The sequence below is a fragment of the Saccharothrix luteola genome, from assembly GCF_020859565.1.
In the GTDB taxonomy this organism is placed as follows: Bacteria; Actinomycetota; Actinomycetes; order Mycobacteriales; family Pseudonocardiaceae; genus Actinosynnema; species Actinosynnema luteola.
Genome location: NZ_JAJHUO010000017.1, coordinates 57672 through 115342, shown reverse-complemented (window position 1 = coordinate 115342; position 57671 = coordinate 57672). Strand labels below are relative to the sequence as shown.

Here is a 57671-nt window from a genome sequence, read left to right as displayed (position 1 = left end):
CGCCGGGGTCGAGGTCACCACTGCCGACCTGACCGCTCAACTGGAGCGCCGCCGCCTCGGCTTCGGCCGGAGCCCGCGCATGGGCTTCGAGGCGGACGAGGTCGAGATCCTCGGCGGTGTCCGCCACGGCCTCACGCAGGGCGGCCCGGTCGCGGTCCGGATCGGGAACACCGAGTGGCCCAAGTGGCAGAAGGTGATGTCCGCCGACCCGGTCGACCCGTCCGAGCTCAAGCCGACCGGCCGCAACGAGGCGCTGACCAGGCCACGCCCCGGCCACGCCGACCTGCCCGGCATGCAGAAGTTCGGCTTCGACGAGGCCCGCCCCGTGCTGGAACGCGCCAGCGCCCGGGAGACCGCCGCCCGCACCGCCCTCGGCACGGTCGCCCGCCACTTCCTCAAGCAGGTCTTCGACGCGGACGTGATCAGCCACGTCGTCTCCATCGGCAAGGCGAAGACCCCGGCCGACGCGCCCGTGCCCGGCCCGGACGACCTGGCCGCCGTCGACGCGAGCCCTGTCCGTGCCTTCGACCCGCGGGGCACCGAGGCGATGGTCGCCGAGGTCGAGGCGGTGAAGGAGGCGGGCGACACGGTCGGCGGCGTGATCGAGGTCATCGTCTACGGCCTGCCGCCGGGCCTCGGCTCGCACGTCCACTGGGACCGGCGCCTCGACGCGCGGCTGGCCGGCGCGCTGATGGGCGTGCAGGCGATGAAGGGCGTGGAGATCGGCGACGGTTTCACCACGGCCGAGCGCTGGGGCAGCGAGGCGCACGACGAGATCGACCGCGGCCCGGGACCGAAGGGCGTCACGCGGCGCTCCAACCGGGCGGGCGGGCTGGAGGGCGGCATCACCAACGGCGAGCCGCTGCGCGTCCGCGTCGCCATGAAGCCGATCTCGACGGTGCCCCGCGCGCTGTCCACCGTGGACGTCCGAACCGGAGAACCCGCCGTGGCGATCCACCAGCGCTCGGACGTGTGCGCGGTGCCGCGCGCGGGCGTGGTGCTGGAGTCCGTGGTGGCGCTCGTGCTGGCCGAGACGGCGCTGGAGAAGTTCGGCGGCGACTCGATCGCCGAGACCAAGCGCAACGTCGCCTCCTACCTGGAGGCGTTGGAAGCCCGCTGGGAGGGTCTGTGAGCCCCCGCTTCGTCGTCCTCGGCCCACCCGGAGCCGGGAAGACGACGGTCGGCCTGCTCCTCGCCGAACGCCTCGGCCTCGCCTTCCGCGACACCGACGACGACATCGTCGCCACCGCCGGCAAGCCGATCTCCGACATCTTCACCGACGACGGCGAGCCCGCGTTCCGCGCGATGGAGGAAGAAGCCGTCGCCGAGGGGCTGAAGACCCACGACGGCGTGCTGGCGCTGGGCGGCGGCGCGGTGCTGTCCGCGACCACCCGCGGCCGGCTCGCCGGGCACACCGTCGTCTTCCTGAACGTCGGCATGGCCGAGGGCGTCCGGCGCACCGGCATGTCCAGCGCCCGCCCGCTGCTCGCGGGCGTGAACCCGCGCGCGACCTTCAAGTCCCTGCTGGACGCGCGCCTGCCGCTGTACCGGGAAGTCGCCACGATCGAGGTGACCACCGACGACCTCACCCCTGAGCAGGTGGTCGACGCGGTGCTCCGCCCGACGGAGCCGGCGCAAGGGACCTGAGTGGACCTGACCGGGGCGCAGGTCCTCGCGCACCGCGCCGCGGTGCAGGGCCTGCACGGCGACGACCCCGAGGCGGTGCTGCCCCTGGGCGTGGTGGACAGCCCGCCCAAGACGGGCGCGGCGGCGCTGGGCGTGCGAGGTCGCCGCGAACCCACCGACGACCTGGTCCGCGTGCTGAGCCTGCGCGGCGCGCCGCACCTGCACCGCCGCGAGGACCTGCCCGCGCTGCGCCGCCAACTCCGACCGCGGACCCCGCGGCAGCTGGCGGCGTGGTGCGGCGCGCACCCGACGCCCGACCTGGAGCACGTCGACCTGGTCGTCGACCTCCTGCACCGCGAGTTCCCCGGCGAGACGGCCACCAAGGGCGAGCTGTCCGCGGCGATCAGCCCGCTGCTGCCCGCCGTCGTGACCCCGCACTGCCCGACCTGCCGGGTCGACCACGTCATCGAGAACGTGTTCCGCCTCGGCACGCTCCTCGCGGGCATCGAGCTGGACCACCTCGGCAAGCAGCTCGTCTTCCGCCGGCCAACCGTGAAACCCGATGTCGAAGAGCCAGGTGAGCCGACCCTGCTGCGCGACTACGCGCGGCTCGTCGGCCCGTTCGCCAAGGCCGACGCCGAGAAGTGGCTCGGCGCCGGCCCGCAGGACCGCTGGCCCGACCTGCGCCCGCTCCGGGTCGACGGCACGCGGCTGCTGGCGCACGAGGACGTCGCCGAAGCGCCCGACCCGCCCGCCGGCCTGCTGCTGTTCCCGCGCGACCCCTACCTGCTCGGCCCGCGTCACCTGGTCGCCGACCCGGACGTGGCCAAGCGGGTCTGGCGGCCCGTGGGCAGCCCCGGCGCGCTCGTGCTGCACGGTCGGGTGGCGGGCGCGTGGCGGCACGAGTTCCGCGGCCGCACGGTGACGTTCCAGGTCACCGGCTGGCCGGAGGTCAGGGGCACGGCGCGGCGTGCGATCAAGGACCAGGCCGAGGTGCTCGCCGGGGTGTGGGGCGGGAACGCGCTGGGAGCGGACGTGGTCGAATGGTGACCCGACGAGGGGAGTGGTGATGGGCGAGCCGGTGCGGATCCGCGTGGCCGCGGAACGACCGTACGACGTGGTGGTGGGCCGCGGCCTGCTCGGCGACCTGGTCGAGACTTTGAAGGGCACGGCGCGGGCGGCGATCGTCCACACGCCGACGCTGGCCGAGACCGCCGAGGCGGTGCGCGGCGAGCTGGAGGCCGCCGGGATCGACGCGCACCGCGTCGAGGTCCCCGACGCCGAGGACGGCAAGGACCTGCGGGTCGCCGGGTACTGCTGGGACGTGTTCGGCCGCATCGGCCTCGGCCGCACGGACGTCGTGGTCAGCCTCGGCGGCGGCGCGGTGACCGACCTGGCCGGGTTCGTCGCCTCCACCTGGATGCGCGGCGTGAAGCTGGTCCACGTGCCGACCACGTTGCTGGCCATGGTGGACGCCGCGGTCGGCGGCAAGACCGGCATCAACACCGACGCCGGCAAGAACCTCGTCGGCACGTTCTACGAGCCGGACGCCGTCCTGGTCGACCTGACCACGCTGGAGACGTTGCCCCGCAACGAACTCGTCGCCGGCATGGCCGAGGTGGTCAAGGGCGGTTTCATCGCCGACCCGGTGATCCTCGACCTGATCGAGGCCGACCCGGAGGCCGCGCTCGACCCGTCCGGCGACGTGATCGAGGAGCTGGTCCGCCGCAAGATCCAGGTCAAGGCCGACGTCGTCTCGACCGACCTGCGCGAATCGGACCTGCGCGAGATCCTGAACTACGGCCACACCCTCGCGCACGCCATCGAACGCCGCGAGCGCTACCGCTGGCGGCACGGCGCGGCGGTCAGCGTCGGCCTGGTGTTCGCCGCCGAACTGGCCCGCCTGGCGGGCAGGCTGGACGACGCCACCGCCGACCGCCACCGCTCGATCCTCACCTCGCTCGGCCTGCCGACCGGCTACGACCCGGACGCGCTCGGCCAGCTCCTGGAGGGCATGCGGTCGGACAAGAAGACCCGCTCGGGCGTGCTGCGGTTCGTGGTGCTCGACGGCCTGGCCAAGCCCGGTCGGCTGGAGGGACCGGACCCGGCGCTCATCGCGGCGGCCTACTCCGCGGTCGCGGCCGAGCCGAAGTCGGGCGGCAGCATCCTGCTCTGAGCCTGCCCAGCGGCGGCCTCTGACCCGCCCAGCTGACCCCCAGCGCCCAGCCTTCGACCTGCCTAGCCATCCGCGTCGCGCCGACGCACGCAACCGCGCGGCCGACGCACGCTGCCGCGCGTCAGGCCCACGCACACCCCGCGTCACCGCTGGGCGGGATCACAAGCGCACACCCCGCGTCAGCCGCGCACCAGCCGCCAGCCGCCGCAGACCCCGGAGGACCAAGCCGACGCGGACACCCCGAGCCAAGCCCGTCGCGGACCAAGCCCGCCGCAGACACAGGGGGCCGGGGCGCCACACCTTCTTTTTTCCGGCAACAAATCCGGGCTTACCGTTCATCCCCGGAGCCGGTGCCACTTTCGGGTGATCATTGTGCGCCGAAGACGTGTGCCGAGGACGTGTGATGAGCATGCGATGAGGGAGGGCGGATGGCGGCGGGGGACTTGCACCACGTCGAGCTGTGGGTGCCCGACCTGGCCCGTGCCGAGCACAGCATCGGCTGGCTGCTCGGCGAGCTCGGCTGGGTCGAGTACCAGCGCTGGCCGGCAGGGGTGAGCTGGCGCCTCGGCCCCACCTACCTCGTGGTGGAGCAGTCGCCCGCCCTGGATGCGCACCACCGGCTCGGCACGGGGTTGAACCACTTGGCGTTCCACGTCGGCGGGCGGCAGGAGGTCGATCGGTTGGCCGGCGCGGCGACCGGACACGGTTGGTCGCCGTTGTTCGCGGACAGATATCCCCACGCGGGTGGTCCCAATCACTACGCCGCCTATCTGGAGAACACGGACGGCTTCGAAGTGGAGCTCGTGGCCTCGTCCGGTTGACACTCGACAGACGGAGTGGATCTCTACACTGGACCGGAACCGGGTGTGCTGCCAGTGGCCCCGGTGTCAGAACGCCGGCAGAAGTGGAGATCGGCCCCGCCATGTCCAGGTCCGATGCGGGAGCGGTGAGGCTCCTCGGGTCCGCGATGACCGTCGTGCTGGTGACGGCCTGCGCCCCGAGCGCCGCCGACCCGGCGTCGGCACCCGCCCCGAGCAGCGCCGCGCCCACGTCCAGCTCGGCCGCGGAGCCGCCAAAACCAAAGCCGAAACCGAAGTCGGAGCCGGTGCCCCTGGCCGCCGACCGCGGCAGGCAGAGCGGTGGCGTGGTCGCGCACGGCGGCGACGCGCCGTACAACTACGGGCCGACGATCCTGCTGGAGGGCGGCCGGCACCGCATGTGGTGGTGCAGCCAGCTCATGGTCGCCGCACCGCCCGGCGACGACCTGCTCTACGCGGAGAGCCCCTCGGCGGCCGGCCCCTTCGCCGCGCCCAACGGCACACCGGCCGTGCCGGTGCTGTCCGGCAGCGTCACGGGCTTCGACGGCGTGCACACCTGCGACCCGTCGGTGATCAGGCTCGGCGACACCTACTACCTCTACTACACGGGCGCGGCGGGCGATCACGCCAACGGCAACGCCATCGGCGTCGCCACCAGCCCGGACGGCATCTCGTGGACGCGCGCCGCGGGCGGCAAGCCGATCGTGAGCCCGTCCTACGACAAGACCAGGGACAACACCTACGGCGCCGGCCAACCGTCGGTGCTGGTCGTCGACGGCTGGTTCCACCTCATGTTCACCGACACGACCGGTGAGGCGGCCGGGTGGAACGGCGCGGGTCAGTTCGTGCTGCGGTCCAAGGACCCGACGTTCGCCTCCGGCGTGCAGGCGCTCGGGCCGGCCGGCTTCCAGCAGGTGCCCGACACGCGTTCGAAGCGGACCCGCTCGGTGGTCGACGCGTTCAGCGCCGACTGGATGTACGTCGCCGCGCTGCGCGCGTTCGTCATCGCCCACGAGACCGAGCACGGCACGACGTTGACGTTCTGGAACAAGGAGTTCACCGCGAACCCGCACCCCCAGGTGCACATCCCCGGCCCTTGGCGAGAGGGCCCCGGCCTGGTCCGCACACCCCTCGGGCACGCGCCGGTGACCGCCGACGACCCGTGCGGCCGGATCGCGGTGGACGTGGTCCGCGCGACCCTGGACGGCGCGGCGGCCGCGCCGACCGACCTCAGCCAGTTCGGGCTCGACCTCGCGAACGTGCCGGGCTGCGCGGACGAGGACTCGGCGGCGTTGCTGCGCGGTTACGCCGTGCCGTCGCCCGCGAACACCACGGATCTCGTGCTGGACGGCGAGGTGGTGCGGCTGGAGCGCCGTTCGGTGACCGACCGGCTCGCCACCAAGGTGCTCGACCGCCGTCCGCCGGGCGTGGACGACCTGCCCGTCGCGGCGGAGATCCCGGCCGGCGCGAAGGCGGTGCGCGCGCCCGACGGCCGGATCGGGCTGCTGGTGAAGGACCGGCTGTGGGCGCTCGGCGCGGGCGAGGCCGCGCTCGAGATCGTCACGCTGAACTCGTCGCAGCTCACGTCGGTCACGAAGAAGGAGTGGGAGTCGTACGAGGAGGCGGGCGAACTGCGCCGCTGACGCAACCCCGCCGGGCTACCGCGGCCCGTCCGCCTGCCGCGAGCCGTCCGGCTGGGGCAGGGCGCCGCCGATGCCCATCCCGACCGCCGCCGTCGCCATCACCAGCAACGCGGTGAACGCCGCGCCGCCGGTCAGCGCCGGCCCGAGCGATTCCAGGCCCGTCTGGTCCACCAGCGACCGCCCGGCCACCCCCGCGATCCCGGCCAGTGGCCCGGCCACCAGCGCCGCGAGGAACCACACCATGCCGCGCCCCTCGAGTTGCCGCCACGCGTCCAACGCGCCCCACAGCACCCCGATCACGACCACCAGCCCGATCGCGATGTACCGGATGGACGAGGCGGCCTCGGGGCTGTGGACGTTGACCGCCGAGGTGCCGGTCTGCACCCCGCCGTGGAACAGACCCAGCCAGAACCCTCGGACCAGCCACGCTCGCATGCGTCCCACCCTAAGTCGGACCGGCAGCCCGTCATAGCACCCACCGGGCCCGCACTGTCCGTCACACGACTGTCGCACGATTCAGCACGGTTCACCCGATCGAGTGGCACGGTGAGGTGGTCCACCGGGCCTTACGCTGCTGACATGCCGCACTCCACTCGCCGCGCCGCCCTGCGCGCCACGCTCCGGGACCGGGAGCTGGACGCGCTGCTGGTGACGAACCTGCTCAACGTCCGCTACCTCACCGGGTTCACGGGCTCGAACGCGGCGCTGCTCGTGCACGCCGACTCCGAGGACGCGACGGTGTTCTGCACCGACGGCCGGTACCTCACCCAGGCCGCCGCGCAGGTGCCGGACCTGGAGCGGGTCATCGACCGGCCGTGCGACGCGGTGCTGGTCGAACGGGCGGCGAAGGAGGGCGCGGGCCGGGTCGGCTTCGAGAGCCGCCACGTGACCGTCGACGGCCTGGACCAGCTCACGGCCGCGGCCGCCGGCACCGAGCTGGCGCCCGCCGCCGACCTGGTCGAACGACTGCGGCTGGTCAAGGACGACGCCGAGGTCGAGGCCCTGCGGATGGCGTGCGCGGCGGCCGACCGGGCGCTGGCCGGTCTCATCGAGCACGGCGGCCTGCGGCCCGGCCGCAGCGAGAAGGAGATCGCCCGCGAGCTGGAGAGCCGCATGCTCGACCACGGCGCGGCCGGGCGCGCGTTCGAGTCGATCGTGGCGACGGGCGCGAACTCGGCCGTGCCGCACCACCGACCGACCGACGCCCTGGTTCGCGACGGCGACTTCGTGAAGCTGGACTTCGGCGCGCTGGTCGACGGCTACCACTCCGACATGACCCGCACCCTGGTCGTCGGCCGGGCCGCGGACTGGCAGCGCGAGCTGTACCAACTGGTCGCGGCCTCGCAGGCGGCGGGCCGGGCCGCGCTCGCGGTGGGCACGTCGTTCGCGGACGTGGACGCGGCGGCGCGCGGCGTGATCGAGGAGGCCGGGCACGGCGACGAGTTCGTGCACGGCCTCGGCCACGGCGTCGGCCTGCAGATCCACGAGGCTCCAGCGCTGTCGAAGGCGGGTGACGGTACACTTCTGCCCGGTATGGCGGTCACCGTCGAGCCCGGTGTGTACCTGGCCGGGAAGGGTGGTGTCCGCATCGAGGACACGCTCGTGGTGCGCGAAGGCGCCCCGGAGCTCCTCACCCTGACCACGAAGGAGCTCGTGGTCATCTGAAGTCGGATCGCCTGGAATCGGATTCGTCGGCCGAGCCGACGTCGTCCTCCACTCACGCAACAGGAGAGCCCACCACCGTGGCCACCACCAACGACCTGAAGAACGGCCTGGTGCTGAACCTCGACGGCCAGCTGTGGACCGTCACCGCGTTCCAGCACGTGAAGCCGGGCAAGGGCGGCGCCTTCGTGCGCACCACGTTGAAGCACGTCCTGTCCGGCAAGGTCGTGGACAAGACCTTCAACGCGGGCACCAAGGTCGAGACGGCCACCGTCGACAAGCGCGGCATGACCTACCTGTACAAGGACGGCGCCGACTTCGTCTTCATGGACGGCGACACCTACGACCAGATCAGCATCCCGGCCGAGACGGTCGGCGACGCGGCGAACTACATGCTGGAGAACCAGGAAGCGGTCGTCGCCATGCACGAGGGCGTCGCGCTCTACATCGAGCTCCCGACCTCGGTCGAGCTCGTGATCCAGCACACCGACCCGGGCCTGCAGGGCGACCGCTCCACCGGCGGCACCAAGCCCGCCACGCTGGAGACGGGCGCGGAGATCCAGGTGCCGCTGTTCGTCACGACCGGCGAGAAGATCAAGGTCGACACCCGCGACGGCCGTTACCTGGGCCGCGTGAACGGCTGAGATGGGCGCACGGAGCAAGGCCCGCAAACGCGCGCTGGACGTCCTCTACGAGGCCGACCTGCGGGGCACCGACCCGGTCACGCTGCTCGCGGACCGGGTCGGTTCGACGGACGTGCCACCGGTGAACGACTACACGATCGTCCTGGTGGAAGGCGTCACGGCGCACCGCGCGCGCATCGACGACCTGATCTCCGAGCACGCGGAGGGCTGGACGCTTCAGCGCATGCCGGCGGTCGACCGCGCGGTGCTGCGGATCGGGCTCTACGAGCTGCTCTGGGCCGCCGACGTGCCGGACGCGGTCGCGATCGACGAGGCGGTCGAGCTGGCCAAGGGCCTGTCCACGGACGACTCGCCGCGGTTCGTCAACGGCGTGCTCGGCCGGATCGCGGTCATCGCCGACCAGCTCCGGGCCGTGCTCTAGCCCCACGCGGCGCTCCAGTCACACCGCCTGCCGCCGAGCAGGCCGCAGGCCGGAAGGGCCACCCGTTGGCGAGCCGCCGGGTGGCCCTTTTCCGCGTGCTCAGTCTTCCTTGGCCGGACGGGCCTCGGGAGGCAGCACGCCCCAGTCGATGAGCTGCTCGGTCAGCTCGCCGGGCGTCATGTCGTAGATGATCGCCAGCGAGCGCAGGTCCTCGGTCCGGATGGACAGCACCTTGCCGTTGTAGTCGCCGCGCTGGCTCTGGATGGTGGCCGCGTACCGCGCGAGCGGCCCGACCTTCTCCGCCGGCAGCTGTTGCAGCCGTTCCAGGTTGATGACGATCTTCGTGGCGGGTTCCGCGCCGGACGGCACCCGACCTTCCGGCAGCAGCTCGGCCACCGGGACGCCGTAGAAGTCGGCCAGCTCGGCGAGCTTCTGCACGGTCACGGCGCGGTCGCCGCGCTCGTACGAGCCGACGACCACGGCCTTCCAGCGACCGCCGGACTTCTGCTCGACGCCGTGCAAAGACAAGCCCTGCTGCTGGCGGATCGCGCGGAGCTTTGCCCCCAGCGCCTTGGCGTAGTCGCCCATGTGGCGGTTCTCCGTTCATTCGCCCCGTCAGCCGGTAGGGGACTGCCGCGGGGAGGCTTAGATCAATACGCAGAGTAATGATTGCTCTCCGTGGTCACCAGGTCAAGCTGATCTCGTTGGGACAGGTGGGCGAGACCACGCACACCACCCGGAAGATTGACCGCGCTCGCCTGATACGGTGCTGGTCAGCCCGGTCGCAGCCGGGTGTCCGACGTCCTTTAAGGACCCGTCCAGCGAGGCGGGGAAGGAGGTCCAACCGTGGCGCCACGTCAACGTGGCGCGACGGACCCGGCCGGGGAGCGAGAGCTCCTGTCGGCCGGTGACGTCGCGCGCACCGTCGCCCGAATGGCCCATCAGATCATCGAGAAGACCGCCCTTGATGCACCGAGCGCACCCGCGGTAGTCCTGATGGGGATTCCGAGCCGGGGAGCGCCGCTGGCCCGCCGGCTGGCCGTGCGGATCGCCGAGTTCTCGGGCGTCGAGGTGCCCACCGGCACGCTGGACGTGACCCTCTACCGGGACGACCTGCGCCGAGGGCCCACCCGCCCGCTGGAGGCGACCAAGCTGCCCGAGGGCGGCGTCGACGACAAGCTCGTGGTCCTGGTGGACGACGTGCTGTTCTCCGGTCGCACGATCCGTGCCGCGCTCGACGCCCTGCGCGACCACGGCCGCCCGCGCGCCGTGCAGCTGGCCGTGCTGGTCGACCGGGGCCACCGCGAGCTGCCGATCCGCGCGGACTACGTGGGCAAGAACGTGCCCACGGCCCGCACCGAGGAGGTCCACGTGCTGCTGGAGGAGTTCGACCAGCGCGACGGGGTGGTGCTGCGGTGAAGCACCTGCTCACCACCGAGGGCATCGACCCGGCGCAGGCGACCGCCATCCTGGACACCGCGGCGAACCTCAAGCAGGCCCTCGAAGGCCGTGAAGTGCGCAAACTGCCGACGCTGCGCGGTCGCACGGTCATCACGATGTTCTACGAGAACTCCACCCGCACGCGCGTCAGCTTCGAGATCGCGGGCAAGTGGATGAGCGCGGATGTGGTGAACGTCTCGTCGTCGGGTTCCAGCGTGGGCAAGGGCGAGTCGCTGCGCGACACCGCGCTGACCCTGGCCGCGGCCGGCGCGGACTGCGTCATCGTGCGGCACCCGGCGTCCGGCGCGGCGCACCGGCTGGCGGGCTGGCTGCGCGAGGCGGGCACGTCGGTGGTCAACGCCGGCGACGGCATGCACGAGCACCCCACCCAGGCCCTGCTCGACGCCGCCACCCTGCGGGAACGGCTCGGCGACCTGCGCGACCGCCGGATCGCCATCGTCGGCGACGTGCTGCACAGCCGGGTCGCCCGGTCCAACGTGCACCTGCTCACCGCGCTGGGCGCCGACGTGACGCTCGTCGCGCCGCCGACCCTGCTGCCGGTCGGGGTGGCGAACTGGCCGGTCACCGTCTCGCACGAGCTGGACGCCGAGCTGCCCAGCCTCGACGCGGTCATGCTGCTCAGGGTCCAGGCCGAGCGGATGCACGGCGGCTTCTTCCCGTCGGCCCGCGAGTACTCGATCGCCTACGGCCTGAGCGAGCGGCGGCTGAAGCTGCTGCCCGAGCACGCGGTCGTGCTGCACCCCGGTCCGATGCTGCGCGGCATGGAGATCGCCTCGGCGGTCGCCGACTCGCCCCGCGCCGCCATCACCGACCAGGTGCGCAACGGCGTGCACGTGCGCATGGCCGTCCTCTACCACTTGCTCGCCCACGAGGAGGAAACCGCGTGAGCCCCTTGATCCTCAAGGGAGTACGACCGTACGGCGAAGGTGACCCGGTTGACGTGCTGATCCGCGACGGCGTGATCGCGGCCATCGGGGAGGTCACCGAGGACGCGGACGTGGTCGAGGGAAACGGCGCGGTCCTGCTGCCCGGCTTCGTCGACCTGCACACCCACCTGCGCGAACCCGGCCGCGAGGACACCGAGACCATCGCCACCGGCTCGGCCGCCGCCGCGCTGGGCGGCTACACGGCGGTGTTCGCCATGGCCAACACGAGCCCGGTCGCGGACAACGAGGTCGTCGTCCAGCACGTCGCCCGGCGTGGCCGCGAGGTCGGCCTGGTCGACGTGCACCCGGTCGGCGCGGTCACCGTCGGCCTGGAGGGCGTGAAGCTCGCCGAGCTGGGCACGATGGCCAAGGCGGGCGTCCGGGTGTTCTCCGACGACGGCCACTGCGTGCACGACCCGCTGATCATGCGACGCGCCCTGGAGTACAGCAAGGCGTTGGACGTGGTCGTCGCGCAGCACGCGGAGGAGCCCCGGCTGACCGTGGGCGCGCAGGCGCACGAGGGCGAGCAGGCGTCCCGGCTGGGGTTGCCGGGCTGGCCGGCCGCCGCCGAGGAGTCGATCGTGGCCCGCGACTGCCTGCTGGCGCTGCACGCGGGCGCCCGGCTGCACGTGTGCCACGTCTCCACCACCGGCACGGCCGACGTGCTCAGGTGGGCCAAGGCCCGGGGCACGGAGGTCTCCGCCGAGGTCACGCCGCACCACCTGCTGCTGACCGACGAACGGCTGGCGACCTACGACCCGGTGAACAAGGTCAACCCGCCGCTGCGCACCGCGGCCGACGCGCGGGTGCTGCGCGAGGCGCTGGCCGAGGGCGTCATCGACTGCGTGGCCACCGACCACGCGCCGCACGCCGTGCAGGACAAGGACACCGAGTGGTCCGCCGCCCGGCCCGGCATGCTCGGCCTGCAGACCGCGCTGTCGATCGTGGTGGAGACCATGGTCAGGACCGGGCTGCTGGACTGGCGCGGCGTGGCGCGGGTGATGAGCGAGCGGCCCGCCGAGATCGCGGGCCTGCCCGACCAGGGCCGGCCGATCGAGGTCGGCGAGCCCGCCAACCTCACCCTGGTCGACCCGGACGCCACCTGGACGGTGCGGGGCGCGGAGTTCGCCAGCATCGCGGCCAACACGCCGTTCGAGGGCATGGAGCTGCCCGGCGCGGTGGTGGCGACCCTGCTGCGCGGGCGCGTGACGGCCCTCGGCGGAAGGATCTTCCCGTGAGCGAGCTTGCGAGCGAATCGTTCAACACAGTGACCATGGGTCTTGCCACGCCGAGCGTCAGCGAGGTGTGCGCATGACCAGGGTGTTGCTCTCCCTCGCCGTGCTGGCGATCTTCCTGCTGTGCCTGTACGGCATGTGGCGCGGCTGGCGGCGGCGCGCACGGCGGCAGGCCGAAGTGCTGCCGGAGTTCCCGCAGCCGCCCGCCGAGACCGGCGCGACGATGCTGGAGACGACCGGCGTGTACGTCGGCACCACCATCGGCGACGACTGGCAGGACCGGGTCGCGGTCGGCGACATCGGCCACCGCGCCGAGGCGACCCTCAAGCTCACCGAGAACGGCGTGCTGGTGGAGCGCACCGGCGCGAGCGCGTTGTGGATCCCGGTAGAACGGGTGGACGGGGCCCGCACGGCGCGCGGCCTCGCGGGCAAGGTGATGACGGCGGACGGCCTGCTGGTCGTGCGCTGGCACCTCGGCGACCGGGTGTTCGACACCGGGTTCCGGGGCGACGACAAGGACGTGTACGAGCAGTGGGTGCAAGCGCTGGGAGGCGACTCATGACGAACGCGGCACTGGTGCTGGAAGACGGGCGCGTGTTCCGCGGTGAGGCCTACGGCGCGGTCGGCGCGAGCCTCGGCGAGGTGGTGTTCTCCACCGGCATGACCGGTTACCAGGAGACCCTGACCGACCCGTCCTACCACCGCCAGATCGTGGTGCAGACGGCGCCGCAGATCGGCAACACCGGCTGGAACGACGAGGACGACGAGTCGAGCCGCATCTGGGTCTCCGGCTACGTGGTGCGCGACCCGGCCCGCGTGCCGTCCAACTGGCGCTCCACGCGCAGCCTGGACGACGCGCTGGTCGACCAGGGCGTCGTCGGCATCGCGGGCATCGACACCCGGATGCTGACCCGCCACCTGCGCGAACAGGGCGCGATGCGCGCGGGCGTGTTCTCCGGTGACGACCTCGGCAGCGTCGAGGAGATGCTGGAGCGGGTCCGCAGCGCGCCACCCATGGTGGGCGCGGACCTCGCGGGCGACGTGACCACGCCCGAGCCGTACGTGGTCGAGGCCGTCGGCGAGCGCCGCTTCACCGTGGCCGCGCTGGACCTGGGCATCAAGTCCAACACACCCCGGATGATGGCCGCCCGCGGCATCGAGGTGCACGTCCTGCCGCTCACCTCGACCATGGACGACCTGGTCGCGGTCAAGCCGGACGGCGTGTTCCTGTCCAACGGCCCCGGCGACCCGGCGACCCAGGCGCACGCGGTCGAGCTGACCCGCGGCGTGCTGGACCGGCGGATCCCGCTGTTCGGCATCTGCTTCGGCAACCAGATCCTCGGCCGTGCGCTCGGCCGAGACACCTACAAGATGCGCTACGGCCACCGGGGCATCAACATCCCGGTGATCGACGTGGCGACCGGCAAGGTGGCGATCACCGCGCAGAACCACGGGTTCGCGCTGGAGGGCGAGCCGGGCGAGGAGTTCGACTCCGACTTCGGCCGCGTGCTGCTGAGCCACTACTGCCCCAACGACGGCACGGTCGAAGGCGTCCGCGCCCTCGAAGTGCCCGCGTTCAGCGTGCAGTACCACCCGGAGGCGGCGGCGGGTCCGCACGACGCCGCCCCGCTGTTCGACGAGTTCGTGACGATGATGAGCGAGGGCCGCTGACCATGCCGAAGAGGACTGATCTCAAGCACGTGCTGGTCATCGGCTCCGGACCGATCGTCATCGGCCAGGCCTGCGAGTTCGACTACTCCGGCACCCAGGCGTGCCGGGTGCTGCGCGAGGAGGGCCTGCGGGTCTCCCTCGTCAACTCCAACCCGGCGACGATCATGACGGACCCGGAGTTCGCCGACGCCACCTACGTCGAGCCGATCACGCCGGAGTTCGTGGAGAAGGTCATCGCGGCCGAGCGGCCGGACGCGATCCTGGCCACGCTGGGCGGCCAGACCGCGCTGAACACCGCCATCGCGCTGCACGAGCGCGGCGTGCTGGAGAAGTACAACGTCGAGCTGATCGGCGCGGACATCGACGCCATCGAGCGCGGCGAGGACCGGCAGATCTTCAAGGACCTGGTCCGCAAGATCGGCGCGGACGTGCCGCGCAGCGCGGTCTGCAAGACCATGGAGGACGTCCGCGCGACCGTGGCCGACCTGGGCCTGCCGGTCGTGATCCGGCCGTCGTTCACCATGGGCGGCCTCGGCTCGGGCATGGCGCACACCCACGAGGAGCTGGAGCGGCTGGCCGCGAGCGGCCTGGCCGAGTCCCCGGTCACCGAGGTGCTGATCGAGGAGAGCGTGCTCGGCTGGAAGGAGTACGAGCTCGAGCTGATGCGCGACCGCAACGACAACGTGGTCGTCGTCTGCTCCATCGAGAACATCGACCCGATGGGCGTGCACACCGGCGACTCGGTGACCGTGGCGCCGGCGATGACGCTCACCGACCGCGAGTACCAGCACATGCGCGACGTCGGCATCGCGGTCATCCGCGAGGTCGGGGTGGACACCGGCGGCTGCAACATCCAGTTCGCCATCCACCCCGGCAACGGCCGCATGGTCGTCATCGAAATGAACCCGCGCGTGTCCCGTTCGTCGGCTTTGGCGTCGAAAGCGACCGGTTTCCCGATCGCCAAGATCGCCGCGAAACTCGCCATCGGCTACACGCTGGACGAGATCCAGAACGACATCACCGGGGAAACGCCGGCCAGTTTCGAACCGACGCTGGACTACGTCGTGGTGAAGGTGCCGAGGTTCGCGTTCGAGAAGTTCCCGGGCGCGGACAGCACGCTCACCACGACCATGAAGTCGGTCGGCGAGGCCATGTCCATCGGCCGCAGCTTCATCGAGGCGCTCGGCAAGGCGTTGCGCTCCATGGAGACCAAGGCCGGCGGCTTCTGGACGGTGCCCGACCCCGGCGACCCGGCCGAGTCGCTGGAGTCCACTCTGGACGCCCTGCGCCGTGGCCACGACGGCCGCCTGTACACGGTGGACCGCGCGCTGCGCCTCGGCGCCACGATCGAGCAGGTGCACGAGGCGTCGCGGATCGACCCGTGGTTCATCGAGCAGCTCGCCTGGCTGGTCGACCTGCGCGCCGAGATCGAGGACGCGCCCGTGCTGGACGAGCGCCTGCTGCGCAAGGCCAAGCGGGCGGGCCTGTCGGACCGGCAGGTCGCCGCGCTGCGCCCGGAGCTGGCCGGCGAGGACGGCGTCCGCTCGCTGCGCCACCGGCTGGCGGTGCGGCCGGTGTTCAAGACGGTCGACACGTGCGCCGCCGAGTTCGCCGCCAAGACGCCCTACCACTACTCGGCCTACGAGCTGGACCCCGACGCCGAGACCGAGGTGACCGGGCAGCCGGACAAGCCGAAGGTGCTGATCCTCGGCTCGGGCCCGAACCGGATCGGGCAGGGCATCGAGTTCGACTACTCGTGCGTGCACGCGGCCATGGCGCTGCGCGAGGCCGGGTACGAGACCGTGATGGTCAACTGCAACCCGGAGACGGTCTCCACCGACTACGACACCTCGGACCGGCTGTACTTCGAGCCGCTGACGTTCGAGGACGTGCTGGAGGTGTTCCACTCCGAGCAGCGCTCCGGCACGGTCGTGGGCGTCATCGTCCAGCTCGGCGGCCAGACCCCGCTGGGCCTCGCGCAGCGGCTCGCGGACGCGGGCGTGCCGGTCGTGGGCACCCCGCCGCACGCCATCCACCTCGCCGAGGAGCGCGGCGCGTTCGGCCAGGTCCTCGCCGACGCCGGGCTGCCCGCGCCGAAGTACGGCATGGCCACCTCGTTCGCGCAGGCCAAGGCCATCGCCGACGAGATCGGCTACCCGGTGCTGGTGCGGCCCTCGTACGTGCTCGGCGGTCGCGGCATGGAGATCGTCTACGACGAGGAGACCCTCCAGGGCTACATCCAGCGCGCCACCGAGGTCAGCCCGGAGCACCCGGTGCTGGTCGACCGGTTCCTCGACGACGCCATCGAGATCGACGTGGACGCCCTCTACGACGGCAACGAGGTGTTCATCGGGGGTGTGATGGAACACATCGAGGAAGCCGGCGTGCACTCCGGCGACTCGGCGTGCGCCCTGCCCCCGATCACGCTCGGCGAGTCCGACGTCGAGGCGGTCCGGCGGTCCACGCTGGCCATCGCCGAGGGCATCGGCGTGCGCGGCCTGCTCAACGTGCAGTACGCGCTGAAGGACGACGTGCTGTACGTCCTGGAGGCCAACCCGCGCGCCTCGCGCACCGTGCCGTTCGTCTCCAAGGCCACGGCCGTGCCGCTGGCCAAGGCCGCGGCCCGGATCATGCTCGGCGCCACCGTGGCCCAGCTGCGGGCCGAGGGGATGCTGCCCAAGACCGGCGACGGCGCGAAGCTGCCGCCGCACGCCCCGGTCGCGGTCAAGGAGGCCGTGCTCCCGTTCCACCGGTTCCGCACGCCGGAGGGCAAGGGCGTCGACTCGCTGCTCGGCCCGGAGATGAAGTCGACCGGCGAGGTCATGGGCATCGACGTGTCGTTCGGCATGGCCTACGCCAAGTCCCAGACCGCCTCCTACGGCTCCCTGCCCACGTCGGGCCGGGTGTTCGTGTCGGTGGCCAACCGGGACAAGCGGGCCATGATCTTCCCGGTCAAGAGGCTCGCCGACCTGGGCTTCGAGGTGCTGGCCACCGCCGGGACGGCCGAGGTGCTGCGCCGCAACGGCATCCCCTGCACGATCGTGCGCAAGCACTTCGAGGGCGCCGACAACATCGTCGACGCCATCCTCGCGGGCACCGTCGACATGATCATCAACACCCCGTACGGCAACAACGGGCCGCGCGTCGACGGCTACGAGATCCGCACCGCGGCCGTGGCCAAGGACATCCCGTGCGTGACCACGATCCAGGGCGCGGCGGCGGCCGTGCACGGCATCGAGGCGGCCATCCGCGGCGACATCGGCGTACGGCCCCTCCAGGCCCTCCAGGCGGCCCTCAGGGGGGACGCGTGATGGGGGAGACCCAGCGGTTCGGTGCTCGCATGGCCAAGGCCGTCGCCGACCACGGCCCCCTGTGCGTGGGTATCGACCCGCACCCCGGCCTGCTGGCGTCCTGGGGCCTCTCCCAGGACGCCGCGGGGCTGGAGCGGTTCGCGCTGACGTGCGTGGAGGCGTTCGGCGGCCACGTGGCCCTGGTGAAGCCGCAGGCGGCCTTCTTCGAAGCGCACGGGTCACGGGGCGTGGCGGTGCTGGAACGCGTCGTGGCGGACCTCAGGGACACCGGCACGCTGGTGCTGGTGGACGCGAAGCGCGGCGACATCGGCTCCACCATGGCCGCGTACGCCGCGGCGTACCTCACCGAGGGCTCCCCGTTGGCCGGCGACGCGGTCACCGCGTCGCCGTACCTCGGCTTCGGATCGCTCGACCCGGCGCTGGAAGCCGCCGCCGCGAGCGGTCGCGGAATATTCGTGCTCGCGTTGACTTCGAATCCGGAGGGGGCCTCCGTGCAGCGCGCGGTGGGCCCCGACGGGCGTTCCGTGGCGCAGTCGATCGTGGACTCGGCGGCCCGCGCGAACGCCGGTCTCGAACCACTCGGCGACGTCGGCCTGGTGGTCGGCGCGACCGTCGGCGATCACCAACTGGACCTCTCTGACCTGCACGGATACGTCCTCGCGCCGGGTTTCGGGGCGCAGGGCGCCACGGTCGCGGACCTCCGTGCGGTCTTCGGCGCGGAGCTGCGCGGGGTGCTCCCGACGTCCTCGCGGGACGTGCTCAGGCACGGCCCCGAAGCCGCAAAGTTGCGGTCGGCGGCGGACGCCGTGCGGCGCTCCCTGGAGATGTGATCACGATCAAATCGCGACACGCTTCACGTGGTCCGCTCACCTGCGCAAACGTTCCCTGGTACGGTCCTGGCCACCGACGGGTCCATCACCCATCGAGCGCATACCACACACGGCGTGCGCAAGGCGTTACCGGTGGCGGTGATGGGCTTGTTGGTGGGTGTTGGTACTACTACCACCCGCCGCAACCACTCCAGCGCTGAAAGATTCACCTGACTGGGACCCACGTTGTACCCAGGCAATTGCGCTCGGTACGGTCGCGGCACCGATCCAGAATTGAAATTCCCACACCACGGAGGAAATCGTGGCCCTTCCCCAGCTTACCGAGGAGCAGCGGGCCGCAGCGCTGGAGAAGGCTGCTGCCGCTCGTCGCACTCGGGCTGAGCTCAAGGAGCGCCTCAAGCGTGGCGGCACGAACCTGACCGACGTGCTGAAGGCCGCCGAGAGCGACGAGGTCCTTGGCAAGATGAAGGTGTCCGCGCTGCTCGAGGCGCTTCCGGGCGTCGGCAAGGTGCGTGCGCAGCAGATCATGGAGCGCCTTGAGATCGCTCCGTCCCGTCGGCTGCGCGGCCTGGGTGAGCGGCAGCGCAAGGCGCTGCTCACCGAGTTCAGCGGCGAGTGAGTGATGGCACCGGGGTGGGGTCGGGCGCACGCGCCCGGCCCCGCCTCACCGTTCTGTCCGGCCCGTCCGGCGTGGGCAAGTCCAGCGTGCTGGCCGAGCTCCGCCGGATGGGACCGGAGATCCACTTCAGCGTCTCGGTGACCACGCGGAAGCCGAGGCCGGGCGAGGTCGACGGGGTGCACTACCACTTCGTCGACGGCGCCGAGTTCCGCGAGATGGTCGCCAGGGGCGAGCTCCTGGAGCACGCCGAGTTCGCGGGCAACTGCTACGGCACGCCCAAGGAGCCGGTCCAGCGGGCCTTGGCGGCCGGCACGCCGTCCCTGCTGGAGATCGAGTTGCAGGGCGCCCGGCAGGTCCGGGTCGCGATGCCGGAGGCCCAGCTGGTCATGCTGGCCCCGCCGTCGTGGGAGGACCTGGTCGGCCGGCTCACCGGCCGCGGCACCGAGGACCCCGCCGTCGTGGCCCGCCGGCTGGAGATCGCCAGGGAGGAACTGGCGGCCGAGCCGGAGTTCGACGAGGTCGTGGTGAACGACGACGTGAAGTCGGCCGCCGCGAGCTTGCTAAACTTGGTGGTCGGCCCGGTGCCCGACGCGTGAGCACGCGCGTCGCGAGGCACGGGACGGTTGTCTCGACACGATGACGACACAGACCCACCCCTGAACCGCAGGAGCGTTGACGAGTGACCACGCACACCGAGCTGGGCCCGCTCTCGGGTACTCCGGAGGGCATCACCAACCCCCCGATCGACGACCTCCTGGAGCAGGTCAGCTCGAAGTACGCGCTGGTGATCTACGCCGCCAAGCGCGCGCGCCAGATCAACGACTACTACGCGCAGCTCGGCGAGGGCCTGCTCGAGTACGTCGGCCCGCTGGTCGAGCCGGGCCCGCGCGAGAAGCCGCTGTCGATCGCGCTCCGGGAGATCCACGCGGGTCTCCTCGAGCACACCGAGGGCGAGTGACCGAGGCCGTCGCCCCCGACCGCCCCAGCGTCATCCTGGGGGTGGGCGGGGGCATCGCCGCGTACAAGGCGTGCGAGGTTCTGCGCCGGCTCACCGAGTCCGGCCACGCCGTGCGCGTCGTGCCGACGGACGGCGCGCTGAAGTTCGTCGGCGCCGCCACGTTCGAGGCGCTGTCCGGTCAGCCCGTGCAGACCGGGGTGTTCGAGGACGTGCCGTCGGTGCCGCACGTGAAGCTGGGGCAGAACGCCGACCTGGTCGTCGTCGCGCCCGCCACGGCGAACCTGATCGCGAAGGCCGCCCACGGCCTGGCCGACGACCTGCTCACCAACACGCTGCTGACCGCGCGCTGCCCCGTCCTGCTCGTGCCGGCGATGCACACCGAGATGTGGGAGCACCCCGCGACCCGGGCGAACGTGGCGCTGCTGCGCTCGCGCGGCGTGGTCGTCGCCGAACCCGCCAGCGGCAGGCTGACCGGCAAGGACACCGGCAAGGGCAGGCTGCCCGAGCCCGCCGAGATCGTCGACCTGGCCCGGTTGCTGCTGGCGCGCCCCGACGCGCTGCCGCGCGACCTGGAGGGCGTGCACGTCGCCGTGTCGGCGGGCGGCACGCGCGAGCCGCTCGACCCGGTGCGCTTCCTGGGCAACCGCTCGTCCGGCCGGCAGGGCTTCGCGCTGGCCAGGGTCGCCGCCCAGCGCGGCGCGCGGGTGACGCTGGTCGCCGCGCACACCGCGGACCTGGTCGCGCCCGCCGGGGTGGACGTCGTACGCGTCGGCTCGGCGTTGGAGCTGCGTGACGCGATGCACACCGTCGCCGCCACCGCCGACGTCGTGGTCATGGCCGCGGCCGTCGCCGACTTCCGGCCGGTCGACCTGGTCCAGCACAAGATCAAGAAGACCGAGCGCGACCCGGACCCGGTCGCGCTCACCCGCAACCCGGACATCCTGGCCGAGCTGGTCGCCGCGCGGCGGCCGGGCCAGGTCGTCGTGGGGTTCGCGGCCGAGACCGGGGACGCCGGGACCGGCGTGCTCGAGTACGGTCGCGCGAAGCTCAAGCGCAAGGGCTGCGACTGGCTCGTCGTCAACGCCGTCGGCGACGGGCGCGCGTTCGAGGTCGAGGACAACGCCGGCTGGCTGCTGTCCGCCGACGGCGCGGAGACCCCGATCCCGCACGGCTCGAAGGCGCGGCTCGCGTCCGCATTGTGGGACGCCGTGGCCCCTGCCGTCGAACGGGACCCTTCGCGCACGAGCGCTCAGTAAGCTTGAGACCATTCGCAGATCGGACAGTTAGGGAGTGTCGTGAGCCAGCACAGCAGCAGGCTGTTCACCAGTGAGTCGGTGACCGAAGGGCACCCGGACAAGATCTGCGACGCCATCAGCGACTCGATCCTCGACGCGCTGCTGGCGAAGGACCCGCGCTCGCGCGTCGCGGTGGAGACGATGGTCACCACCGGCCAGGTGCACGTGGCGGGCGAGGTCACCACCGAGGCCTACGCCGACATCCCGTCGATCGTGCGGGACAAGATCGTCGAGATCGGCTACGACTCGTCGGCCAAGGGCTTCGACGGCTACTCGTGCGGCGTGAACGTGGCCATCGGCTCGCAGTCGCCCGACATCGCGCAGGGCGTGGACACCGCGTTCGAGAAGCGGGTCGAGGGCACCGAGGACGAGATCGCCAAGCAGGGCGCGGGCGACCAGGGCCTCATGTTCGGCTACGCGTGCACCGACACCCCCGAGCTGATGCCGCTGCCGATCGCGCTGGCGCACCGGCTGTCGCGGCGGCTGACCGCGGTCCGCAAGGACGGCACGGTGCCGTACCTGCGTCCCGACGGCAAGACCCAGGTCACCATCGAGTACGCGGGCGACCAGCCGGTGCGGCTGGACACCGTCGTGGTGTCCACGCAGCACGCGGACGGCATCGACCTGGAGAAGCTGCTCGGCGTCGACATCCGCCGGCACGTCGTGGCCCCCGAGGTCGACGCGCTCGGCCTGGACACCTCCGACGTGCGGCTGCTGGTCAACCCGACCGGCCGGTTCGTCATCGGCGGCCCGATGGGTGACGCCGGCCTGACCGGTCGCAAGATCATCGTCGACACCTACGGCGGCATGGCCCGCCACGGCGGCGGCGCGTTCTCCGGCAAGGACCCGTCGAAGGTGGACCGGTCCGCGGCGTACGCGATGCGCTGGGTGGCGAAGAACGCGGTGGCCGCCGGCCTGGCCACGCGCATCGAGGTGCAGGTGGCGTACGCCATCGGCAAGGCCGCGCCGGTCGGTCTGTTCGTGGAGACCTTCGGCACCGAGACGGTCGACCCGACCAAGATCCAGCAGGCGATCGGCGAGGTCTTCGACCTCCGCCCGGCCGCGATCATCCGCGACCTGGACCTGCTGCGCCCGATCTACGCCCCGACCGCCGCGTACGGCCACTTCGGCCGCACCGACGTCGAGCTGCCGTGGGAGAGCACGGACCGCGCCGACGCCCTCCGCGCCGCCGCGGGCGCCTGACGGCCCGAGCCGTCGCCGGCGGCCTGACAGCCGCCTGATGCTCCGCAGGGGTCCCCGCCCAGGGGACCCCTGCTTTTATTTTGCCGGCGGGGTCCGACAATTCGGTCGTCGCTGCGCGAGGACGGTGGCGGCGGTGGTGAGTTCGGCCTGGTTGGTCGGCCGGCGGAGTCTGACGGTTCCGCGCCGATGTCCGCCGCGGGTCGCACGGGTGTGGTCCGGAGGACCTCCTGAGTTCACCGGCGCGCGTTAGACACGGTCATGCCCGCCACGCGTCGCACGCCGCCCACCGCGGCGGCAGGCTCGCTGCTGCCGCCGTCGGTGCACGAGGCGTTGGCCAGGGAGCCCCGGCCAGGCGGGTTGTCCGCCATAGAGCACGTCGTGCTGCTCGTGCGGGAGAGCCGGTCGTTCGACCACTGCTACGGCGCGCTGCGCGGGGTGCGCGGCCTAGCCGACCGCAACGCGATCGACGACGCGCGCACCGCCACCGCCCACGACCGGCGGGACCTGCCGTTCGACTACGAGCTGGCGGACACGTTCACGGTCTGCGACGCCTACCACGGCACGCCCCACGCCGAGGCGCAGTGGGCGGACTACGCCGAACGCCTGCAAGCCGCCACCACGTCATGGCGCGTCTACCGGGGGTGGGGCGATCGCCCGGACCCGTCCTTCGCCCGGTTCGCGGGCAAAGCGCTGCCCGGGGCGTTCTCCGACCTCGACGCGTTCCGGACCGACGTGGCGTCAGCTCGGCTGCCGCGGGTGTCCTTCCTCATGGCCTGCGAGCACCCCCACGCCTCGCTGACCTACCAGGTGCTGGACGCGTTGGCGTCCACGCCGGAGGTGTGGGACTCGACCGCGCTGTTCATCACCCACGACGAGGCCGACGGGCACTTCGACCACGTGCCGCCGCCGCGCCCACCGCGCGACGGGCCGCCGCTGGGTCCGCGCGTGCCGATGGTCGTCGTGTCGCCGTGGACGGTCGGCGGGTACGTGGACTCGCAGCTGTTCGACCACTCGTCCACGATCCGGTTCCTGGAACGGTGGCTCGGCGTGTCGGCGCCGGGGATCGACCCGTGGCGGCGGACCGCGTGCGGCGACCTGACCTCGGCGTTCGACTTCAACCGGCGAGCACGGCAGGCGCGGCGGCCCACGGCCCAAGAGCACGGGCCGCCCGTCGACCGCCAGGAACCGGGCGTGCGGCCCGCCCGCCCGCTGCCGTACCAGCCGGACGCCTCCGGTGCGGCGGTCGGCGGCGAGGTGCGGCTGGAGCTGCGCAACTCGGGCCACGAGAGCGTGCACCTGGCGCTGTACCCGCACGCGGGCGAGTCCGAGGGCCCGGCGCACTTCGACGTGCGGTCCTCGGTGGACGTCGTGGTGCCGTTCGAGGGCCGGTACCGGTTCACGGTGGTCGGGCCGAACGGGTTCCGGCGCGAGTTCGCGGGCGTTCGGGGCGAGTCGGTGGCGGTCGAGTCGTCGGCGCACCGCCGCATGGTGTCGATCACGTTGGTGAACCTCGGCACGTCGGACGTGACGTTCACCGTGGCGGGGGACGGGCGGGACTTCGCGGTGTCGGTGCGGCCGGGCAGGCGGCGGCTGGTGCCGTGGCTGACCGCGTTCCGGCACGGCTGGTACGACGTGACGATCACCTCGAAGGACGGCCGGTTCCACCGCAGGCTGGCGGGTCACCTGGAGAACGGGCGGGAGAGCGTCTCGTCGACGATCACCCGGTCGTGATCTTGCTTGACTCGAACGTTTGTTCGATACTGGGGTCATGACTGCACGGTTCGCGGTTCGGCCCCGGGTTGCGGGCGTCCACCCCGGTCTCTGGTAGACCTCCACCCGTGGCGGGCAAGGCGACGACCAGGCGCGGCGAGCGGGTTCCCGCCGCCTCGCTGCCGGTCGCCCGCGTGTGCGTGGACGTGCCGCTGGCGCACCTCGACCGGCCGTTCGACTACCAGGTGTCGACCGAGCAGGACGCGGACGCCGTGCCCGGCTGCCGGGTGCGGGTGCGGTTCGCCGGCCAACTCGTGGACGGCTACCTGCTGGAGCGGGCGGAATCGTCGGAGTACGGGCGGAAGCTGACGTTCCTGGACCGGGTGATCTCGCCGGAGCCCGTGCTGTCACCGGAGGTGGCGGAGCTCGCGCGGGCGATCGCGGACCGGTACGCGGGGTCGTTGATCGACGTGCTGCGGATGGCGATCCCACCCCGGCACGCGCGCGCCGAGGCCAAGCCCTCCGGCGAGCCCGCGCCGGTGCCCGGGGCGCCGTCGGACGAGGGGTGGGCGCGCTACCCGTTCGGGCCGAACCTGCTGGACGCGCTGCGGTCCGGCCGGGCCGCGCGGGCGGTGTGGCAGGCGCTGCCCGCCGAGGACTGGCCCGCCCGGCTGGCCGAGGCGGCGGCGTCGGTGGCGAGCACGGGCAAGGGCGCGCTGGTGGTCGTGCCGGACCACCGCGACCTGGCCCGGCTCCAGCGGGCGTGCGCGGCGCTGGTGGGCGAGGCGGGCGTGGTGACGCTGTCGGCCGACCTCGGGCCGTCCGAGCGGTACAAGCGGTGGCTGGCCGTGCGGCGGGGTGCGGTGCGGGTGGTGCTGGGCACGCGTGGCGCGGCCTTCGCGCCGGTGCGGGACCTCGGGCTGGTCGCGGTCTGGGACGACGGCGACGACCTGCACGCCGAGCCGAGGATGCCCTACCCGAACGTGCGCGACGTGCTCGTGCAGCGCTCGCACCTGACCGGCGCGTCGCTGCTGGTCGGGGGCTTCGCCCGGACCGCGGAGGCGCAGCTGCTGGTGGACAGCGGCTGGGCGCACGAGGTGGTCGCGGCCCGCGACACGCTGCGGGCCGTGGCGCCGAGGGTGGCTGCGGTGGGCGAGAGCGAGTGGCAGGAGGTGAAGGACGCGGCGGCGAGGTCGGCCAGGCTGCCGTCCATCGCCTTCGACGCGGCGCGGGCCGCGCTGGCGGCGGACACGCCGGTGCTGATCCAGGTGCCCCGGCGCGGGTACGTGCCCGCGCTGGCCTGCGGTCAGTGCCGGTCGCCTGCCCGGTGCCGCCGGTGCGCGGGCCCGTTGGCGCTGCCGGGCGGCACCCAGGACGGCGTGCCGAGGCCCGCGTACTGCCGGTGGTGCGGCGCGACGGAGGCGGCGTACCGCTGCCCGAACTGCGGTTCGCGCCGGCTGCGCGGCCAGGTCATCGGCGCCCGCCGCACGGCCGAGGAGCTGGGGCGCGCGTTCAGCGGCGTGCCGGTCCGCACGTCGGGCGGCGACGAGGTGCTGGCCGAGGTGCCGGGCGGCCGGTCCCTGGTGGTGGCCACGCCGGGCGCGGAGCCGTTCACCGAGGGCGGCTACGGCGCGGCCCTGCTGCTGGACGGGTGGGCGCTGCTCGGCCGGGCCGACCTGCGCGCCGCGGAGGAGGCGCTGCGGCGGTGGATGACGGCCGCGGCGCTGGTCCACGCGGCCGGGCGGGTGGTCGTGGTCGCGGACTCGTCGTTGGCGCCGGTCCAGGCCCTGGTCCGGTGGGATCCGGTGTGGCACGCGCGGCAGGAGCTGGCGGCGCGGGCCGAGCTGGGCTTCCCGCCGGCCGTGCGGATGGCCACCGTGGACGGCGCGCCGGACGCGCTGGCCGGCGTCCTGGAGGAGCTCGACCTGCCGCCGACGGGCGAGATCCTCGGCCCGGTGCCGCTGTCGGAGGACAAGGAACGCGCCCTGGTCCGGGTGTCCCGGACGGAGGGCCGCGCGCTGGCCACGCTGCTGGCCGACGTGCTGGCCGTGCGCAGCGCCCGGAAGGAACCGGACGTGGTGCGGGTCAAGCTCGACCCGCTCGAAGTGCTCTGACCTCGAAGTGCTCTGACCTGGAAGTCCGCCGGACCCATGACGTTGTCCGGCCCACGAAGTCCTCTGGCGCGGAACCCGACACGGCGACGTCCGGGTGGTTCTGCTTTCGGCCGGGGTGGAGTAGAAGGGAACGATGCTCCGGTCGACTGTCGCCAGCGTCCTCGCATCACTCCTCGTCGTACCCCTCCTGCCCGCCACCGCCACCGCCGTCACCGATCCACCACGCGCGCCCGAAGCGGTCGGCTTCGGTGGCGTGGTCTCCAGCGTCGACCCCGACGCCTCGCAGATCGGCGTCGACGTCCTGCGCCGCGGCGGCAACGCGGTGGACGCCGCCGTCGCCGTGGCCGCCGCGCTGGGCGTCACCGACCCGTTCTCGGCCGGCATCGGCGGCGGCGGGTTCCTCGTGCACTACGACGCCCGCACGCACCGCGTGTCCACAGTGGACGGTCGGGAGACCGCGCCCGCCTCCGCCGACGCGGACCTGTTCGTGGAGAACGGCGTCGCGCTCCCGTTCGCCGAGGCCATGACCAGCGGGTTGTCGGTGGGCGTGCCCGGCACGCCGCGCACCTGGCAGCAGGCGCTGCGGCACTGGGGCACGTGGTCGCTCGACCAGGCCGTGCGGCCGGCGGAGGAGCTGGCCCGGCGCGGCTTCACCGTCGACGCCACGTTCCACCGGCAGGTCACCGACAACGCCGCCCGCTTCGCGGACTTCAGCTCGACCAGCGCCCTGTACCTGCCTGGCGGCGCGCCGCCGGCGATCGGCAGCACGTTCCGCAACCCCGACCTGGCCGACACCTACCGCGCGCTGCGCAAGGACGGCATGTCCGCGTTCTACCGCGGTGAGGTGGGTCGCGACCTGGTGGCGGCGGTCCGGCAGCCGCCCGTGGTGGCGGGCTCCACCCGCAAGGTCCGGGCCGGTGACATGACGGCGGCCGACCTCGCCGGGTACGAGGCGCCGCTGCGCGAGCCGACCCGCGTCCGCTACCGCGACTACGACGTGTTCGGCATGGCCCCGCCGTCCTCCGGCGGCACGACCGCCGGTGAGGCGTTGAACATCCTCGAGACCACGGACCTGGCCGCCGAGGACCCGGTCCAGTACCTGCACCGGTTCCTGGAGGCCAGCCGGCTGTCGTTCGCCGACCGCAACCGCTGGGTCGGCGACCCGGCGTTCAGCGACGTCCCGACGAGGGAGCTGCTGTCGCAGCGCTTCGCCGACAGCCGGGCGTGCCTGATCTCGCCGACGGCGGCCATGACCGGCGCGGTCGCACCCGGTGATCCGCGCAACCCGACGCCGTGCGCGACCAGCGGCGAGCCGGCCGCCACGCCGTACGAGGGCACGGACACCACGCACCTGACGGTCGCCGACCGCTGGGGCAACGTGGTCGCCTACACGCTGACCATCGAGCAGGAGGGCGGCAGCGGCATCGTGGTGCCCGGTCGCGGGTTCCTGCTCAACAACGAGCTGACCGACTTCTCGTTCACGCCGGTGACGCCGGGCGTGCCGGACCCGAACCTGCCCGGCCCCGGCAAGCGCCCGCGCTCGTCGATGACGCCGACGATCGTGCTGGAGCACGGCAAGCCGGTGCTGGCGCTCGGCTCGCCCGGCGGCGCGACCATCATCACCACCGTCCTGCAGGTGCTGACCCGGCGGCTGGACCGCGGCACGCCGCTGGTCGAGGCCATCGCCGCGCCGCGCGCGTCCCAGCGCAACGCCGCCAACACCCAGGCCGAGCCCGCGTTCCTGGCGGGCCCGGAGGCCGCGGCGCTGCGCGCGCTGGGCCACCGGTTCACGTCGACCGCCGAGATCGGCGCGGTCACGGCGGTCGAACGCCTGCCCGACGGCCGGTGGCGCGCGGCGGCGGAGACGTCCCGGCGTGGCGGCGGCGCGGCCCGGGCGGTGTGGCCGACGCGATGACGTGGTGGTGTGGTCCCGCCCACCCCTCGACCGGGTGGGACCACACCGGCCTCAGCCCAGCGCCACGGTCTCGATCGGCTGGTCGCCGTGGTCGAGCACGCGCACCCGGAAGCCTTCGAGCAGGGCGTCGGTGGCGGTCAGGTGCCGCTGGTCGAACCGGGCGATGAACGTGCCGTCCCTGAGGGTGGCCGGCAGCGTTCGACCTTGGGGGTCGGTGATCTCCAGGCCGCCCACGCGCGTCGCGTCGACCGTGCCGGCCAGCAGGACGTGCCCGTCGCCCGGTCCGGGGCCGGTCTGGCGACTGGTCACGTAGCGGACCTCGAACGACTCGCCACCCTGCCGTGCCGCGTTCTCCTCGTGCACGAGGAACGGCCGCGCCAGGCTGAACTCGCAGTAGGCGGTCTTCCCGGCCTGGTCGTGGAGCACCAGTCGGGCGTCCGGCCTGCCGCCCGACATCGCTCCGGGCCGCCACGTCAGCGGGTCGCCGACCCACCGCGCCCCGTCCCGCAGGGCCAGGTCCAGGCACCGGGCCACGTCCGGGTCGCCCGGTGGCAGCTCCTCCCGCGGCGCCGCCCACACCTCCGCGGTGGGCAGCGCCGCGACGTCGATCCCCGCGAAGACCACGCTCGACGACGTGGTGAAGCGCGCCGACAAGCCCACCATGGTGTACGGGGTCACGAACAGGTCCTCCACCAGCGAGACCGGGACGGGTCCGGTGCCGGTCGGGTCCCCGGAGTCCAGCACGACGTGGCCGGTCCCGGTCGGCACGCGCCCGATCAGCACGCCGCTGCCACTGCGCCACAACACCGCCGCCGCGCCGTCCTCGAGCGGGACCGGGCCGACCGCGGGGTTGTTCTTCGAGATCGTCGTGTGCGTGAGCTCGCAGAACCGGTCGTCCCGCGTCACGAGGATCCGGCGGCCCGCCAGGAGGAGCGTGAACCGCACGTCGGCGTCGCCGAGCCCGCACCGCGCCGCGTCGGTCGTGGCCGCGCCGGGCGAGACGCCGGTGACGGGAGGGGCCTGCGACCCGGCCGCCGAGGAGGTGGTGGACGGCGGCGTGACGGCGGTGCGGTCGTCGCCCCCGGTGGACTGGGCGATGATCGCACCGCCCGCGGCGAGCACCACGACGGCCGCCGCGGCGGCGAGCGGCGCGCGCACGGCCCCACCGCCCACGACCCGGCGGCGCAGCCGTTTCCGCACGTCAGGTGGCAGGGGGCGGTGCGGTGGCAGGTTGATCCCCGGCTGGCTCATCGCTCCTCCACAGCACGCAGTCGGGCACGGGCCCGCGAGATCCGCGAGCGCACGCTCACCTCGGCGACGCCGAGCACTTCGGCGGCCTCGGCCGTGGACAGCTCGCCCAGCAGGACCAGCTCCACGGCCTCCCGTTCGGCTCTGGGCAAGGTCGCCACGACGTCCAGCACCCGGCGCAACGCGCGGTCGTCGTCCACCGAGGCGATGACGCGCTCGGCGTGGTCGGGCACCACGTCGTCGTCGGGCACCCGGCGCAACGCCCGCCGGAACCGGCCGAGGCGGCGGAACTCGGTGCGAGCCAGGTTGCCCGCCACGGTGTAGAGCCACGGCAGGGCGCTGTCGCGGACCAGGGTGATCTCGGACCGGCGCCGCCACGCGGCCAGGAACGTGGCGGAGGTGAGGTCCTCGGCGAGCGACCACGACGCCGTCAGCCGGTAGGCGTGGTTCCACACCGCCTCGGCGTGCCGGTCGAACAGCGCGCCGAACGCCGCCTGGTCGCCCCGCGCCCACAGCTCCGCGTCGGTGTCGGTCACCCGTGCTGCCCCCTGCCGGCCCGATGTCGCAGCAGTCATGCCGGTAGGTAGCCGCAGCCGCCCCCGGCGTTGCAGCCGATCTCATCCCCGGGGATGACGGCGTCCCGCTACTCCGAGCGGACGCCCGCCGACGGCGTCGGGGCGCACGCTGGGTGCACGCGGGGAGCCGGGAGCAGAGGAGCCGACATGACCACGATGACCATGACACCCACGCCGAGCGCTGTCAGCCGCCCGACCGCCGCCGCGGTGAAGCCCGTGGTCACGACGGCGGTCCGGTTCGTCGGGCACTTGCTGGCCGCGCTGGTCGGCGTCGCGTTCCTCGGCCGTGACCTGGAGCACTGAACGTGCTTTCGTAGACTGGAACCTCCCCAGGCTTCGAGGAGTGCGCGTGACCGTCCAACCGATCCGGCTGTTCGGCGACCCGGTGCTGCGGACGCCCGCCGTCGAGGTCACCGACTTCGACGCGGAGCTGCGCAAGCTGGTCAAGGACCTGTGGGACACCATGAGCGAGGCGGGCGGCGCCGGGTTGGCCGCGCCGCAGCTCGGCGTCGGCCTGCGGGTGTTCACCTACCACTGCGACGGTTTCGCCGGTCACCTGGTGAACCCGACGTTCGAGGTGGTCGGCGAGGAGGAGCAGGACGGCCCGGAGGGCTGCCTGTCGATCCCCGGCCTGTCGTGGGACTGCCGCCGGCACCGGCACGTGGTGGCCAGGGGCTGGAACATGCACGGCGAGCCGATCGAGGTCGAGGGCACGGACCTGCTGGCCCGCTGCATCCAGCACGAGACCGACCACCTGGACGGCGTGCTGTTCCTCGACCGGCTGGACGAGAGGACCCGCAAGGAGGCCATGCGGGCGATCCGGCAGCAGTCGTGGTTCGACGGCGGCGTGCCGACGATCAAGCAGTCGCCGCACCCGCTGTTCGGTGTTTGATAGCCGCTGCTCTGTGACATGGCCGCTGCTCCGCAGACGGCGGCTCGGTCGCCTGGATCGACGCGACCTCGCGAACGATGGGCGCGACCGCGCGGGCGAGCTGGGTGGAAGGCGCTCTTCTAGACTTGCGGTCTGCGGTGTCGCGGAAGATGCGAGGAGAGTGCGTGTTCGTCCAGGAAACCAGGCCGTCCCGGTGGAGTCCCGACGTGCGTTGCGGAGGGGTCTGACATGCGGCTGGTCTTCGCGGGCACGCCCGAGGTCGCGCTGCCGTCGTTGCGGGCGCTGCTGGAGTCCGGCCGGCACGAGGTCGTGGCCGTGGTGACGCGGCCGGACGCGCCGGCCGGTCGTGGCCGCCGGGTGGAGCGCTCCCCGGTCGCGGCGCTGGCCGACGAACGCGGCATCGAGGTGCTGGCGCCGGCCAAGGCGGGCGACCCGGTGTTCCAGGCGCGGTTGAAGGAGCTGGAGCCGGACCTGTGCCCGGTGGTGGCCTACGGCGCGCTGCTGCCCGAGTCCGCCCTGGCGATCCCTCGTCACGGTTGGGTGAACCTGCACTTCTCCGTGCTGCCGGCCTGGCGCGGCGCGGCGCCCGTGCAGGCGTCCGTGCGGCACGGCGACGACATCACCGGCGCGACCACGTTCCGCATCGTCAAGGAGCTGGACGCGGGCCCGGTGTACGGCGTGGTGACCGAGCGGGTGCGCGACCGGGACACGGCCGGTGACCTGCTCGGCAGGCTCGCCGAGTCCGGCGCGCGACTCCTGCTGTCCACTGTGGACGGTGTCGCGGACGGCACGCTGCGGCCGGTGGACCAGCCCGAGGAGGGCGTGAGCTACGCGCCGAAGGTGACCGTCGACGACGCTCGGCTCGACTTCGGCACGCCCGCCGTCGCGATCGACCGGGTGGCCCGCGCGGTGACGCCGGACCCCGGCGCGTGGGCGGAGTTCCGCGGTGAGCGGCTCAAGCTCGGCCCGGTGCTCCCGGTCGAGGCGGACGAGCCGCTCGCGCCCGGCGAGATCCGGGTGGAGCGCAAGCGCGTGCTCGTCGGCACGGCCACCGAGCCGGTGGCGTTGGGCGAGGTGCAGGCGCAGGGCAAGAAGCGGATGTCGGCGACCGACTGGGCGCGCGGCGCCCGGATCGAAGCGGGGGAACGGATTTCATGACCCAGAGGTCTTCGCGTCCATCCCGCCCCCGGCGGGCGCACCCGCCACGCGGTCGCACCGGTCCGGAGCGCCCGCCCGTGGAGGACCCCGCGCGGCAGGCCGCGCTGGACACGTTGCGCGCCGTTCGGCAGCGCGACGCCTACGCGAACCTGGTGCTGCCGGGCATCCTGCGGGAACGTCGGATCACCGGGCGCGACGCGGCCCTGGCGACCGAGCTGACGTACGGGTCGCTGCGCGCGCAGGGGCTGCTGGACGCGGTGCTGGCGGCCTGCACCGACCGGCCGTTGTCCGAAGTGGACGGTGCGGTGCTCGACGCGTTGCGGCTGGGCACTTACCAGTTGCTGCGCACGCGCATCCCGGCGCACGCGGCGGTGGCCTCGACGGTCGACCTGGTGCGCGCCGACCGCGGTTCGGGCGCGGCCGGGTTCGCGAACGCCGTGCTGCGGCGGGTGACCGGGCAGGACGAGGCCGCCTGGGTCGAGGAGGTCGCGCCGGACGAGGACACCGACCCGATCGGGTACGTCGCCATGGCCAACGCGCACCCCCGGTGGATCGCGCAAGCGTTCGCGGAGGCGCTCGGCAGTCGCGGCGAGCCGTTGCGGGAGGCGTTGGTCGCCGACGACATGCGGCCGGCGGTGCACCTGGCGGCCAGGCCCGGTGAGTGCAGCGCGGAGGAGTTGGCCGCGATGACGGGCGGCGAGGTGGCGCCGTACTCGCCGTACGGGGTGCACCTGGACGCGGGCGCGGGCGACCCGGGCGACCTCGACGCGGTGCGTGAGCGGCTGGCGGCCGTGCAGGACGAGGGCAGCCAGCTGTGCGCCGTGGCGTTGACGCGGGTGCCGGTCGAGGGTCGTGACGAGCGGTGGCTCGACCTGTGCGCCGGACCCGGCGGGAAGGCCGTGCTGCTGGGGTCGCTGGCCCGGTTGTCGGGCGCGTCGATGGACGCCGTCGAGAAGGCGCCGCACCGGGCGGAGCTGATCCGCAAGGCCATGGGCGACCTGCCGATCACGGTGCACGTGGCCGACGGTCGTGAGTCCGGGCTCGAGGATGGCGGGTTCGACCGGGTGCTGGTGGACGCGCCGTGCACGGGGTTGGGCGCGTTGCGGCGGCGGCCGGAGGCGCGGTGGCGGCGGCAGCCGTCGGACGTCGCGCCGCTGGCGAGGTTGCAGCGCGAGCTGCTGACGGCGGCGTTGTCGCTGGTCAGGCCGGGCGGTGTGGTGGCGTACGTGGTGTGCTCGCCGCACCTGTCGGAGACGGTGGGCGTGGTGGGCGACGTGGCGCGCCGGACCGGGGCGGAGTGGTTGGACGCGCGGGAGTTCTTCCCGGACGTGCCGGACCTGGGCGACGGGCCGCAGGTGCAGTTGTGGCCGCACAAGCACGGGACGGACGCGATGTTCTGCGCGATTCTGCGGCGACCGGTGTGAGTGGTGGGTTGATCCGGTGATGCGGGTGTCCGGTGATTCGGTGACCGGGTGAATCGGGGAATCGGTGATTCGATGACCGGTGCTCTGGTGAGCGGTGCGGCGGTGCTCGGTGTTGTCGCGTCGGCGGGTGGCGGGGTCGAGCGGTGGTTCGTGGACGGGCTCGCTCGGCCCCTGGCCGCCAAGGGGTGGCGGTTGGCCATCACGTTCACGCCTACCGCGGCCCGCTGGCTCGAGCCCCGGGCGGATTCGCTCCGGGCGTTGACGGCGTTGCCGGTGCGGTGGACGTCCCGCCTGCCGTGGGAGCCCAAGCCCCACCCCGCGCCGGACGCGTTCGTGTTCGCGCCGGCGACGGCGAACTCGCTGGTCAAGCTCGCGGTGGGGATCGCGGACAACCAGGCGCTCACGGTGTTGTGCGAGGCGCTGGGCGACCGCAAGCCGATGGTCGTGCTGCCGCAGGTGTCCGAGGGCCAGGCGGCCCACCCCGCGTTCGAGGGCCACTTGGCCGTGTTGCGTTCCGCCGGAGTGGTGCTCGCGTCCGATCCCGAGTCGGTGATGCGTGAACTGGATCGGGTGGCGCCGCTCGTCGCATTAGGTGAAAACGCCGGTAACGCCGCAACCGGCTGAATTGACAGCCAGTCGAGATGCGTAGCAGTCTTGATTGTGTCGAAATTGTACGGCCGGGATCGTGAATGGGCTTCGGTTCTCCGCTTCCTGTCCACGCCCGGTGGCCTGCTGGTCATCGACGGCCCGCCGTGCTCCGGAAAGACGTCCCTGTTGCGCGAGGCGGTTGCCGCCGCCCGCGACCGGGGTTACGCCGTGGTGCCCGTTCCGGGTGGCCGGTTGGCGGAGTCGACCGACGTGACGGCGGCACTCGATCGGATGGGAATCGATCGGGTGCCGGTGTTGATCGCGGTGGACGAGGCGCACGAAGACCCGGCGGCGTTGCTGGAGTTGGCGCGGGCAGCCGGCGGGGACCGGTCCGTCTCGGTGTTGGCGGCGATGTGCGGTGACGCCGCGGAGGTCCGGGACGCGCTGAGCCGGCACGGGGAGGTGCTCCCGCTCGCGCCGCTCGACGACGACGCGGTCGAGCGGATGGTCACCGACCTGGTGGACGCGGTGCCGCACCCCGACCTGGCCTCGTTCACGGCGGGCGCGGGCGGCAACCCGCGCCTGGTCGCCGAACTCGTGGAGGGCTTGAGGGAAGAGGGGCGGCTCGACGTGCGCGACGGCGTGGCCCGGCCGCGTGGCGGGTGGCTGCCGCGCCGGGTCGGGGCCGTGCTGCGCGGTCAGGTCGACGCGATGTCGCCCAAGGCCGGCCAGGTGGTGCGGGTCGCGGCCGTGATCGGCAAGTCGTTCCTGCTCCAGGACGTGGCCGCAATGATGGACGAGACCACCGGCGCGTTGCTGCTCGCGGTGGACGAGGTGCTGGCCTCCGGGCTGGTGGCGTGCGTCGACGAGCGGCTGGAGTTCGCGTCCGACCTGGTGTGGCGGGCCGTGGTCGACTCGATGCCCGGGTCGGTGCGGCACGCCCTGCGGCACGACGCGGAGGCGTTGCGCACGAGGTCGGCCGAGGTGGGCGAGGCTCCCGGGAAGTGGAGCGAGGAGGACGAGGCGCAGGGCGCGGTCGCGGTGAGCGGGGTGCGGTCGTTGGCCGCCAACGGCAAGCTCGGCTCCGCCATCGCGCTGGCGAGGCAGAGCCTGACCGGTGGGGTGCCCGCCGGCGCGGCGGCGGAGCTGCACCTCGTGCTGGCGGGGATCCTGCTGGCGGACGGACGGCCCGCCGACGCGGTCTCCGAGATGGAGCAGGTGCTGACCACGCCGGGTGTGCCCGCGCCGTTGCGGCGGCTCGCGGAGGCCGGGCGGTTGCTGTCGCTGTACTTCGCCACGGGGAGCCGGGCGGGCGCGCACGCGTTGTCGGTGTTGACGACGCGGGACCGGGAGCCCGCGGACGCGGACGTGGTGATGGCGGCGACGGTCCACTCGTGCCTGGAGTGGAACGCCGGGAAGCTCGCCGAGGCCATGTACTGGGGGCGTGAGTCGACCCGCTGGGAGCTCGACCGGCCCACGGCGTGGTGGCAGTCGCAGTCGGCGGTGTCGTTCGCGTTGAAGCTGTCGGCGTTGGGCGAGTTCGAGCAGGCGGAGAAGTGGGTGCGCGACGGGGCGGACTCCGACGCGGCTTGTGGTGAGGCGGGGTGCGGCGGGGCGGTGTGCGGCGGGGTGGCTTGTGTCGACGAGGCCCTGAAGGCGGGTGCGCCGACCGCCCGGACGATCGCGCGGGCCAGGGTGCTGGTCCAGGCGGGGGAGTTGGACCGGGCGCTGGCGGCGGCGCGGCGCGGGCTGTCGAGCGCGCGGGACCGCGGGCTGCGGATCCTGGTGCCGCTCGCGTCGACGGTGTTGGCGACGGTGGCGCTGTACCGGGGTGACGTCGTGGCGGCGACCGAGCACGTGCGTCGGTACCGGGCGGAGCTGGCGGCCGGTGAGGCGGTGTTGCACTCGGGGCAGTACGACTGGGTGGAGTTGTTGTTGGCGCACGCCCGGGGTGGGGCGGAGCGGGCCGCCGAGTTGGCGCGTGAGCGGATGGACGACCCCGTCGGTGCGCGGCGGATGTTGATCGAGGAGCCGGGTGCCGCGTCGTGGTTGGTGCGGCAGGCTTCGGCGGTGGGGGACAGCGGGCTGGCGGGGGAGGTGGTCGGCGCGGCCGAGCGGCTGGCGGCCGAGAACCCGGGGTTCGCGACGGTGTCGGTGGCGGCCGGGCACGCGCGGGCGTTGGTGGAGCGGGACGCGGAGCGGTTGCGGGAGGCGGCGGAGCGGCATCGGCATCCGTGGGCGCGGGCGAACGCGAACGAGGACCTCGCGGAGGTGTTGGTGGAGGCCGGTGAGGTGGTTCGGGCTTCGGCGCACACGACGGTGGCGTCGCGGATCTTCGAGCGGATGGGGGCGGATGGTGAGTTGGCCCGGTTACGTGGGGGTGTGGGGTCGGGTGGTGGGGGTGTGGGTGTCGGGGGTGTTGTGGAGGGGTGGCGGTTGTTGTCCGGGGCGGAGCGGGACATAGCCCGGTTGGTGGGGGCCGGGTTGACCAACAGGCAGGTGGCGAAGCAGTTGTTCGTGTCGCCGCACACGGTGAACTACCACCTGCGGGGGATCTTCAGGAAGCTCGGGATCAGTTCGCGGGTGGAGTTGGCGCGGTTGGCGCACGAGCAGGCGAGTGCGGAGACGACGTCGACGGTGTGAGGGGCCGGGGCACGCTGTAGGTCCGGTTCGGTGTGACTGCCCGGGTTTGGTCCGATGGTCACGCTCAAGCCCGGCTCGATTTGACATGGGGCCCTTACGGGCACTCCAGGCAGGCCAAAGCCGGCAGGCCCGGCGGGACGCTTTTCCCCGCCGGGCCTGCCGGCTTCGACCAGCCTAAAGCACCCGAACCCATGTCAAATCGGGCCTCTGCGGGGTGGTTCCGGGTCCGTTGTGGATGTTTGGTTCAGGCGCCGACGGCGTTGGAGATGGGGGAGGTGTCGGCGAGGAGGAACCTGACTTCGTCGGCGACACGGCGGACGTCGGCGGGTGCTACAACGGCGCAGTGGACGCCGTGTGGTGCTACTTCGACGGCCAGGCACTCTGTGTAGGCGATGGCTGCGGCGCGTGATGCGGCGTAGGCGGCGATGCCCGATCTCGGCACGGCGATCACGTGGGCGGGCGCCATGACGATCGTGCCCCTGCCCCGGTCGACCATTCTGGTGGCGACGGCGCGCGAGACGTTGAACACGCCGTCCACGTTGACCGCGAAGGTGTGCGACCAGTCGTCGTCGGTGATCGAGAGGGCCGGGCCGGGGCGCAGTGCGCCTGCCGTGGCGACCAGGGCGTCGATGGCGCCGAACTCCCGTTCCACCTGGTCGACGAGGGCGTCGACGGCCGCGCTGGACGTGACGTCGATCTGCCTGCCGGCGATCCGCAGGCCCTGTGCGTGGAGGCGTTCGACCAGGTCGGCGAGTCTCGCGCCGTCGCTGTCGACGGCCGCGACCAGCGCGCCCTGCCTGGCCAGCGACTCGACCACCTCGGCGCCGAGCGGTGAACAGGCCCCGGTGATCAGTGCGATCTTGTGTCGGAATTCGGCATTCATCCCCAGTGCTCCCCAGTTGCAGCCCCCCGGTGTGCACGTTATGGCAGGCACAGCGGCTAGGGAACTACCCGCGTGAGTAGTCGGAAAAGCGGAGGGTGAAATACGGCTCCCGGCCAGATCCGGGCAATCGTGGAAGCCTAGACTCGGCACCCGTGGTCCACCAGCCGATGATCGCCCCGAGCATCCTGTCCGCCGATTTCGCCCGACTCGCCGACGAGGCCGCCGCCGTGCCGTCGGCCGACTGGCTGCACGTGGACGTCATGGACGCGCACTTCGTGCCCAACCTGACCATCGGGCTGCCGGTGGTGAAGTCGTTGCGCAAGGCGACCGACCTGCCGCTCGACTGCCACCTGATGATCGACGACCCGGACCGCTGGGCCATCGGGTACGCGGAGGCGGGCGCGTACAACGTGACCGTGCACGTGGAGGCGGCCGGTGATCCGGTGGCGTTGGCGAAGAACCTGCGTGCGGCGGGTGCGAAGGCCGGGTTGTCGTTGAAGCCGGGCACGGCGCTGGAGCCGCACGTGGACGTGTTGAAGCACTACGACACGTTGCTGATCATGTCGGTGGAGCCGGGGTTCGGCGGGCAGTCGTTCATGGCCGAGGTGTTGGACAAGGTCCGGGTGGCGCGGCGGTTGGTCGACACCGGGCACCTCCGGCTGGTGGTCGAGATCGACGGCGGCATCAACGCGGACACGATCGAGCAGGCGGCCGAGGCCGGTGTGGACTGCTTCGTGGCCGGGTCGGCGGTGTACGACGCGGCCGACCCCGGTGCGGCGCTGGAGCGGCTGCGCGAGCAGGCGACGCGCGCGCGGTGAACGTGGACGAGGCGATGGCGCTGGCCGTCGCGGCGAGCGAGCGGGTGCGGGGCACGACCAGTCCGAATCCGCCGGTGGGTTGTGTGATCTTGGACGCGGGCGGGCAGGTGGTCGGTGTCGGCGCCACCCGGCCGCCGGGTGGCGCGCACGCCGAAGTGGTGGCGTTGGCGGAGGCGGGTGGGTCGGCCCGCGGCGGCACGGCCGTGGTGACGTTGGAGCCGTGCGCCCACCACGGGCGGACTCCGCCGTGCACCGGGGCGTTGCTCGCGGCCGGGGTGGCGCGGGTGGTGTTCGCGGTGGCGGATCCCAATCCGAAGGCGGCCGGTGGGGCCGCGGTGCTGCGGGAGGCGGGGGTCCTCGTCGAGGACGGGGTGGCCGGCGAGGCCGTGCGGCGGGGTCCGTTGCGGGCCTGGTTGCACTACGCGCGGACCGGGCGACCCCACGTGACCTGGAAGTACGCCGCCAGCCTCGACGGGCGGGTGGCGGCGGGCGACGGCACGAGCCGCTGGATCAGCTCGGCGGAGTCGCGGGCCGAGGTGCACGAGTTCCGCGCGGTGGTGGACGCGATCGTGGTGGGTACCGGCACGGTCCGCACCGATGACCCGAGATTGACCGCGCGGACCGCGCGTCCGGGGCAGGATGGGGTCGGGCAGCCGTTGCGGGTCGTCGTCGGGAAGGGCGACCTGCCGCCGGGGGCCCGAGTGCTGGACGACGAGGCGGAGACGATGCACCTGCGGACGCACGACCCGGACGTTGTGCTCGGCGCGTTGGCCTCGCGGGGCGTGGTCGACGTGCTGCTGGAGGGCGGGCCTACCCTGGCGGGTGCGTTCGTGGCGGCCGACCGCGTCGACCGCGTGCTCGCCTACCTCGCCCCGAAATTCCTGGGCGACGGTCCGCAGGCGTTGCGGGACGCGGGGGTGTCGACCGTCACCGACGCTGTGGGATTGGTCGTGGAGCAAGTCAGTATGTGCGGGCCGGACGTGCGGGTCTCCGCAGTCCCCGCGCGTTGAGGAGGAACGGTGTTCACCGGGATCGTCGAGGAGTTGGGTGAGGTCGTCGCCGTCGCCGACCTGCCGGACGCGGCCCGCGTCACCATCGCGGGTCCGTTGGTGACCAGCGACGCGAAGCACGGCGATTCGATAGCGGTCAACGGTGTGTGCCTCACCGTGGTGGACGTCGCCGACGGCGCGTTCACCGCGGACGTGATGCGCGAGACGCTGACCCGCAGCAGCCTGGCCAAGATCGCCGGGGGCGACCGGGTCAACCTGGAGCGCGCCGCCGCCGTCGGCCAGCGCCTGGGCGGCCACATCGTGCAGGGCCACGTCGACGGCACCGGGGTGGTGCTGGCCAGGGAGAAGGCCGAGCACTGGGAGGTCGTGCACATCGGCCTGCCGCCCGCCCTGGCCCGGTACGTGGTGGAGAAGGGCTCGATCACGGTGGACGGCGTGTCGCTGACCGTGGTGTCGGTGTCCGCCGTCGACGAGGCGACCGCCGGGTTCAGCCACGAGTTCACGGTGAGCCTGATCCCGACGACGTTGGAGCTCACCACCCTCGGCCGGCGGGCGCCGGGCGACCACGTCAACCTGGAGGTGGACGTGATCGCGAAGTACGTCGAGCGGCTCGCGCTGCCCCACCTGCGCGCCGAGGAGGCCCGGTGAACGACTTCGCCGACATCGAGCGGGCCATCGCGGACATGGCCGCGGGCAGGCCCGTCGTCGTCGTGGACGACGAGGACCGCGAGAACGAGGGCGACCTCATCTTCGCGGCGGAGAAGGCGACGCCGGAGCTGCTGGCGTTCATGGTCCGCTACACGTCCGGGTACGTGTGCGTGTCGCTGACCGAGAGCGACTGCGACCGGCTCGACCTGCCGCCGATGTACCACACGAACCAGGACCAGCGCGGCACCGCGTACACCGTGACCGTGGACGCCCGGGAGGGCATCTCCACCGGCATCTCGGCGGCGGACCGGGCGCACACGATCCGGTTGCTGGCCGACCCGGACGCCACGGCCAAGGACTTCAACCGGCCCGGTCACGTGGTGCCGCTGCGCGCGCGTGACGGTGGCGTGCTGCGTCGTGCCGGGCACACCGAGGCCGCCGTCGACCTGGCCCGGATGGCCGGGCTGTCGCCGGTGGGCGTGCTCTGCGAGATCGTGTCGCAGAAGGACGAGGGCGACATGGCCCGCCGCGACGAGCTGGCGGTGTTCGCCTCCGACCACGACCTGGCGCTCGTCACGATCGCCGACCTGATCGCCTACCGGCGGCGGATGGAGGTCCAGGTCGAGCGGGTCGCCGAGGCGCGCATCCCGACCGCGCACGGCACGTTCACCGCGGTCGGTTACGACAGCAAGCTCGACGGCATCGAGCACATCGCGATGGTCTACGGCGAGATCGGCGACGGCGAGGACGTGCTGGTCCGGGTGCACTCGGAGTGCCTGACCGGCGACGTGTTCGGCTCGCTGCGCTGCGACTGCGGCCCGCAGCTGGACGCGGCGCTGGAGGCGGTGGCCGCGCAGGGGCGCGGCGTCGTGCTCTACATGCGCGGGCACGAGGGCCGCGGCATCGGCCTGATGCACAAGCTGCAGGCGTACCAGCTGCAGGACCGCGGTGCGGACACGGTGGACGCGAACCTGGGGCTCGGGCTGCCCGCCGACGCGCGCGACTACGGCACCGGCGCGCAGATCCTGTCCTCGCTCGGCATCAAGTCGATGCGGCTGCTGACCAACAACCCGGCCAAGCGGGTCGGCCTGGAGGGCTACGGGCTGACCGTGCTCGACCGGGTGCCGCTGCCGATCTCGCCCAACCCGGAGAACCTGCGGTACCTGCGCACCAAGCGCGACCGGATGGGCCACGAGCTGCACCAGCTCGAGCAGTACGAGGCGCTGGCCCAGGGCGGCGCGGTGGTGTCCACCACGGAGGGAGCGGAATGAGCGGCGAAGGGCGACCCGAGGACGTCGTCCCCGACGCGGCGGGGCTGACGCTGGGCGTCGTGGCCACGCGGTGGCACACGAAGATCACCGACAACCTGGTCGAGCGGGCGTTGGCCGCGGCGGCGAAGGCCGGTGTCGCGTCGCCGACGGTGGTGCGGGTGGCCGGCGCGGTGGAGCTGCCGGTGGTGGCGCAGGAACTGGCCCGCACGCACGACGCGGTGGTGGCGCTGGGAGTGGTGATCCGGGGCGGCACGCCGCACTTCGAGTACGTGTGCGACGCCGTGACCGCCGGGCTGACCCGGGTCGCGCTGGACTCGTCGACGCCGATCGGCAACGGCGTGCTGACCACCAACGACGAGGACCAGGCGCTGGCCCGCGCGGGGTTCCCGGACTCGGTGGAGGACAAGGGCTTCGAGGCGTGCGTGGCGGCGTTGGACACGGCGGTCGTGCTGCGCGGGCTGCGAGCCGGATCGTGAGGACCGCCGTGGCCGTCGACGTGGTCGAGTTCCGCCCGAAGAAGATCCGCGTGGTCGCCTGGGCCAGCGCGGTGTTCCTGGTCGCGGTGTTCACCGTGGTCGGGTTGCTGCTGGGCGACACACCGACCGGCGTGATCTTCCGGACGTCCGACCAGGTGGCGATGATCTTCCTGGGTGTGCTGCTGGCGTGCGGCATGTTGCTGCTGACCAGGCCGCGCGTGCGGGCCGACGCCGAGGGCGTCGAGGTGCGCAACGTGGTGACGGCGCACCGCTTCAGCTGGCCGGAGGTGCTGCACGTGTCGTTCCCGGACGGCGCGTCGTGGGCGCGACTGGAGCTGCCGGACGACGAGTACGTGTCGATCATGGCCGTCCAGGCGGTGGACCGGGACCACGCCGTCGCCGCCGTCCGCGCCCTCCGCGACCTGCACAAAGCCGCTACCCGCTAGCTCACCGCCCGCGCGTGTCGAACCCTCAGGACCCGCGTGTCCTACGTTCAGGACCCCCGAGTTCAACGCTCGCGTATCTCGTCCGGTGCGCTGGCGTAAGCGCTGATCGTCGTGGTTCCGTTGGACGAGGGGTGTCCTCCGACAGGACTCTTGTAGGGGGTCGGACCCCTGCCTAGGTTCGGGTGATCTACGAGCTTGGGGGTCCGCACATGCGCAGACGTTCACTCCTGACCGGTGCCGCGGCCGTGGCCGGGGCGGTGACGCTCGGCCTGAACCCGGCGGCACGGGCGCAGCGGCCCGGCGCGTCCGAGCAGCCCGACCTGTTCCTGGGCGACTACCCGGTGGTGGGCCGGGTGCGCGCGCGCAAGGCGATGGAGCACCTGCGGGTGCTCAGCGAGCGGATCGGCCAGCGCATCGGCGGCACGGAGTCCGAGCACCGGGCCCGCGACTACCTCGCCTCCGTGCTGCGCGACCTGCGCTACCAGGTGACGTTGCAGCCGTTCACCGTGCCGGACAAGTACCTGTCCACGCTGACCGTCGGCTCGGACACCTGGAACGCGGGCGCGTCCCGCTTCGGCGCGCTGGGCGTGACCGCGAGCGGCCCGGTGGTGGACCTGGACAACGGCGCGTCCCTGCCCGCCGACCTGACCGGGAAGGTCGCGCTGCTGGTGAACGTGCCGACCGGCTCCACGGCGGTGCTGGACGCGGCACGGCTGGGCGCGGCGGCCGTGCTGGTCGGCCGGGTGTCGACGCCGCCGGCGGGCAAGACCGGCGCGTTCTCCCCGACGCTGACCGCGAACGTCACCGTGCCGGTGCTGGGCATCGCGCAGGTGCACGTGGAGCGGCTGCGGGCGGCGGGCGCCGTCGCGGTGACCGTCTCCACCACCCACCTCGCGGGCCTGACCTCGTACAACGTCATCGCCGAACGACCGGCGACGTTCCCCGGCCGGGACGACGGCGTGGTCATGGTGACCGCGCACTACGACAGCGTGCCCGGCTCGCCCGGCGCGAACGACGACGGCAGCGGCACGGTGCTGACCCTCGAACTGGCCCGCGTGCTGCGCTACCTGCCGACGCACAAGGCGCTGCGATTCGCGTTGTGGGGTTCGGAGGAGCAGGGCCTGCTCGGCTCCCGCTACTACGTGAACCAGCTGGCCGACGCGGACGCGGCGCGCATCGCGGGCGTGTTCCAGAACGACATGGTCGCCACGAGCCACGGCCCGGCCACCGCCTACTGGCTGCTCTCGGTGGACGGCGGCGACAACGCCACCACCGCCCAGGTCTCCGCCGCCGCGGCACGGCTGGGTTACGGCGCGCAGGTGCACGGCCCGGTGCCGCGCGGCAGCAGCGACCACGTGCCGTTCCACGAGCGCAAGATCGCCGCGGCGAACTTCAGCTGGCGCGGCGAGGGCGGCCCGCACGAGCTGGAGCCACTCTACCACACGCCCGAGGACACGATCGCGCAGAACATGAGCCCGGACCGCCTGCAGATCTCGCTGGAGCTGATCGGCGCCGCCGCCTACCGCCTGGCCTGCACGCGCGGGTGAACGACAGGACCACATGACGACGTACGAAGACCTGACGCCCTACGAGTACTGGAGCGGGGAGACGGCACCGACGGTCAACGTCGGGTGGTTGGGCCGGGAGTCGCGGTTCGAGGTCGGCGAACCGGAACCCGGCCTGGTCGAGGCGCTGGCGGTGCTGGTCCGGTACCACCTCGTCCACGTCACGCGCGGGTGGCACGGCTGTGAGCTGTGCGGACCGGGAGCCGCGTACCCGGTGCGGGAGCCGTTCGAGGAGGACCTGCTCACGCTGGGCAGCGCGGAGATCCGGGTTCCCGGTCCGGACGGCGTCGTCTACGCGGCGCCGAACCTGGTGTACCACTACGTCGTGCGGCACCACTACCGCCCGCCGGCGGGGTTCGTTCCGTGCGTGCTGGCGGAGGCCGAGGCCCGTACCCGCGCTTGGGGGGAGGCCAAGCGGTCCCTGCCCGTCGGCACGTCCGTGCAAGTGCAGGACGACGGCTACGCGGTGTGGGGCCTGTCGCCCGACCTGGACGACTTCCTCCGCCTGGACGCCACCTCACCGGACGAGCTGTACGCGTCGGACGTCGACCACGTCACGGTCGACACCGTCGTCGCCAAGCACGTCGAGGACCGTCGGGAGATCCTCCTGCGGTTCCCGGGCACGGCGTAGGCGTCACGGACCGGCGGCGCGGAGCAGGCGCTCGGCGGTGGCCCGGAGGTGCTGCCTCAGCTCCTCCGGGCCCTCCACCTCGAAGTCGACGCCGATCATCGCGATCCACGGGCCGACGTCCTCCAACGCCGCCGCGCCGACCGTCAGCCGGGTCCGCTCGTCGTCGATCCGCTCCAGGTCGATCGGGCCGTACGCGGTGCGTGCCGCGACCACGTCGTACGGCGCGTGCATGATCAGCCGGGCCAGGTGCTGGTGCGGCGCGACGGACAGCCGCCGCGCCACGTACGCGGCCAGGTCCTCCGCCGGCGGCTCGCGCGGCGTGAAGCGGGCGCCCAGGGACGGCTCCCCCTCGATCCGGTCCACCCGGAACGTCCGCCAGTCCGCCTTGTCCACGTCCCACGCCACCAGGTACCACCGCCGCCCGGTGTGCGCCAGGCCCAGCGGCTCCACGTGGCGGCGGGTGTCGCCGTCGCGCCCGGCGTAGGGGAACCGCAGCCGCTGGTGGTCGCGGCACGCGATGGCGATGGCGGTCAACGTGCTCGCGTCGACCTGCGCCCCGCGCGTCGGCAACGCGACGGTGTGCGCCTGGAGCGCGTTCACCCGCCGCCGCAGCCGGGACGGCAGCACCTGCTCCAGCTTGGCCAACGCGCGCACCGACGTCTCCTCGATGCCCGCCACGCTGCCGTTGGCCGCCGTGCGCAACCCCACGGCGACCGCCACGGCCTCGTCGTCGTCCAACAACAACGGCGGCAGCTCGGCGCCCGCGCCCAGCTGGTAGCCGCCCGACACGCCCGGCGCGGCGTTGACCGGGTAGCCGAGGGTGCGCAGCTTGTCCACGTCGCGCCGCACGGTCCGGACGTCGACGCCGAGGCGTCGCGCGAGATCCGCTCCGGTCCAGTCGCGGCGCACCTGCAACAACGACAGCAGCTTGAGCAGACGGGCCGAGGTCTCCAGCATGAGCCGCAGTCTGCCGGCCAACGCGGACAGCTCCTGTCCGCGTCCTAGCCGCGTCGTGCGCCCTCCGGCCACACGACCACCACCGGCACGCCCGACGCGCGCGCCGTCTCCACGACGTCCGCCGTGCCGCCGCGCCCGTCCGGCGGCTGCCCGTCCCACACCGCGATCAGCAGCTCCACCGACGCGAGCATCCGCTCGTTCGCCATCACGTAGGCGTGCCGTCCCGACAGCTCGTTGGGCAGCACGCTCACCACGTGCGCCTGGGCCAGCAGCTCGTCGTAGTCGGCCCGCTTCTCCGGTTTCAGCTTCTCCCGGTAGTCCATCGCGGGCAGCACGACCTCGACCCGGCCGCCCAGCTCCAGCACCACCCGCGCGAACAGCTGGTCCGCGCCCGGCGCCAGGCAGGTCACCCCGACCAGGGATGACCCGCCCGACGCCTCGGCCTCCAACGCCGCGCGGATGGCTTCTCGCACGGCGTCGACGCAATCGGGCGCCAGCTTGCTGTGCCCGGTGATCCCCACCCGCATCACTAGGCCGTCCGGACCCCGCGGATCGCCTCACGGGTGTCGCGCACGACGGCCAGGTCGCGGTGCCGCTCGGCCTCCTTGGCGAAGTCCTGCAGCTTGCGCACCACCCGCCCGGATGCCAGGCCCGCCGCCGTCGGCAGCACCTGCTGGATCAGCCCGCACGCCTCCTCGGGCTCACCCGACACCATCTTCGTGCGGGCCAGCCCGATGACGTCGAACGCCCGGTTGCGCACCCTCGCCGGGTCGCGCAGGTCGAGCGCTCGCCGGATGTGCTGCTCCGCCATCGGCGCCTGCTTCGGGTCGTGCCCGGCCAGGTCCCTCATCCGGGCGCCGATCACGCCCTCCAACTCCGCCTCGTCGAATGAGTCCAGCCACCACGGGTCCGAACCGGGCCGCCGCTGCGCGAAGCTGTCCTGCGCCTGCCCGACCGCCCGGTGGAACTCCCGCACCCGACCCATCTGCGCGTAGGCCCACGCCTCGCGGGTCAGCAGGAGCGCCTGCAACGTCGGGGTGGCGTTGCGCCGCGTGCCGTACTGGCCCAGCTGGACCAGCTCTAAACCGTCCTCGGGCCGGCCGAGGTCGAACATCTGCCTGGCCATCGCCGCCAGGCACAGGGCGGCGAACGGGTCGTTGCGCCCGGCCTTCGCCATGCGGACCCCGAGCACGTAGTACCGCTGCGCGGCGTCGTGCATGCCCGCGTCCCACGACATGCTCGCCGCCACCTTGGACAGCTCGGCCCCGATGAAGAAGGCCCGTTCCGTGGTCGGGCCCGCCGGCGCCCGCGACAACCGCTCGGCCAGTTCCTCCAACTGCCCGAGCACCGCCTTGCGCGCCAACCCGTACCCGCCTCGGCCACCCCACCCGCGCAGCCCGTCGGCGACGCGCTGCAACGCCGCCAGCTCCTCCTCGCTGATCGCCGCGCTGGACGACCACTTGGACAGGGGCTGCAAGGGGTGGAGCCATTTCTGCAACGGTTCGACCAGTGCGGGACCCATCGCCACCGCGGCGGCTCCGGTGAGCGCCGCTCGTCTGCTGATCGCCAAGTCGTTCCTCGCCGTCTCCTCGACCGATCTGGCAATGCTCGACGCGTCCCACGCCGCGGCGAGCACATCGGGCGGGGCGCCGCGATCGGCGTCCGCCTGGCTTGGGATTCCGACCCGGTCGAACCACAGCCGGTCGGCCGGCACGCCGAGCGCCCGCGCGAAGTGGCGCAGCCGGTCGATCCGGTCGATCGGGTTCTCACCGGTCTCGTACCGCGACAGCTGCGCCTGGGAGATCCCCAGCCAGGACGCCATGCGGTCTTGGGTGACGCGACTGACGTGCTGGGGGTGGTGCCGGTAGGCGGCGAGGAGGGCGCCCATGTTCCGGTCGGAGAACGCGGCGGCCATCACCTCGTGGTCCCAGAAGTCCCCGGGTACCTCGGGTGGTCCGTAGAGCTCGGTCCGCGCGTTGCGGCGACAACGCTGGCAGAGCCGGTCGGTGTTGTCGGCGGCGATCAGCGCCCCGCACGTCGGGCATGCGCGCCTGGTACTGGCTGCTCTTCGAGCTTTCCGTTCCATGGCTCGCTCCCGTCACTGAGCGTGCTCACCAGTGTATAGAGATGTGATCAGGAGTCCATGCATTTCCTGCATAAGGCGGGGTGGGCCCCTGGTCGGAGCCCCTGTGACGCCAGGTGGTGGATACGGGCGATTCGTCCGGTGCATGGATCCGACCCGATAACGGTGTGGTGAAACGTCCCGATCGGGCCGACGCTGCGTGTGTGCCAGTGCCGGGACGACCCCCGCGGCCCGCGCACGCCGCCCACTCCACCCGACCGGGGAGGGACCTCCGCCGATGAGCATCACCGCCGCCACCACCGCCGACAACGGCCCGCGATACGGACCACGCGACCGCGCGCACCAGCAGGCACTCGGTGAGGCGATCGCGGGTTACCGGCTGCTGGGCTGGAAGGTCTCCGTCACCGAGCAGGGCGTCTTCCTGCCGCTGGGACCCGCCACCACCGCCCTGGCCATGCCCGCCCGCATCGGCTCGCGCGTCCTGGCCGACCTCAAGGCCCGGATGCTCGCCGGTCCCGTCACCGTCATCCCCGGCCCGCGGGAGCACTGGATCTTCCTCGCCGAGCTGGTCGCCCTCCTGCCCACGCACCTGAAGGCGCCCGCCGAGGTCCAGTTCGTCCGCTCGCCGCAGCGCATCGCGCTGCCGCCGACGATGACCCGGTACGGGTCGCTGAGGTGGGCGAACCCGCCGTCGCACTCGCGGCACTGGTTCCCGCCGTTCACGGCGGTGCTGGCGCTGGCCCGGACGGCGGTCGCGAAGGACCAGTAGGCGAAGATGGGCGGGTGGACCGACGGACGCTGCTGTGCGGACTGCTCGCCCTGACCGCCGGTGTGCCCCTGACCTCCTGCGGCTCGGGCGCGCCGCCGCGTCGGCCCGGTGTCGGCTCGGCCCGCGCGGGTGACCGCGTGGCCGGGCTCGCCGACCTCCCGGTGGGCTCCGGCGCGCTGGTCGACGTCGGTGGGGACGGCCAGTTGCTGCTGGTCAGGCCGTCGGAGTCGGAGGTGCGGGCGTTCAACCCGGCCTGCCCGCACCAGGGCACGACGGTGAACCCGCCCGCCGGCGGCACGATCAGCTGCCCCACGCACCGCTCCGCGTTCGACCCGACGACCGGGGCGGTGCTGTCCGGCCCGTCACCGCGGGGGTTGGCGGAGGTCGCGGTGGCGGTGTCCGGGCCGGACGTGTTGCTTTCCTGAAGAAGCCGTCCCAAGGGCTGGGGTGTTGAACCCAGCTTCACGTGGTGTCGTATTGCCTGTGTGGCCGAACGACCACCCACCACGTAGCAAAGGACCTGCTTTGAGTTCAACGGAGAAGACAGGGCTGTCCCGCCGCTCGGTGCTGTGCGGCGTGCTGGTCGCGCTGGCGGTGCCGGGCGGCCTGGCCGCGTGCAGCAGCGGTTCCACCCCAAGCGGCACCACCCCGACCGGTGGCGGCACGACGCCCGGCGGTGGCGGCACCACCCCGGCCGGGCCGCCGATCATCGCGGCGCTGGCCGACGTGCCCGACGGGGGCGGCCTGATCGCGGGCAACCCGACCGACAGCAAGCCGCTCGTGCTGGTCCGCACCGGCGAGACGGTCAAGGCCTACGACGCCACGTGCCCCCACCAGGGGACCGCCGTGTCGCCGCCCGAGGGCGGCGTGATCACGTGCCCGAACCACGGCAGCACGTTCAACGCCGCGGACGGCCAGGTGACGAAGGGCCCGGCCACCACGGGCCTGAAGGAGGTCCCGGTGAAGGTCGAGGCCGGCCAGATCGTCCCCGCCTGAACCTCTCGCGAGGTCGCGTCGACCTTCACCACCTCCCGCGAGGTCGCGTCGATCGCTCACCACCTCCCGCGAGGTCGCGTCGGTCGTTCGCGTCCTGATTCCCGGCGATCACGCTTTTCGATCGCCGGGAATCAGGGCGTGGGGCGCGCGCGGCCCCCCGCGCCCCCCCCCCCCCCGCGGCCCGCCCCCCCCCCCCCCCCCCCCCCACTTCCCGGCGACCTCGCCCGCGACGCCGGAGGCGGCGCAATCCAACACAGTAGGCTTGTCCGGTGGCCGATCCGTCGACCTATCGCCCTGCGACAGGCACCATCCCCGAAGCACCCGGCGTCTACAAGTTCCGCGACGCGAACGGGCGCGTGGTCTACGTCGGCAAGGCCAAGAGCCTGCGCCAACGCCTGAACTCCTACTTCGCCGACATCGCCGGCCTGCACCCGCGCACCCGGCAGATGGTGACCACCGCCGCGAGCGTCGAGTGGACCGTCGTCGGCACCGAGGTCGAGGCGCTGCAGCTCGAGTACAACTGGATCAAGGAGTTCGACCCGCGCTTCAACGTCCGCTACCGCGACGACAAGTCGTACCCGGTGCTCGCCGTGACGTTGCACGAGGAGTTCCCCCGCCTGCACGTCTACCGCGGCCCGCGCCGCAAGGGCGTGCGCTACTTCGGCCCGTACGCGCACGCCTGGGCGATCCGCGAGACGCTCGACCTGCTGCTGCGCGTCTTCCCGGCGCGCACCTGCTCGGCGGGCGTGTTCAAGCGCCACGGCCAGATCGGCCGCCCCTGCCTGCTCGGCTACATCGACAAGTGCTCGGCGCCGTGCGTGGGCCGGGTCGACGCGGACCAGCACCGCGACATCGTCGAGGACTTCTGCGACTTCCTGGCCGGCAAGACGGACTCGATGGTGCGCCGGCTGGAACGCGAGATGACGGCCGCCGCCGAGGAGCTGGAGTTCGAGAAGGCCGCACGCCTGCGCGACGACCAGGCGGCCCTCAAGCGCGCCCTGGAGAAGCAGGCCGTCGTCCTCGGCGACGGCACGGACGCCGACGTGGTCGCGTTCGCGCAGGACGACCTGGAGGTGTCGGTCCAGGTGTTCCACGTGCGCGGCGGCCGGGTGCGCGGCCAGCGCGGCTGGGTGGTCGACAAGGTCGACGAGACCGGTGTGACGGGCCTGGTGGACCAGTTCGTCACCCAGTTCTACGGCGAGCAGGTCGAGTCCGCGCGGGCCGGCGGCGTGGAGGCGGCGCCCGTGCCGCGCGAGGTGCTGGTGCCGGAGCTGCCCGACGACGCCGAGGCGGTCGAGAAGTGGCTGTCGGGCCTGCGCGGCGGCCGGGTCGCGCTGCGGGTGCCGCAGCGCGGCGACAAGCGGGCGCTCATGGAGACGGTGGAGCGCAACGCCAAGGAGGCGTTCCAGCAGCACAAGCTGCGCCGCGCGGGCGACCTGACGGCCCGGTCGGCGGCCTTGCAGGAGCTGCAGGAGGCGCTGGGGCTGGACACGGCGCCGTTGCGGATCGAGTGCACCGACGTCAGCCACGTGCAGGGCACGGACGTGGTGGCGTCGCTGGTGGTGTTCGAGGACGGCCTGGCGCGCAAGTCCGAGTACCGCCGGTTCGCCGTGCGGGAGGGCGCCGAGCAGGGCGACGTCGGCTCGATCGCCGAGGTGGTGCGGCGGCGCTTCCAGGCGTACCTGCGCGACAACAAGGACAACGGCGGCCCGACGCCCGGCATCGACCCGGAGACCGGCAAGCCGCGCAGGTTCGCGTACGCGCCGAACCTGCTGGTGGTGGACGGCGGCGCGCCGCAGGCGCAGGTAGCCTCCGACGTCTTGGCGGAGCTCGGCATCACGGACGTCGCGGTGGTCGGCCTGGCGAAGCGGCTGGAGGAGGTGTGGGTGCCCGGCGAACCGGACCCGGTGATCCTGCCCCGCACCAGCGAGGCCCTGTACCTGCTGCAACGGGTGCGCGACGAGGCGCACCGGTTCGCCATCGCCTACCACCGGCAGAAGCGGTCGAAGCGGATGACGACCTCGGCGCTGGACGACGTGCCGGGACTGGGGCAGACGCGCAAGGCCGCGCTGCTGAAGCACTTCGGCTCGCTGAAGAAGTTGCGCGAGGCGAGCATCGAGGAGATCAGCGTGGTGCCCGGAGTGGGCCGGCGCACCGCGGAGGCCGTGCACGCGACGTTGAGCACGGCGGGTACCGAAGGGGAGCGAACGTGAGCGCACCGGCCGGCGAGAAGTCCGGCATCGAAGTCGCGGTGGTGACGGGCCTGTCGGGGGCGGGCCGCAGCACGGCCGCGAAGTGCCTGGAGGACCTGGGCTGGTTCGTGGTGGACAACCTGCCGCCCGAGCTGATCGCGACCATGGTGGAGCTGGGCGCTCAGGCCAGGGGTGCGATCACCAGGGTCGCGGTGGTGATGGACGTGCGCAGCCGCGCGTTCACCGAGGACCTGGCGGCGGTGATCAAGGACCTGGACGCGCGCGGCTACAAGCCGAAGGTGCTGTTCCTGGAGGCCACCGACGACGTGCTGATCCGCCGGTTCGAGTCGGTGCGCCGCGGCCACCCGTTGCAGGCGGACGGTCGCCTGGCCGACGGCATCGAGGCCGAGCGGGTCCTGCTCACGCCGTTGCGCGAGGAAGCCGACCTGGTGCTGGACACCTCGGCGCTGTCGGTGCACCAGCTGCGGGCCAAGATCGAGGACACGTTCGGCACGGAGTCGGCGACCCGCACCCGCGTCACGGTGCTGTCGTTCGGCTACAAGTACGGCCTGCCGATGGACGCCGACCTGGTGATGGACGTGCGGTTCCTGCCGAACCCGTTCTGGATCCCGGAGCTGCGCGAGCAGACCGGCCTGGACGGCGACGTGCGCAACTACGTGCTCACGCAGGAGGGCGCGGAGGAGTTCCTGGACCGCTACCACGAGCTGCTGCGGCTGATCGGCGCCGGCTACCGGCGCGAGGGCAAGCGGTACCTGACGCTGGCGGTCGGCTGCACCGGCGGCAAGCACCGCAGCGTGGCCATCTCCGAGGAGCTCGCGGGCCGGTTGGCCAGCGAGGACGGCATGGCCGTCAAGGTCGTGCACCGGGACCTGGGACGCGAGTGAGCTTCGCAGCGGTAGCGCTGGGCGGTGGGCACGGGCTGCACGCCACGCTCACCGCCCTGCGCCGGGTGACCGACGACGTGACGGCCGTGGTGACGGTCGCGGACGACGGCGGCTCGTCGGGGCGGCTGCGCCGCGAGCTGGGCCTGCTGCCGCCCGGCGACCTGCGCAAGGCGATGGTGGCGCTGGCCGGCGCGGACGCCTCCAGCGCGTTGTGGGCGACGCTGTTCCAGCACCGGTTCGGCGGCACCGGCGCGCTCGCCGGGCACGCGGTGGGCAACCTCGTGCTGGCGGGCCTGCTGGAGCAGCTCGGCGACCCGGTGGCCGTGCTGGAGGAGGCGGGACGGCTGCTCGGCGTGCGCGGTCGCGTGCTGCCGATGTGCACGGAGCCGTTGTCGATCGAGGCCGACGTCACCGGGCTGGACGATGACGACGACGTGGTGCGCCGCATCCGCGGCCAGGTCGCGATCGCCACCACGCCGGGCCGCGTGCAACGGATCCGGCTCAACGGGCCGGGCGGCCCCGGCGAGGCGCCGCGCGGCTGCCCGCAGGCGGTGGAGGCGGTGCTCGCGGCGGACGTCGTGCTGCTCGGGCCCGGCTCGTGGTTCACCAGCGTGCTGCCGCACCTGCTCGTGCCCGAGCTGCACGACGCCCTGGTGCGCACCTCGGCACGCAAGGTGGTCGTGCTCAACCTCGTCCCCCAACCGGGGGAAACCGACGGCTTTTCGCCGGAGCTGCACCTGGACGTCCTGTGCGCGCACGCGCCCGCCCTGCGGGTCGACGCGGTGATCGCGGACGTCGACGCGGTGCCCGTTCCGGACCGGCTGCGCAGGGCCGCCGCAGCTCTCGGCGCTGCGGCGCACCTCGCGCCCATCGCCGTGGCCGGCGCGCCCGACCGGCACGACCCGACCGCGCTGGCGTCGAGCATCACCCGGGCGTTGGCCGGCCCTGGTGACGAGACCGGAGGGGCGTCGAGTACAACCCTCCAGGAAGACCGGACGAGCAGGGGAGGCGAGGCGCCGTGGCGATGACGTCGGCGGTGAAGGACGAGCTGAGCAGGCTGGCCGTCTCCAAGACCTGCTGCCGCCGCGCGGAGGTCGCCTCGTTGCTGCGGTTCGCGGGCGGCTTGCACATCGTGGGCGGCCGGGTGGTCGTCGAGGCGGAGCTGGACCTGGGCTCGACGGCGCGCCGGCTGCGCCGCGAGATCCACGAGCTGTACGGGCACCAGTCGGACGTGTTCACCATCACGTCCAGCGGGCTGCGCAAGGGCACCCGGTTCGTCGTGCGCGTGGTGAAGGACGGCGAGGGCCTGGCCAGGCAGACGGGTCTGCTCGACCCGCGCGGACGCCCGGTGCGCGGCCTGCCCGCGCCGGTCGTCTCGGGCGGTGTGTGCGACGCGGAGGCGGCGTGGCGCGGCGCGTTCCTGGCGCACGGCTCGCTGACCGAGCCGGGCCGGTCGTCGTCGATGGAGGTGACCTGCCCGGGGCCGGAGGCGGCGCTGGCGCTGGTCGGCGCGGCGCGGCGGATGGGCATCGGCTCGAAGTCGCGCGAGGTGCGCGGCGCGGAGCGCGTGGTGATAAGGGATGGCGACGCCATCGGCGCGATGCTGACCAGGCTCGGCGCGCACGACAGCGTGCTGGCCTGGGAGGAGCGCCGGATGCGGCGCGAGGTGCGTGCGACGGCGAACCGCCTGGCGAACTTCGACGACGCCAACCTGCGGCGCTCGGCGCGGGCCGCCGTCGCCGCCGCCGCCAGGGTGCAGCGAGCGCTGGAGATCCTGGGCGCCGAGGCGCCCGACCACCTGGCCGCCGCGGGAGCTTTGCGGCTGGCGCACCGGCAGGCCTCGCTGGAGGAGCTGGGTCAGCTCTCCGACCCGCAGATGACGAAGGACGCCGTCGCGGGCCGCATCCGCAGACTCCTGGCGATGGCGGACAAGCGGGCGAAGGAACTGGGCATGCCGGACACCGAGTCCGCCGTGACGGCGGACATGCTCGAGGCCGAGGTCTGACGGAAGGGCTGCCGCGTCAGCGGAGTCCCAGGGCGGCGAGGAGCGGGTCGGCCAAGGACCTCACGTAGGTGTCGGTGAGGTGGTTGTCGCGGTAGACGACCACGTTGCCGACCACGGCCGGGCAGGTGTCGGCGCGGCAGATCCAGTCGGTCAGGTCGACCACCCGCACGCCCGGCAGACCGGTCGCGGCGTCGGCCAGCGGGTCGGTCGCCGAGCCGACGGCCCGCGCCCGGGGCGTGTCGCAGTCGGCCGGGTCGTCGGGGCGGCGTTCCAGGCAGGGCACGACCGGCCGTGCCGGCCGGGGCAGTTCGCGGATGACGGCGACCGGGATGGCGGCGTCCGACAGCGCGGTGAGCATGGTCCGGTAACCCTCGACCGCGCGGTCGGGCGACTCCCAGGTCCAGTCCAGGTCCGCGCGGTAGGACTCGGGCGACATGGCGGCGGTGACGACCAGGTCGGGCTTCAGGTCGCGGATCAGGTCGAGCTTCTTCAGGTTCTCGTCCGAGCAGACGGCCAGCGGCGTGCCCGCCTCCGACGGCGGCACCGCGGTGAACGGGCAGCCGTTGCGCACGACGACCTTCACCCGCCACCGGCCGGCGCCCTCGTGCCGCACGAACTCGGCCAGGGCGCTGCTGAACTGGGCGGCGTGCGAATCGCCGACGATGACCGCGGTCTTGGTCGCCTCGGGTGCCCCGTACGTGCACGCCGAGGGCTCCGCGGTCATGTCGTAGACGTTGCAATCGCCCGGCAGGTCGCCGAGCGGCCCGTCCTCCCCGGCCACGGCGGGGTCGGGTGCGAGCGGGATGCCGGCCCGCGCGGGCACCGGACGGGTCGGGTCCAGCGCCAGCGCGCCGGGGTGGTCGGCGTCGATCACCGACCTGCCGCGCAACGCCGCCAGCGTCGACTCGGCCGACGCCCACCCACCCGACGCGACCGCCACGGTCACCGCGACCATCGCCGCGCCGATCCCGTACGTCACGCGCCTGCGGTCGCGCTTGCGCCGCCGGAACGGGTCCTCGACGAAGTGCTTCGACAACGCCGCCAGCACGAGGCTCAGCGACCCGGCGAACACGACCTGGTACCGGTCCAGCACCTCGCGCCCGGTGAACTCGAGCACGAACACGATCACCGGCCAGTGCCACAGGTAGAGGCTGTAGGAGATGTCGCCGACGTAGGTCAGCGGGCGCAGGCCGAGCACGCGGGCCAGCGAGTCGTCCCGGGCGAGGAGCATCGCGGCCGTGCCGACGGTCGGCAGCGCCGCGATCCAGCCGGGGAACGCCATGCCCGTGGTGAACCAGAACGCGCTCGCCAGCACCGCCACCAGACCGCCCCAGCCGAGCAGCACGCGGACCACCCGGCCCGGCCGCAGCCGGTGCAGCGCCATCGCCGCCAAGCCGCCGATCCCGAGCTCCCACATCCGGGTCGGCGTGACGAAGTACGCCGCGCCCGGGTCGACCGGCGTGTACCAGACCGAGAACGCGAACGACGCGACCGTGATCGCGCCGACCGCGACCACCGCGTATCGCACCGGGCCCGCGCCCCGACGTGCCGCCAGAACCGCCGCCACCAGCAGCACCAGCGGGATGACCAGGTAGAACTGCTCCTCGACGGCCAGCGACCAGAAGTGCTGCACCGGTGACGCGCCGACGGTCGCGTGCCCGTAGTCGTTCGACAGCACTGCCAACAGCCAGTTCTGCGCGTTGACCGCGGAGAACAGGACCTCGCGCAGCACGGTCGGCCACCGCGACTGGGGCAGCACCGCGATCACCGCCGCCGTGACCGCCAGCAGCACGACCGTGGCGGCGGGCAGCAGCCTGCGGATCCGGCGCGCGTAGAAGTCGAGCAGCCCGACCCGCCCGGTGCGCCGGACCTCGCCGGTGAGCGTGCCGATGATCAGGAAGCCCGAGAGCACGAAGAAGACGTCGACGCCGACGAAGCCGCCGGGCAGCCACTCGGGGCGCAGGTGGTAGCAGATCACCAGGCCGACGGCCAGCGCGCGCATGCCCTGGATGTCGACCCTCACGGCGGGGCGGGCCTCGCCGTTCGCGCGCGCCGAGGACGGCTCTTCGGTGACCAGCGCCACAACTCACCACCACGGTCGATGACAAAAGCGGCGCAGCTTAACCCGTTCGTGTGGTACCGGAGGTAGCCCGTTCAGGGAAGCGTTACCAGGCGGACGCCGCGTCGCTCCAGACCGCCGCGCGTGTCGAACCTTCAGGACCCGCGTGTCGAACGCTCAGGACCCGCGTGTCCTACGTTCGCGTCGCGAGAGTCCTACGTTCAGAACGCGCGTGTCCTACGTTCAGGGCCCCTGAATTCAACGCTCGGAACGGCCACCCTCCGTCACGCAACGCGCATCCTGCACTCGAGCACCGAGCGTCATACGCTGGGACCCGCCGACCGCGGCGCCGGGTCACGGCACGACCGCACTCCGGGGTCACGAAGCCCCCGTGACCGAGTTACCCAGAGGTAACAAGCCGGTCAAGCTGGATTTTCTTGTTCGATAAAGAGATCCTGGTGGTCCACGTGACCAGGGACGCAGGCCGGAGGCTAGGCTGGCTCTCGGCTGCCTGGTCAGCCCATGACTGCACGCCCCTGGCGGACAACGCCAGTCGAGTACCGAGGAGACTCACCGTGACGGTTCGCGTAGGTGTCAATGGTTTCGGCCGCATCGGTCGCAACTTCTGGCGCGCCGTTCAGGCCAGCGGGCACGACATCGAGATCGTCGCCTTCAACGACCTCGGTGACGTCAACACGATGGCCCACCTGCTCAAGTACGACTCCATCCTCGGCCGCCTCGACGGCGAGGTGACCGTGACCGACGAGGGCATCGCGGTCGACGGCAAGGTCATCAAGGCCCTGGCCGAGCGCGACCCCGGCAAGCTGCCCTGGAAGGACCTCGGCGTCGACGTCGTCGTGGAGTCGACCGGCTTCTTCACCGACGCCTCGGCCGCGCGCAAGCACGTCGACGAGGGTGGCGCGAAGAAGGTCATCATCTCCGCCCCGGCCAAGGGTGAGGACCTCACCGTGGTGCTGGGCGCGAACGACGACCAGTACGACGGTTCGCAGACCGTCATCTCCAACGCCTCGTGCACCACGAACTGCCTGGCCCCGCTGGCCAAGGTGCTGCACGACAGCTTCACCATCGAGCGTGGCCTCATGACCACGATCCACGCCTACACCCAGGACCAGAACCTGCAGGACGCGCCGCACAAGGACCTGCGCCGCGCCCGTGCCGCCGCGCTGAACA

General features: G+C 72.8%; 55 protein-coding genes (2 of these 55 cut by a window edge). 46 read left to right on the top strand and 9 right to left on the bottom strand.

What is annotated here, in order from left to right; genetic code table 11:
• The 6 genes from aroC to LNK82_RS23780 form a co-directional block, all read left to right on the top strand.
• A protein-coding gene (gene aroC, locus LNK82_RS23805; protein WP_230569209.1) for a chorismate synthase crosses the window boundary here: on the top strand, window positions 1-1132 show its 3' portion. The gene continues 68 nt to the left of window position 1, outside the view; only the last 1132 of its 1200 coding nucleotides appear in the window; its start codon lies beyond the left edge, outside the window; it ends in the stop codon at window positions 1130-1132.
• Entirely contained in the window at window positions 1129-1647 is a 519-nt protein-coding gene (locus tag LNK82_RS23800; protein ID WP_230569208.1) for a shikimate kinase, read from the top strand. Before aroC ends, LNK82_RS23800 begins: the two co-directional genes overlap by 4 nt.
• A complete protein-coding gene (locus LNK82_RS23795; protein WP_230569207.1) occupies window positions 1648-2676 on the top strand; it encodes a DNA glycosylase AlkZ-like family protein in 1029 nt (342 codons plus the stop codon).
• 19 nt (window positions 2677-2695) lie between these two features.
• Window positions 2696-3802: a 3-dehydroquinate synthase gene (aroB, locus tag LNK82_RS23790; RefSeq protein ID WP_230569206.1), complete on the top strand. Its 1107-nt coding sequence runs from the start codon at window positions 2696-2698 to the stop codon at window positions 3800-3802.
• A gap of 428 nt (window positions 3803-4230) precedes the next feature.
• On the top strand, window positions 4231-4623 hold the full coding sequence (locus tag LNK82_RS23785) for a VOC family protein (RefSeq protein ID WP_230569205.1): 393 nt from the start codon (window positions 4231-4233) through the stop codon (window positions 4621-4623).
• 101 nt (window positions 4624-4724) lie between these two features.
• Complete coding sequence (locus tag LNK82_RS23780; protein ID WP_230569204.1) at window positions 4725-6263, top strand: glycoside hydrolase family protein; 1539 nt, start codon at window positions 4725-4727, stop codon at window positions 6261-6263.
• Window positions 6264-6278: 15 nt separating this feature from the next.
• Here LNK82_RS23780 and LNK82_RS23775 read toward each other — a convergent pair whose 3' ends face one another.
• The gene (locus LNK82_RS23775) at window positions 6279-6698 is read right to left on the bottom strand and encodes a B-4DMT family transporter (protein ID WP_230569203.1); all 420 of its coding nucleotides are present in this window, start codon (window positions 6696-6698) and stop codon (window positions 6279-6281) included.
• Between the two features lie 144 nt (window positions 6699-6842).
• Between LNK82_RS23775 and LNK82_RS23770 the strand changes: the two genes are divergently transcribed.
• From LNK82_RS23770 to nusB, 3 genes are all read left to right on the top strand, one after another.
• Window positions 6843-7928, top strand: a complete 1086-nt coding sequence (locus LNK82_RS23770; protein ID WP_230569202.1) for a M24 family metallopeptidase — start codon at window positions 6843-6845, stop codon at window positions 7926-7928.
• 77 nt (window positions 7929-8005) lie between these two features.
• Window positions 8006-8569, top strand: a complete 564-nt coding sequence (gene efp / locus LNK82_RS23765) for an elongation factor P (RefSeq protein ID WP_230569201.1) — start codon at window positions 8006-8008, stop codon at window positions 8567-8569.
• 1 nt (window position 8570) lies between these two features.
• Window positions 8571-8990, top strand: a complete 420-nt coding sequence (gene nusB, locus LNK82_RS23760) for a transcription antitermination factor NusB (protein WP_230569200.1) — start codon at window positions 8571-8573, stop codon at window positions 8988-8990.
• Between the two features lie 99 nt (window positions 8991-9089).
• On the opposite strand, the gene bldD is transcribed toward nusB, so the two are convergent.
• Window positions 9090-9578: a transcriptional regulator BldD gene (gene bldD, locus LNK82_RS23755; RefSeq protein ID WP_015103676.1), complete on the bottom strand. Its 489-nt coding sequence runs from the start codon at window positions 9576-9578 to the stop codon at window positions 9090-9092.
• A 258-nt stretch (window positions 9579-9836) separates the two neighbouring features.
• Between bldD and pyrR the strand changes: the two genes are divergently transcribed.
• The 15 genes from pyrR (at window position 9837) to ggt (ending at window position 28238) form a co-directional block, all read left to right on the top strand.
• Window positions 9837-10409, top strand: coding sequence for a bifunctional pyr operon transcriptional regulator/uracil phosphoribosyltransferase PyrR (pyrR, locus tag LNK82_RS23750; protein ID WP_308257257.1), 573 nt, complete (start codon window positions 9837-9839; stop codon window positions 10407-10409).
• The gene (locus LNK82_RS23745) at window positions 10406-11338 is read left to right on the top strand and encodes an aspartate carbamoyltransferase catalytic subunit (protein ID WP_230569198.1); all 933 of its coding nucleotides are present in this window, start codon (window positions 10406-10408) and stop codon (window positions 11336-11338) included. Before pyrR ends, LNK82_RS23745 begins: the two co-directional genes overlap by 4 nt.
• Window positions 11335-12615, top strand: a complete 1281-nt coding sequence (locus LNK82_RS23740; RefSeq protein WP_230569197.1) for a dihydroorotase — start codon at window positions 11335-11337, stop codon at window positions 12613-12615. The genes LNK82_RS23745 and LNK82_RS23740 overlap by 4 nt, the downstream gene beginning before the upstream one ends.
• A gap of 73 nt (window positions 12616-12688) precedes the next feature.
• Window positions 12689-13174 (top strand): PH-like domain-containing protein, encoded by a 486-nt coding sequence (locus LNK82_RS23735; protein ID WP_230569196.1) that lies wholly within the window; start codon window positions 12689-12691, stop codon window positions 13172-13174.
• Entirely contained in the window at window positions 13171-14283 is a 1113-nt protein-coding gene (carA, locus tag LNK82_RS23730; protein WP_230569195.1) for a glutamine-hydrolyzing carbamoyl-phosphate synthase small subunit, read from the top strand. The genes LNK82_RS23735 and carA overlap by 4 nt, the downstream gene beginning before the upstream one ends.
• 2 nt (window positions 14284-14285) lie before the next feature.
• Window positions 14286-17594 (top strand): carbamoyl-phosphate synthase large subunit, encoded by a 3309-nt coding sequence (carB, locus tag LNK82_RS23725; RefSeq protein WP_230569194.1) that lies wholly within the window; start codon window positions 14286-14288, stop codon window positions 17592-17594.
• On the top strand, window positions 17594-18424 hold the full coding sequence (gene pyrF / locus LNK82_RS23720; protein WP_230569193.1) for an orotidine-5'-phosphate decarboxylase: 831 nt from the start codon (window positions 17594-17596) through the stop codon (window positions 18422-18424). The genes carB and pyrF overlap by 1 nt, the downstream gene beginning before the upstream one ends.
• 301 nt (window positions 18425-18725) lie before the next feature.
• The gene (gene mihF, locus LNK82_RS23715; RefSeq protein ID WP_077005726.1) at window positions 18726-19043 is read left to right on the top strand and encodes an integration host factor, actinobacterial type; all 318 of its coding nucleotides are present in this window, start codon (window positions 18726-18728) and stop codon (window positions 19041-19043) included.
• Complete coding sequence (gene gmk / locus LNK82_RS23710) at window positions 19040-19639, top strand: guanylate kinase (protein WP_230569192.1); 600 nt, start codon at window positions 19040-19042, stop codon at window positions 19637-19639. The genes mihF and gmk overlap by 4 nt, the downstream gene beginning before the upstream one ends.
• 83 nt (window positions 19640-19722) lie before the next feature.
• Window positions 19723-20001: a DNA-directed RNA polymerase subunit omega gene (gene rpoZ, locus LNK82_RS23705; RefSeq protein WP_053721631.1), complete on the top strand. Its 279-nt coding sequence runs from the start codon at window positions 19723-19725 to the stop codon at window positions 19999-20001.
• Window positions 19998-21257 carry a bifunctional phosphopantothenoylcysteine decarboxylase/phosphopantothenate--cysteine ligase CoaBC gene (gene coaBC, locus LNK82_RS23700; protein ID WP_230569191.1) on the top strand — a complete coding sequence of 420 codons (1260 nt, stop codon included), beginning with the start codon at window positions 19998-20000 and terminating at the stop codon, window positions 21255-21257. Before rpoZ ends, coaBC begins: the two co-directional genes overlap by 4 nt.
• A 39-nt stretch (window positions 21258-21296) precedes the next feature.
• Complete coding sequence (gene metK / locus LNK82_RS23695; RefSeq protein WP_230569190.1) at window positions 21297-22499, top strand: methionine adenosyltransferase; 1203 nt, start codon at window positions 21297-21299, stop codon at window positions 22497-22499.
• Window positions 22500-22757: 258 nt separating this feature from the next.
• Entirely contained in the window at window positions 22758-24230 is a 1473-nt protein-coding gene (locus tag LNK82_RS23690) for an alkaline phosphatase family protein (protein ID WP_230569189.1), read from the top strand.
• A 107-nt stretch (window positions 24231-24337) separates the two neighbouring features.
• Window positions 24338-26323 carry a primosomal protein N' gene (locus LNK82_RS23685; RefSeq protein ID WP_230569188.1) on the top strand — a complete coding sequence of 662 codons (1986 nt, stop codon included), beginning with the start codon at window positions 24338-24340 and terminating at the stop codon, window positions 26321-26323.
• Window positions 26324-26456: 133 nt separating this feature from the next.
• A complete protein-coding gene (ggt, locus tag LNK82_RS23680; RefSeq protein ID WP_230569187.1) occupies window positions 26457-28238 on the top strand; it encodes a gamma-glutamyltransferase in 1782 nt (593 codons plus the stop codon).
• 51 nt (window positions 28239-28289) lie between these two features.
• Here the strand turns inward: ggt and LNK82_RS23675 are convergent, their stop codons facing one another.
• Both LNK82_RS23675 and LNK82_RS23670 read right to left on the bottom strand, forming a co-directional pair.
• A complete protein-coding gene (locus tag LNK82_RS23675; RefSeq protein ID WP_230569186.1) occupies window positions 28290-29489 on the bottom strand; it encodes a hypothetical protein in 1200 nt (399 codons plus the stop codon).
• Window positions 29486-30061 carry an RNA polymerase sigma factor gene (locus LNK82_RS23670; protein WP_230569185.1) on the bottom strand — a complete coding sequence of 192 codons (576 nt, stop codon included), beginning with the start codon at window positions 30059-30061 and terminating at the stop codon, window positions 29486-29488. The genes LNK82_RS23675 and LNK82_RS23670 overlap by 4 nt, the downstream gene beginning before the upstream one ends.
• Window positions 30062-30208: 147 nt before the next feature.
• Here LNK82_RS23670 and LNK82_RS23665 point away from each other — a divergent pair, with 147 nt between their 5' ends.
• The 6 genes from LNK82_RS23665 (at window position 30209) to LNK82_RS23640 (ending at window position 36766) form a co-directional block, all read left to right on the top strand.
• Entirely contained in the window at window positions 30209-30364 is a 156-nt protein-coding gene (locus tag LNK82_RS23665; RefSeq protein ID WP_230569184.1) for a hypothetical protein, read from the top strand.
• A 46-nt stretch (window positions 30365-30410) separates the two neighbouring features.
• Complete coding sequence (def, locus tag LNK82_RS23660; RefSeq protein ID WP_230569183.1) at window positions 30411-30953, top strand: peptide deformylase; 543 nt, start codon at window positions 30411-30413, stop codon at window positions 30951-30953.
• A gap of 228 nt (window positions 30954-31181) precedes the next feature.
• Window positions 31182-32111 carry a methionyl-tRNA formyltransferase gene (fmt, locus tag LNK82_RS23655; protein WP_230569182.1) on the top strand — a complete coding sequence of 310 codons (930 nt, stop codon included), beginning with the start codon at window positions 31182-31184 and terminating at the stop codon, window positions 32109-32111.
• Window positions 32108-33535 (top strand): RsmB/NOP family class I SAM-dependent RNA methyltransferase, encoded by a 1428-nt coding sequence (locus LNK82_RS23650; protein WP_230569181.1) that lies wholly within the window; start codon window positions 32108-32110, stop codon window positions 33533-33535. The genes fmt and LNK82_RS23650 overlap by 4 nt, the downstream gene beginning before the upstream one ends.
• 72 nt (window positions 33536-33607) lie before the next feature.
• Window positions 33608-34159: a flavoprotein gene (locus LNK82_RS23645; protein WP_230569180.1), complete on the top strand. Its 552-nt coding sequence runs from the start codon at window positions 33608-33610 to the stop codon at window positions 34157-34159.
• Between the two features lie 36 nt (window positions 34160-34195).
• Window positions 34196-36766 (top strand): helix-turn-helix transcriptional regulator, encoded by a 2571-nt coding sequence (locus LNK82_RS23640; protein ID WP_230569179.1) that lies wholly within the window; start codon window positions 34196-34198, stop codon window positions 36764-36766.
• 244 nt (window positions 36767-37010) lie between these two features.
• Here the strand turns inward: LNK82_RS23640 and LNK82_RS23635 are convergent, their stop codons facing one another.
• Window positions 37011-37649 carry an SDR family NAD(P)-dependent oxidoreductase gene (locus LNK82_RS23635; RefSeq protein ID WP_230569178.1) on the bottom strand — a complete coding sequence of 213 codons (639 nt, stop codon included), beginning with the start codon at window positions 37647-37649 and terminating at the stop codon, window positions 37011-37013.
• A 167-nt stretch (window positions 37650-37816) separates the two neighbouring features.
• On the opposite strand from LNK82_RS23635, the gene rpe reads away from it, so the two are divergent.
• The 8 genes from rpe to LNK82_RS23595 all read left to right on the top strand — a co-directional run bounded on the left by rpe (window position 37817) and on the right by LNK82_RS23595 (window position 44514).
• On the top strand, window positions 37817-38467 hold the full coding sequence (rpe, locus tag LNK82_RS23630) for a ribulose-phosphate 3-epimerase (RefSeq protein ID WP_268996941.1): 651 nt from the start codon (window positions 37817-37819) through the stop codon (window positions 38465-38467).
• 14 nt (window positions 38468-38481) lie between these two features.
• Window positions 38482-39477 carry a bifunctional diaminohydroxyphosphoribosylaminopyrimidine deaminase/5-amino-6-(5-phosphoribosylamino)uracil reductase RibD gene (gene ribD, locus LNK82_RS23625; protein WP_230569305.1) on the top strand — a complete coding sequence of 332 codons (996 nt, stop codon included), beginning with the start codon at window positions 38482-38484 and terminating at the stop codon, window positions 39475-39477.
• A 9-nt stretch (window positions 39478-39486) separates the two neighbouring features.
• Window positions 39487-40125: a riboflavin synthase gene (locus tag LNK82_RS23620; RefSeq protein ID WP_230569176.1), complete on the top strand. Its 639-nt coding sequence runs from the start codon at window positions 39487-39489 to the stop codon at window positions 40123-40125.
• The gene (locus LNK82_RS23615) at window positions 40122-41396 is read left to right on the top strand and encodes a bifunctional 3,4-dihydroxy-2-butanone-4-phosphate synthase/GTP cyclohydrolase II (protein ID WP_308257256.1); all 1275 of its coding nucleotides are present in this window, start codon (window positions 40122-40124) and stop codon (window positions 41394-41396) included. Before LNK82_RS23620 ends, LNK82_RS23615 begins: the two co-directional genes overlap by 4 nt.
• A complete protein-coding gene (ribH, locus tag LNK82_RS23610) occupies window positions 41393-41872 on the top strand; it encodes a 6,7-dimethyl-8-ribityllumazine synthase (protein WP_230569175.1) in 480 nt (159 codons plus the stop codon). Before LNK82_RS23615 ends, ribH begins: the two co-directional genes overlap by 4 nt.
• 8 nt (window positions 41873-41880) lie before the next feature.
• Window positions 41881-42318: a PH domain-containing protein gene (locus tag LNK82_RS23605; protein ID WP_372470622.1), complete on the top strand. Its 438-nt coding sequence runs from the start codon at window positions 41881-41883 to the stop codon at window positions 42316-42318.
• Window positions 42319-42527: 209 nt separating this feature from the next.
• Window positions 42528-43865 carry a M28 family peptidase gene (locus LNK82_RS23600; protein ID WP_230569173.1) on the top strand — a complete coding sequence of 446 codons (1338 nt, stop codon included), beginning with the start codon at window positions 42528-42530 and terminating at the stop codon, window positions 43863-43865.
• A gap of 13 nt (window positions 43866-43878) precedes the next feature.
• Entirely contained in the window at window positions 43879-44514 is a 636-nt protein-coding gene (locus LNK82_RS23595) for a DUF7919 family protein (protein WP_230569172.1), read from the top strand.
• A 3-nt stretch (window positions 44515-44517) separates the two neighbouring features.
• Here LNK82_RS23595 and LNK82_RS23590 read toward each other — a convergent pair whose 3' ends face one another.
• From LNK82_RS23590 to LNK82_RS23580, 3 genes are read right to left on the bottom strand one after another with little or no spacing between them, the layout of a single operon-like run.
• Window positions 44518-45471 (bottom strand): helix-turn-helix transcriptional regulator, encoded by a 954-nt coding sequence (locus tag LNK82_RS23590; RefSeq protein WP_230569171.1) that lies wholly within the window; start codon window positions 45469-45471, stop codon window positions 44518-44520.
• Window positions 45472-45515: 44 nt separating this feature from the next.
• Complete coding sequence (locus tag LNK82_RS23585; RefSeq protein ID WP_230569170.1) at window positions 45516-45998, bottom strand: hypothetical protein; 483 nt, start codon at window positions 45996-45998, stop codon at window positions 45516-45518.
• A 2-nt stretch (window positions 45999-46000) separates the two neighbouring features.
• Complete coding sequence (locus LNK82_RS23580) at window positions 46001-47557, bottom strand: helix-turn-helix domain-containing protein (protein WP_230569169.1); 1557 nt, start codon at window positions 47555-47557, stop codon at window positions 46001-46003.
• 274 nt (window positions 47558-47831) lie between these two features.
• On the opposite strand from LNK82_RS23580, the gene LNK82_RS23575 reads away from it, so the two are divergent.
• From LNK82_RS23575 to whiA, 7 genes are all read left to right on the top strand, one after another.
• Complete coding sequence (locus tag LNK82_RS23575) at window positions 47832-48323, top strand: hypothetical protein (RefSeq protein WP_073894610.1); 492 nt, start codon at window positions 47832-47834, stop codon at window positions 48321-48323.
• Window positions 48324-48337: 14 nt separating this feature from the next.
• Window positions 48338-48748: a Rieske (2Fe-2S) protein gene (locus LNK82_RS23570; RefSeq protein ID WP_230569168.1), complete on the top strand. Its 411-nt coding sequence runs from the start codon at window positions 48338-48340 to the stop codon at window positions 48746-48748.
• 100 nt (window positions 48749-48848) lie between these two features.
• Window positions 48849-49319: a Rieske (2Fe-2S) protein gene (locus LNK82_RS23565; RefSeq protein WP_230569167.1), complete on the top strand. Its 471-nt coding sequence runs from the start codon at window positions 48849-48851 to the stop codon at window positions 49317-49319.
• 269 nt (window positions 49320-49588) lie between these two features.
• Complete coding sequence (gene uvrC / locus LNK82_RS23560; RefSeq protein WP_230569166.1) at window positions 49589-51532, top strand: excinuclease ABC subunit UvrC; 1944 nt, start codon at window positions 49589-49591, stop codon at window positions 51530-51532.
• A gap of 26 nt (window positions 51533-51558) precedes the next feature.
• A complete protein-coding gene (rapZ, locus tag LNK82_RS23555) occupies window positions 51559-52416 on the top strand; it encodes an RNase adapter RapZ (RefSeq protein WP_053721427.1) in 858 nt (285 codons plus the stop codon).
• Window positions 52413-53444, top strand: coding sequence for a gluconeogenesis factor YvcK family protein (locus LNK82_RS23550; protein ID WP_230569165.1), 1032 nt, complete (start codon window positions 52413-52415; stop codon window positions 53442-53444). The genes rapZ and LNK82_RS23550 overlap by 4 nt, the downstream gene beginning before the upstream one ends.
• On the top strand, window positions 53435-54421 hold the full coding sequence (whiA, locus tag LNK82_RS23545) for a DNA-binding protein WhiA (RefSeq protein ID WP_230569164.1): 987 nt from the start codon (window positions 53435-53437) through the stop codon (window positions 54419-54421). The genes LNK82_RS23550 and whiA overlap by 10 nt, the downstream gene beginning before the upstream one ends.
• A 16-nt stretch (window positions 54422-54437) precedes the next feature.
• On the opposite strand, the gene LNK82_RS23540 is transcribed toward whiA, so the two are convergent.
• The gene (locus LNK82_RS23540) at window positions 54438-56504 is read right to left on the bottom strand and encodes an acyltransferase family protein (RefSeq protein WP_230569163.1); all 2067 of its coding nucleotides are present in this window, start codon (window positions 56502-56504) and stop codon (window positions 54438-54440) included.
• Window positions 56505-57055: 551 nt separating this feature from the next.
• Between LNK82_RS23540 and gap the strand changes: the two genes are divergently transcribed.
• Window positions 57056-57671, top strand: the 5' portion of a protein-coding gene (gene gap, locus LNK82_RS23535) for a type I glyceraldehyde-3-phosphate dehydrogenase (protein WP_230569162.1). 389 nt of this gene lie beyond the right edge of the window; the window shows 616 of its 1005 coding nt (coding positions 1-616); the start codon lies at window positions 57056-57058; its stop codon lies beyond the right edge, outside the window.

Coding starts and splice junctions, on each gene's coding strand:
- LNK82_RS23650 (WP_230569181.1), top strand. CDS start 32,108: ATGACCCAGAGGTCTTCGCGTCCATCCCGCCCCCGGCGGGCGCACCCG.
- nusB (WP_230569200.1), top strand. CDS start 8,571: ATGGGCGCACGGAGCAAGGCCCGCAAACGCGCGCTGGACGTCCTCTAC.
- bldD (WP_015103676.1), bottom strand. CDS start 9,578: ATGGGCGACTACGCCAAGGCGCTGGGGGCAAAGCTCCGCGCGATCCGC.
- LNK82_RS23665 (WP_230569184.1), top strand. CDS start 30,209: ATGACCACGATGACCATGACACCCACGCCGAGCGCTGTCAGCCGCCCG.
- LNK82_RS23645 (WP_230569180.1), top strand. CDS start 33,608: ATGACCGGTGCTCTGGTGAGCGGTGCGGCGGTGCTCGGTGTTGTCGCG.
- LNK82_RS23590 (WP_230569171.1), bottom strand. CDS start 45,471: ATGCTGGAGACCTCGGCCCGTCTGCTCAAGCTGCTGTCGTTGTTGCAG.
- ribD (WP_230569305.1), top strand. CDS start 38,482: ATGGCGCTGGCCGTCGCGGCGAGCGAGCGGGTGCGGGGCACGACCAGT.
- LNK82_RS23575 (WP_073894610.1), top strand. CDS start 47,832: ATGAGCATCACCGCCGCCACCACCGCCGACAACGGCCCGCGATACGGA.
- LNK82_RS23595 (WP_230569172.1), top strand. CDS start 43,879: ATGACGACGTACGAAGACCTGACGCCCTACGAGTACTGGAGCGGGGAG.
- LNK82_RS23580 (WP_230569169.1), bottom strand. CDS start 47,557: ATGGAACGGAAAGCTCGAAGAGCAGCCAGTACCAGGCGCGCATGCCCG.
- pyrF (WP_230569193.1), top strand. CDS start 17,594: ATGGGGGAGACCCAGCGGTTCGGTGCTCGCATGGCCAAGGCCGTCGCC.
- ggt (WP_230569187.1), top strand. CDS start 26,457: ATGCTCCGGTCGACTGTCGCCAGCGTCCTCGCATCACTCCTCGTCGTA.
- carB (WP_230569194.1), top strand. CDS start 14,286: ATGCCGAAGAGGACTGATCTCAAGCACGTGCTGGTCATCGGCTCCGGA.
- carA (WP_230569195.1), top strand. CDS start 13,171: ATGACGAACGCGGCACTGGTGCTGGAAGACGGGCGCGTGTTCCGCGGT.
- fmt (WP_230569182.1), top strand. CDS start 31,182: ATGCGGCTGGTCTTCGCGGGCACGCCCGAGGTCGCGCTGCCGTCGTTG.
- LNK82_RS23675 (WP_230569186.1), bottom strand. CDS start 29,489: ATGAGCCAGCCGGGGATCAACCTGCCACCGCACCGCCCCCTGCCACCT.
- LNK82_RS23670 (WP_230569185.1), bottom strand. CDS start 30,061: ATGACTGCTGCGACATCGGGCCGGCAGGGGGCAGCACGGGTGACCGAC.
- ribH (WP_230569175.1), top strand. CDS start 41,393: ATGAGCGGCGAAGGGCGACCCGAGGACGTCGTCCCCGACGCGGCGGGG.
- LNK82_RS23735 (WP_230569196.1), top strand. CDS start 12,689: ATGACCAGGGTGTTGCTCTCCCTCGCCGTGCTGGCGATCTTCCTGCTG.
- rpe (WP_268996941.1), top strand. CDS start 37,817: ATGATCGCCCCGAGCATCCTGTCCGCCGATTTCGCCCGACTCGCCGAC.
- LNK82_RS23600 (WP_230569173.1), top strand. CDS start 42,528: ATGCGCAGACGTTCACTCCTGACCGGTGCCGCGGCCGTGGCCGGGGCG.
- LNK82_RS23775 (WP_230569203.1), bottom strand. CDS start 6,698: ATGCGAGCGTGGCTGGTCCGAGGGTTCTGGCTGGGTCTGTTCCACGGC.
- LNK82_RS23690 (WP_230569189.1), top strand. CDS start 22,758: ATGCCCGCCACGCGTCGCACGCCGCCCACCGCGGCGGCAGGCTCGCTG.
- aroB (WP_230569206.1), top strand. CDS start 2,696: ATGGGCGAGCCGGTGCGGATCCGCGTGGCCGCGGAACGACCGTACGAC.
- LNK82_RS23785 (WP_230569205.1), top strand. CDS start 4,231: ATGGCGGCGGGGGACTTGCACCACGTCGAGCTGTGGGTGCCCGACCTG.
- LNK82_RS23780 (WP_230569204.1), top strand. CDS start 4,725: ATGTCCAGGTCCGATGCGGGAGCGGTGAGGCTCCTCGGGTCCGCGATG.
- LNK82_RS23585 (WP_230569170.1), bottom strand. CDS start 45,998: ATGCGGGTGGGGATCACCGGGCACAGCAAGCTGGCGCCCGATTGCGTC.
- LNK82_RS23770 (WP_230569202.1), top strand. CDS start 6,843: ATGCCGCACTCCACTCGCCGCGCCGCCCTGCGCGCCACGCTCCGGGAC.
- LNK82_RS23635 (WP_230569178.1), bottom strand. CDS start 37,649: ATGAATGCCGAATTCCGACACAAGATCGCACTGATCACCGGGGCCTGT.